The sequence below is a fragment of the Pseudomonas sp. FG35 genome (genome assembly GCF_057809295.1).
Genome location: NZ_JBMDJR010000004.1, coordinates 457,327 through 502,459, shown reverse-complemented (window position 1 = coordinate 502,459; position 45,133 = coordinate 457,327). Strand labels below are relative to the sequence as shown.

The window sequence follows — 45,133 nt, the reverse complement described above, 5'->3', positions numbered from 1 at the left end:
GAGCACGGTGTCGACTTCGCTTGGCGAAGCGTTGTTTTCGATCACCACGTCACCGGCGTTGTCGACGATGTAAGTGTCGTTACCCGCGCCGCCGCTCAGGGTGTCGGCGCCACCCAGACCATCGAGCACGTTGTTGCCGGCATTGCCGATCAGGGTGTTGTTGAGGGCGTTGCCGACACCGGCCAGGTGGGCGGCGCCGAGCAGGGTAAGGTTCTCGAGATTCGCCCCCAGCGTCCAGCTCACTGCCGACAGGACAGTATCGATCTCCGTTGGAGAGGTGCTCGTTTCGATGATGGTGTCACCGGGGTTCTCGACCAGGTAGGTGTCGTTACCCAGCCCACCGATGAGTACGTCTGCGCCGGCACCACCATTGAGCACGTTATTCCCGGCGTTGCCGGTCAGAACGTTGTTGAGCGCGTTGCCATTGGCAGTGAGGTTAGCCGTGCCCATCATCGTCAGGTTTTCGACGTTGGCGGTAAGGCTGTAATCCACCCACGAGAGAACTGTGTCGATCTCCCAGGGCGAGCTGCCGGTTTCCACGACGGAGTCGGCAATATTGTCCACAACATAGGTGTCGTTGCCGGCGCCGCCATTCATGGTGTCAGCCCCGCCACGCCCGTCAAGGACGTTGGCCAGCGCGTTTCCGATAAGTACATCATTTTGCGCTGAGCCGACCGCATTCTCGATCTGGGTTCCATAAGCAATGGCCAGACCCTGGTTGAACATGGTCATGTTGTCGTATTTGAGGAACGCCTTGCCGATCTGACTGAACTGACCTTCATTGAGGTTCAGGATAACGGCGGTGTTCTGGTTGCTGGCATCGATCGTATCGTTGCCGCCGGCATCCCAAATGGTCTCGAAAACAGATTGGTCGGGCGCCCAGCTATAGGTGTTGTTACCTGCCTGCCATTGAGTATTGGCGCCGTAGATTGTCTGCATGGCAGCAATGTCCAGCATCATCGGCGTGGTGGGCTGGAAAGCATAACCATCGTTGTAGCTCATGACGGTGTAGCGAACATCGTCCAGTGCATAGGGCAAGGTGTTGAAGTTGCCGATGCCAATGCTGAACGGATGCTTGAGTCCCAGGGCGTGACCGATCTCGTGTACGAAGGTCAGGTAGTCGTAGGAGCCTTTCGACGGATCCAGGCTGTCGGTTTCCGGACCGATCCAGACGTCTCCGGCGCGCGGAGTATCGTCGGGCAAGTACGCCCATGCCACCGTGCCGTCTGGCATGTTCGAATAGCCGCCAAAACGCAGGTCTCCGACATTGCTCGAGGTCTCGGTGACTTGTATGAATTTGACGTTGGCGACCGAGCTCCATGCGCTCAAGGCACTCTGGACGGCCGTTTTCTGTACGTCCGTCAGTTCAAAACTCTTCAGGAATTCGTTATTACTGCTGTAGTTGCGAGCGAAACTCGATTGGCCAATCGAAAGAAAGCTGTAGGTTAGGCTGGTGATGGCGCCGGTATGGTTCAAAGGATTGTTCATCCATTTGGTACCGAACAACAGACTGTCGATCTGCGCGTTTCCGGTGAGATCGACATTTGAACTATAGGAGTAACCAATCGGGCTGGGCATGCGGATTTCCTGAGTGCTCTGCGGCCCTTCCTGGATGCGGCCGCTACAAAAAAAGAAGCGATTTTGCACGAGTCACAGTGAGTTTGACATCACTGTGCCACTATTTTTCGGATCAATGGCGTCAAATTGCTGACTTGGCGGAATGTATCGGCGATTACAGTAGAATCCTGAGGCTGTTTCAGTGCCGTTTGTCCAGGAACCTCATCTCTTATGACCGTCACCGCTCCAACGCTCATCCGCGAAACCTTCCCTGTCGGTCCTCTGCAGTGCAACTGCACGATCATCGGCGATCCGATTACCAAAAAAGCCATCGTTGTCGATCCGGGCGGCAATTCTGACCTGATCATGGCTCGCCTCGATGCGCTCGGTCTGAAAGTGGTCAGCATCATTCACACCCACGCGCACCTCGATCACTTCCTGGCTTCCGGCCAGATGAAAGAGAAGACCGGCGCCACGTTGCACCTGCATAAAGAGGATCAGTTCCTGTGGGACAACCTCGAGATGCAATGCCAGATGTTTGGTGTGCCTTATACCCCGGTGCCGTCACCGGATCGCTGGTTGAGCGACGATGAAGAGCTGGCCTGTGGCTGTGGCGTGGCGTTGCACACGCCGGGGCATACACCAGGTTCCATGAGCTTCTGGTTTTCCGAGGCTAAGCTGTTGATAGCCGGCGACACGCTGTTTCGTCGCGGAGTAGGGCGCACGGATTTGTGGGGCGGCGATCAGGCGACCATCGTGCGATCGATCAAGCAGCGGCTGTACACCCTGGATGAAGACGCGACCGTTGTGGCCGGGCATGGTCCGGATACGCGTCTGGGGGATGAAATGCGCGAGAACCCGTTTGTGCGTGCCTAAACATTTTGTCACGGGTGCCCAGCGGAATTTTTGTGCATTGTCATGATCCAACGCCCGCACGGGCCAATTGCCAATGGCCGCGGCATCACAGAATGCAAAATGTAGGAGCACTCCATGTTCACCACGCGTCGTTTGATTATTGTCGCTACTGCCGTGGCCGTCTTGTCCGGCTGCGCCTCGCCCAACCCGTATGACAATCAGGGTCAGGCCGACGGTGGCTCTCAGGGCATGAGCAAAACCGCCAAGTACGGTGGCCTCGGTGCACTGGCCGGCGCGCTGGCCGGTGCCGCCATCGACCACAACAACCGCGGCAAGGGTGCGCTGATCGGTGCAGCCGTCGTCGGTGCCTCGGCCGCCGGTTACGGCTACTACGCTGACCAGCAGGAGAAAAAACTGCGCGCCAGCATGGCCAATACCGGGGTTGAAGTGCAGCGTCAGGGCGACCAGATCAAGCTGATCATGCCGGGCAACATCACCTTCGCCACCGATTCGGCGAACATCGCTTCCAGCTTCTATCAGCCGCTGAACAATCTGGCCAACTCGCTCAAAGAGTTCAACCAGAACCAGATCGAAATCGTCGGCTACACCGACAGCACCGGCAGCCGTCAGCACAACATGGACCTGTCCCAGCGTCGTGCGCAGAGCGTGGCGACCTACCTGACTTCGCAGGGTGTAAGCGGTGCCAACCTGAGCGCCCGCGGTGCCGGCCCGGATAACCCGATCGCCAGCAACGGTGACGTCAACGGCCGGGCGCAGAACCGCCGCGTCGAGGTGAACCTCAAGGCGATCCCGGGCCAGCAGTATCAACAACCTGGCCAGCCTGTTCAGCAGTACTGAAAAAGGGCCGAACAAAAAAACCGACAGTTCGCTGTCGGTTTTTTTTGAATACTTTTGCGTGAGCGCTACGGATCATGGCGCAGGCGCGTCCACGGTGCTTCTCAAGGCGAAGTCTTTTCCACGCTTTTTGCCTGTGGAAGTGGGCGATCAAACCACTTCTTCAGCGACATGGATGGTTTTTCAATGACTTTCCAGGACACAAATGCTGCTGGGGCAAGTACCACCATCGTAATCAGGAAATAGCTGAAAACATTTAGTTTGACGCTGTGTTGTGCTGCGATTGCAACGATTGCCTGCGCAATCGGCCAGCCATAAATGTAAACGCCATAAGAAATGTCGTTCTTCAAACTCATCAGAGGCCTGGTGTGTTTGCCGAGGTAAATGATGAAGGCTGGAAATGCCACCATGTAGCCAATTCGTACAAACTGCTCAAATGATACTTTTGGCCCCCACAAAAACGGAATGTTACTGGAGATCCATTCGTAGATTGCCAGCGGCAGGGGCAGGTAGGCGAGAAAGGCCAAGATGGCGCAAGACCACACTGCGAGTTTTCCGAAGCACAATCTGGCTTCAACAAGCGCAATGAACATCCCCGCCAGGAACATCATGATCAGCGGGGCAATGACCAGAACAGGCGCACTGTCACTGGACAGGTTCAAGAGATAGAGCAGCCAGGCCACAGCAAAGAATACCGAGAATCCGTCACGGTTAAGTGTTCCCAGCAGTCCGAGTACGGCAAGCATCAAATAACACACAACTTCCCAGGTCAACGTCCAGACCGGGCCGTTTGCGATATACGGTACGGGGTTCTCTTTGAAACCTCCGAAATGACTGGCAATCAATCCTGTTGCAAACATGGCGACAAGCAGCCCTGGCAATATGCGCAACACCCGGTTTGCAGCAAAGGAAACAAACGTGCTGCTTCTCAAGTAGCTCTGGCAAATCAGATATCCGCTAATGACGAAGAAGCCATGAACGGAAAGGTTTCCAAGAGACCGACCCCATATAATCGGCTCCTCGTAACCCAGCAAGGCATACGAGTGTGAAAACACAACTAGCGTTGCAAACACCAGTCGCAGCAAATTGAAATTATTATGATGGGATGGCACGGCCATTCTGCTTGTCCTTTCTGGCGCACCCGTGTGCGACGTATTGAGAATATTTCTTTCTTGCCAGCGATATCCGCAGCATCTTCAAAAAATGGTTACTGGCTGCAAAACTCGGTCGAGAGTGTGATCCCCGGGTTGCTGCGCCATCCTGAGCCTGTGGCATGGGCGAGGCATCGGATTCATGTCTTCGTCACCGGGCGAGACTGAATTTTTGCGCATGATAGCGTGTGGACCCCGCCGTTAGGTAATCCAGGTATGTGCTGCATGTCCGGCAGTGGAGTGGTGAGACGGCATTTCAGTGGCCTCACGCTCCCTGGAAAACGAAAAACCCGCCAAGCGTAATGCTTGCCGGGTTTTTTTTTGGTTCGAATTTGTGTTGTGGTGTTGCTTGATTACTTCTTCAGGCCGTAATGCTCATCAAGCATGCCCGGCGAGTTCGGGGTCTTCGGCGCGTAGTCACGCGGAGGTTCCTGATCCCGTGGTGGTGTCAGGCGTTCCCGTGGGGCCTGTGCTGCTTCAGAGTGCAGCGAGGCGAGCAAGCGTTGACGGGTCTGCTCGTCCAGGGCCAGGCGGTTGGCGCCGTCGGCGAGGTGATCCTGCACTTCCTGATAGCTCTGGGTCAGTTTCTTGACCAGATTGGCGGTGCTGTTGAAGTGGGTCACCACTTCGTTCTGATAACTGTCGAAACGTTCCTGAATATCATCCAGTTGACGCTGCGTGCGGCTGGGCGCGGCGTTCGGCGCAACGCGAGCGATCAGGAAACCAATGGCGACACCCACAACCAGGGCAAGAGTCGGTAACAACCAAACTAAGAGCGAGTGTTCCACGAGTCCTTCCTCTATAAACGGCTTTGCTTTACGTTAACGGCTCGAACCTGCGCTGTATACCGCGATTCACTCGCAATAGACTGGCACAGACAATTTGCTAGACGAGTCGACCCGATTCGAGGTCACGGAGTTCCTTCCTTGCTGATGCGTGAAACCCCTGTAGTGATTGATGGCCCGGTGGGGCAACTTGAGTCTTTGTATCTGGACAATGAGCAGCCACGCGGCATCGCGTTGATCTGCCACCCCAACCCGGTGCAGGGCGGCACCATGCTCAACAAGGTCGTCTCGACCCTGCAGCGCACCGCACGCGACGCCGGCCTGATTACCTTGCGCTTCAACTATCGCGGCGTCGGTGCCAGCGAAGGTTCCCATGACATGGGCACTGGTGAGGTCGACGACGCCCAGGCCGCTGCCGCCTGGTTGCTGGAAAAGCATCCGGAGCTGCCGTTGACCCTGTTCGGCTTCTCCTTCGGCGGATTTGTTGCAGCAAGTCTCGGCGGTCGTCTCGAATCCCGGGGCATCACGCTCAAGCATCTGTTCATGGTCGCGCCGGCGGTGATGCGTCTGGGCGATCAGGATCAATTGCCGCAGCAGGGTGAGCTGACCGTGATCCAGCCGGAAACAGACGAAGTGATCGAGCCGCCGCTGGTCTACGACTGGTCTGACAAACTCCCGCGCCCCCATGAGCTGCTGAAAGTGGCAGAATGCGGACACTTTTTTCATGGCAAGCTGACCGATCTCAAGGATCTGATCCTGCCGCGTCTCTCGAATTGATTGCAGTCTGACAAGCGATTACCCATGACGAACCGTACCCGCATCCTCACCGGCATCACCACCACCGGCACCCCGCACCTGGGCAACTACGCCGGTGCCATTCGCCCGGCGATTCTCGCCAGCCGCGACAGCAATGCCGACTCGTTCTACTTTCTGGCCGACTATCACGCCCTGATCAAGTGCGATGACCCGCTGCGCATCCAGCGCTCGCGTCTGGAAATCGCCGCGACCTGGCTGGCCGGTGGCCTGGATGTGGATCGCGTGACCTTCTACCGTCAGTCCGACATCCCGGAAATCCCCGAGCTGACCTGGCTGCTGACCTGCGTCGCCGCCAAGGGCCTGCTCAACCGCGCCCATGCTTACAAGGCTTCGGTAGACAAGAATGTCGAGACCGGCGAAGACCCGGATGCCGGCATCACCATGGGTTTGTACAGCTATCCGGTACTGATGGCGGCGGACATTCTGATGTTCAACGCGCACAAGGTGCCGGTCGGTCGCGACCAGATCCAGCACGTGGAAATGGCCCGTGATATTGGCCAGCGTTTCAACCACCTGTTCGGCCAGGGCAAGGAGTTCTTCACCATGCCCGAAGCGCTGATCGAGGAGAGCGTGGCCACATTGCCGGGCCTGGACGGTCGCAAGATGTCCAAGAGCTACGACAACACCATCCCTCTGTTCACCAGCGCCAAGGACATGAAGGACGCGATTTCAAGGATCGTTACCGACTCCCGTGCGCCAGGCGAAGCGAAAGATCCGGACAACTCGCACCTGTTCACCCTGTTCCAGGCGTTCGCCACACCGGCGCAGGCTGACGAGTTCCGCAGCGAGCTGCTGGGCGGTCTGGGTTGGGGCGAGGCGAAGAACCGTCTGTTCCAGTTGCTCGACAACGAGCTGGGCGAATCCCGCGAGCGTTATCACCAGTTGATCGAGCGTCCGGCAGATCTGGAAGACATCCTGCAACACGGCGCCAAGAAGGCTCGTGCGGTGGCGACGCCGTTCCTCAACGAGTTGCGCGAAGCGGTCGGCCTGCGCTCCTTCGTCAGTCAGGTTCAGGTGGCTGCGACCACCAAGAAGAAAGCTGCGAAAGCCGCACGTTTCGTCAGCTTCCGTGAAGACGACGGCAGCTTCCGTTTCCGTCTGCTGGCGGCTGACGGCGAGCAACTGCTGCTGTCGCGCAACTTTGCCGACGGTAAAACCGCCGGTCAGGTGACCAAACAACTGCAATCGGGTCAGGCGCTGGATGTACGCAGCGAAGACCTGAGCTTCAGCGTCTGGCTGGAAGGCGAGTGCGTCGGCGACAGCCCGGCGTTCGCCGACGTGGCTGCGCGGGATGCGGCTGTCGAGGCCTTGCGGATCGCTCTGACACCGGTTCAGGAATAATCAACGGCTCGGCCCGACCAAGGGCCGATTGCCATTCCCACGGGCCATCGCTACAGTGACGGCCCGTTTTTGTTGCCTTGCTAACGAATTATGACGCCCCTAGAACGATATCAAGCTGATCTGAAACGCCCGGACTTCTTCCATGATGCGGCGCAGGAAACTGCCGTGCGTCATCTGCAACGCCTGTATGACGATCTGATCGCGGCCGAGCAGAACAAGCCGGGTTTGCTGGGCAAGCTGTTTGGCAAAAAGGATCAGACGCCGGTCAAGGGCCTGTACTTCTGGGGCGGCGTGGGTCGCGGCAAGACTTACCTGGTGGACACTTTCTTCGAAGCGCTGCCATTCAAGGAAAAGACTCGCACTCACTTCCACCGCTTCATGAAGCGCGTGCACGAAGAGATGAAAACCCTCGGCGGCGAGAAAAACCCGCTGACCATCATCGCCAAGCGTTTTGCGACGGAATCGCGGGTCATCTGCTTCGATGAATTTTTCGTTTCCGACATCACCGACGCCATGATCCTCGGCACGCTGATGGAAGAGCTGTTCAAGAACGGCGTGACCCTGGTCGCCACGTCGAACATCGTGCCGGACGGCCTGTACAAGGACGGCCTGCAACGCGCGCGCTTCCTGCCGGCCATCGCGCTGATCAAGCAGAACACCGAGATCGTCAACGTCGACAGCGGCGTCGACTACCGTCTGCGCCACCTCGAACAAGCGGAGCTGTTCCACTATCCGCTGGACGAAGCCGCTCACGAAAGCCTGCGCAAGAGCTTCCGCGCGCTGACGCCTGAGTGCACGGCGGCGGTGGAAAACGATGTGCTGATCATCGAGAACCGCGAAATCCGTGCCCTGCGTACTTGCGATGACGTGGCCTGGTTCGACTTCCGCGAACTGTGCGACGGCCCGCGCAGCCAGAACGACTACATCGAACTGGGCAAGATCTTCCACGCCGTGCTGCTCAGTGGCGTGGAGCAGATGAGCGTCACCACCGACGACATCGCCCGACGCTTCATCAACATGGTCGACGAGTTCTACGACCGTAACGTCAAACTGATCATTTCTGCCGAAGTCGAGTTGAAAGACCTGTACACCGGCGGGCGTCTGACGTTCGAGTTCCAGCGTACCCTCAGCCGTCTGCTGGAGATGCAATCGCACGAATTCCTGTCCCGGGCGCACAAGCCTTAAGCGGATTCGGCAAACAAAAAGGGCCTGCAGATGCAGGCCCTTTTTTGTGTCTGGTCGAATCGTCAGGCAGCTTGCTGGAACTGCTGCCGGTACTGGTTCGGCGACAGTTCGGTGTGCTGGCGGAACAGCCGTGCGAAGAAACTCGCATCGTCGTAGCCGACTTCGTAGCTGATGGTCTTGATGCTCTTGCGACTGCCGGAGAGCAAGCCCTTGGCAGTCTCGATGCGCAGCCGTTGCAGGTAGTGCAGTGGCTTGTCACCGGTGGCGGTCTGGAAGCGGCGCATGAAGTTACGGATGCTCATGCCGTGCTCGCGGGCCACGTCTTCGAAGCGGAACTTGTCGGCGAAATGCTCTTCGAGCCAGTGCTGGATCTGCAGGATGATCACGTCCTGATGCAGTTTCTGGCCACCGAAACCAATGCGACCCGGTGCATAGCTGCGTTGGACTTCATAGAGAATGTCGCGGGCCACAGCCTGAGCCACATTGGCGCCGCAGAAGCGCTCGATCAGATAAATGTAGAGATCGCAGGCTGAGGTCGTACCGCCGGCGCAGTACAGGTTGTCGGCGTCGGTCAGGTGCTTGTCCTGATTGAGATAGACCTGCGGGAAACGCTCGGCGAAGGCGTTGAAGAAACGCCAGTAGGTGGTCGCTTCCTTGCCGTTGAGCAACCCGGCCTCGGCCAGCCAGAACACCCCGGTGGCCTCGCCGCAGAGCACCGCGCCCCGGGCATGCTGTTCGCGCAGCCACGGCAGGATCTGTGGGTAACGTTGGCACAGCGTATCGAAATCGTCCCAGAACGCCGGGAGGATGATGACGTCGGCGTTTTCCAGGCCGCCGTCCACCGGCATGACCACGTCACTGAAGCTGTTGACCGGTTTGCCGTCGGGGCTGACCAAGCGGGTTTCGAACGCCGGAGTCAGGCCGTGGCCCAGTTGTTTGCCGTAACGCAGGCTGGCCAGATGGAAGAAATCCTTGGCTTGCATGAGGGTGGAAGCGAAAACCCGGTCGATCGCCAGGATGCTGACGCGCCGCAAGGGCGTGGAGACTTGCTTGGACATAATTCAACTTTTGTTTTTATAAGGGAAAGTGGTCACCAGACGGCTGGATCGTCTTATTTTTTGTCGGATGTGTCCAGTGTCCTGTATCGGAAGCGAGGCTTAGTCTCTGAAGGTCTGATCCCTCCAACAATAAATAAAAGGTGCCGCATGATTCCCAGAACCTTGTTCAGCTCCGAGCACGAATTGTTCCGCGACAGCGTACGAACCTTCCTCGAAAAAGAGGCCGTGCCGTTCCATGGGCAATGGGAAAAGCAAGGCTACATCGACCGCAAACTGTGGAACAAGGCAGGGGAGGCGGGGATGCTCTGCTCGCACCTGCCGGAGGAATACGGCGGGTTGGGGGCGGACTTTCTTTACAGCGCGGTCGTGATCGAAGAAGTCGGGCGGCTGGGTTTGACCGGTATCGGTTTTTCACTGCATTCGGACATCGTCGCGCCGTACATCCTGCATTACGGCAGCGAAGCGCTGAAGCAGAAATACCTGCCGAAACTGGTGTCTGGCGAGATGGTTACCGCGATCGCCATGACCGAGCCCGGCGCCGGTTCCGACCTGCAAGGGGTCAAGACCACGGCGGTACTGGATGGCGACGAATATGTGATCAACGGTTCGAAAACCTTTATCACCAACGGCTTCCTGGCGGATCTGGTGATTGTCGTGGCCAAGACCGATCCCAAGGCCGGTGCCAAGGGTACCAGCCTGTTTCTGGTGGAGGCGAACACACCGGGCTTCGACAAGGGCAAACGCCTGGATAAGGTCGGAATGAAGGCTCAGGACACGTCGGAATTGTTCTTCCAGGACGTGCGCGTGCCGAAAGAAAACCTCTTGGGTCAGGCCGGGGCGGGATTTGCCTATCTGATGCAGGAACTGCCGCAGGAGCGTCTGACTGTGGCGATTGGCGGTCTGGCTTCAGCCGAGGCGGCGCTGCAATGGACGCTGGATTACACCCGCGAGCGCAAGGCGTTCGGCAAGTCGATTGCCGACTTCCAGAATACCCGCTTCAAACTGGCGGAAATGGCCACCGAGATTCAGATCGGCCGGGTGTTCGTCGACCGCTGCCTTGAGCTGCATCTGCAAGGCAAGCTGGATGTGCCGACGGCGGCGATGGCCAAGTACTGGGGCACCGACCTGCAATGCAAGGTGCTCGACGAGTGCGTGCAACTGCATGGCGGTTACGGTTTCATGTGGGAATACCCGGTGGCCCGGGCCTGGGCGGATGCGCGGGTGCAGCGCATCTATGCCGGCACCAATGAAATCATGAAGGAGATCATTGCGCGGTCGCTTTGAGTTTTGCAGTGAGTTGACTGGCCCCTTCGCGAGCAGGCTCGCTCCCACAATGATCACGCTGTACCTGTGGGAGCGAGCCTGCTCGCGAAGCTTTTAGCGGCTGATCACGGCGCCGGGTTCGGATGATCCTTGTGAATCGCTTCGATCCCTTCCAGCACTTCCTTCGACAGTTTCAACTCGTAGCTGGCGATGTTGCTGTCCAGTTGCTCCAGCGTTGTCGCCCCGATGATGTTGCTGGTGACGAACGGTTGCTGGTTCACGAATGCCAGGGCCATTTGTGCCGGATCCAGGCCGTGTTCACGGGCCAGCGCCACGTAACGGCTGCATGCTGCTTCCGATTGCGGGTTGAAATAGCGGCTGAAACGGCTGTAGAGGCTCAGGCGGCCTTTCGGTGGACGCGCCCCACCTTCGTACTTGCCCGACAGGAAACCGAACGCCAGCGGCGAATAGGCGAGCAGGCCGCATTGTTCACGGATGGCGATTTCCGCCAGACCGATCTCGAAACTGCGGTTGAGCAGGTTGTACGGGTTCTGGATCGAGACAGCGCGCGGCCAGCCACGGGCTTCGGCCAGGGCGAGAAATCGCATGGTGCCCCACGGCGTTTCGTTGGACAAACCGATGTGGCGGATCTTGCCGGCCTTCACTTGCTCATCGAGCGCCTCAAGGGTGTCTTCGAGCGGCGTCAGGTTGGCTTCGGTCTGGTGCTTGTAGCCCAGTTGTCCGAAAAAGTTGGTGCTGCGCTCCGGCCAGTGCAATTGATACAGATCGATGTAGTCGGTCTGCAGGCGCTTGAGGCTGGCGTCCACGGCCTCGGTGATGTGCTGGCGGTTGTGGCGCAGGTTCTTGTCGCGGATGTAGTCGATGGTGTTGCCGGGGCCGGCGATCTTGCTGGCGAGAATCCAGTCGGCGCGGTCGCCACGGCTCTTGAAGTAATTGCCGATGTAGCGCTCGGTGGTGGCGTAGGTGTCGGCTTTTGGCGGCACCGGGTACATTTCGGCAGTGTCGAGGAAATTGATCCCGGCCTCTTTTGCCCGTTCGATCTGGGCGAAGGCTTCAGCTTCAGTGTTTTGCTCGCCCCAGGTCATGGTGCCGAGGCAGATTGCACTCACGTTCAGGTCGGTACGGCCTAGCTGGCGATAGTCCATCGGGTGCTCCTTGGGCAAAACAAGCATAAAAGCAGGTTGAAATTTTTTTCGCAATCTGCATAATTGCCGACCTCTTTCTGCAGTGGAAGTGATGCCCCGCCGCCGAAGAATCTTGCCGTTGAACGGACGCGCCGACCCGAGCCCCCGAAAGCGTCTGTATCCGGCTGCCTTTGACTTGTCAAAGTACGCACTATTCAGTAAGATCCGCCGTCTTATTTACAGGCGGCCCCTGAGGCTATAAAGAATGAAAACTTTTACTGCTAAACCGGAAACAGTAAAGCGCGACTGGTTTGTCGTCGACGCTGCTGGTCAGACCCTGGGTCGTCTGGCCACCGAAATCGCGAGCCGTCTGCGTGGCAAGCACAAGCCTGAGTACACTCCTCACGTTGACACCGGCGACTACATCGTCGTAATCAACGCTGAGCAGATCCGTGTTACCGGCGCTAAAACCACTGACAAAATGTACTACTCCCACTCCGGTTTCCCGGGCGGCATCAAGTCGATCAACTTTGAAAAGCTGATCGCCAAGGCCCCTGAGCGCGTGATCGAGACCGCGGTTAAAGGCATGCTGCCTAAAAACCCACTGGGTCGCGACATGTACCGTAAGCTGAAAGTCTATGCGGGCGCTGCACACCCTCATACTGCTCAGCAGCCCCAAGAACTGAAGATTTAACGGAATAGTTCATTATGTCGGCGACTCAAAATTACGGCACTGGCCGTCGCAAGACCGCAACCGCACGCGTTTTCCTGCGTCCGGGTACTGGTAACATCTCCATCAACAACCGCTCCCTGGACACGTTCTTCGGTCGCGAAACTGCCCGCATGGTAGTTCGTCAGCCGCTGGAACTGACTGAGACTGTCGAGAAGTTCGACATCTACGTCACCGTCATCGGTGGTGGTGTAAGTGGTCAGGCTGGCGCAATCCGTCACGGCATCACTCGCGCTCTGATGGACTACGACGAAACCCTGCGTAGCGCTCTGCGCAAAGCTGGCTTCGTTACCCGCGACGCCCGTGAAGTTGAACGTAAGAAAGTTGGTCTGCGTAAAGCGCGTAAGCGTCCGCAGTACTCGAAGCGTTAATTTCGCTTCCACGTTCAAAAAGAACGCCCGATTCCTCACGGAACCGGGCGTTTTTTTATGCGTGCGATTTCTTGAATAATTGCGCTGTGACAACTTGCCACATTCGTAGACCCCCTATACTACAAGGCTTGAGGGCCAGCCCTCCGGGTAATTACCTTGTCAGAATTGGGGGTTTTCATTACCATTCGGCAAAATTTTTATAAGTACATAGTTTCAATTTAGTAGACGCCTGATTTAACAGGCCACAAAGCTGATGGGAGAGGACTGAATGAGCAATGACGGCGTGAATGCAGGCCGGCGTCGCTTCTTGGTAGCAGCCACATCCGTGGTGGGTGCTGCAGGAGCGGTGGGGGCTGCGGTCCCGTTCGTGGGGTCATGGTTTCCCAGTGCCAAGGCGAAAGCTGCCGGAGCACCGGTGAAAGTGAATGTCAGCAAAATCGAGCCAGGACAGCAGATGATTGCTGAATGGCGCGGCCAGCCGGTGTTCATTGTCCGCCGTACCGAGGAAATCCTGGGGAATCTCAAAAAGATCGAAGGCCAACTCTCCGATCCGACCTCCAAAAACTCCACGCAACCCACTTATGTCGACCCTGAAGTGCGTTCGATCAAGCCGGAAATCCTCCTGCTGATCGGGATCTGCACTCACCTGGGTTGCTCACCGACCTTCCGTCCCGAAGTGGCACCCGCGGATCTGGGCAAAGACTGGGTAGGCGGTTATTTCTGCCCTTGCCACGGTTCCCACTACGATCTGGCTGGCCGCGTCTACAAGTCGCAACCTGCGCCTTTGAACCTGCCAGTACCCCCGCATTCCTATGAGACCGATGACCTGATTGTCATTGGCGTCGATACGGAGAAAGCGTGATGAGCAAGTTCATGGATTGGGTTGATGCACGCTTCCCCGCCACCAAAATGTGGGAAGACCATCTCAGCAAGTATTACGCGCCAAAAAACTTCAACTTCTTCTATTTCTTCGGCTCGCTGGCGCTGCTCGTTCTGGTCAACCAGATCGTCACCGGCGTCTGGCTGACCATGAGCTACACCCCGTCGGCGGAAGAAGCGTTCGCTTCCGTCGAATACATCATGCGCGACGTCGAGTACGGTTCGATCCTGCGCCTGCTGCACTCCACCGGCGCTTCGGCGTTCTTCATCGTGGTCTATCTGCACATGTTCCGTGGCCTGCTCTACGGTTCGTACCAGAAGCCGCGTGAGCTGGTGTGGGTCTTCGGCATGCTGATCTACCTGGCGCTGATGGCTGAAGCCTTCATGGGTTACCTGCTGCCGTGGGGCCAGATGTCCTACTGGGGTGCCCAGGTGATCATCTCGCTGTTCGGCGCGATTCCGGTCATCGGCAACGACCTGACCCAGTGGATCCGTGGTGACTACCTGATTTCCGGAATCACCCTGAACCGCTTCTTCGCCCTGCACGTGGTTGCGCTGCCTATCGTGATTCTCGGTCTGGTGGTGCTGCACATCCTGGCATTGCACGAAGTCGGTTCGAACAACCCGGACGGCGTGGACATCAAGAAGCACAAAGACGAAAACGGTATCCCGCTGGACGGCATCGCCTTCCACCCGTACTACACCGTGAAAGATATCGTCGGCGTTGTGGTGTTCCTGTTCATCTTCTGCTTCATTGTGTTCTTCTTCCCGGAAATGGGCGGTTACTTCCTCGAAAAACCTAACTTCGAGCAGGCCAACCCGTTCAAGACCCCAGAGCACATTGCACCGGTCTGGTACTTCACACCGTTCTACGCAATCTTGCGGGCGGTCCCTGACAAGCTCATGGGCGTTATCGCCATGGGTGCCGCGATTGCGGTGCTGTTCGTCCTGCCGTGGCTCGACCGCAGCCCGGTCAAGTCGATGCGTTACAAAGGCTGGATGAGCAAGATCTGGCTGGTGGTGTTCTGCATTTCGTTCGTGATCCTCGGCATTCTGGGTGTTCTGGCCCCGACGCCAGGCCGTACGCTGCTGTCGCAGGTCTGCACCTTCCTGTACTTCGCCTACTTCATTCTGATGCCGTTCTACACCAGGCTCGAGAAGACCAAACCGGTTCCGGAAAGGGTGACTGGCTGATGAAAAAGTTATTTTTTGCTCTGATTTTTGCTGCTCTGCCAGTGCTGTCTTTCGCGGCCGAACACGGTGGTCCGGAACTGGAAAAGGTCGACATCGACGTTTCCGACAAGGCTGCCCTGCAGGATGGCGCGCGTACTTTCGCCAACTATTGCATGGGCTGCCACAGTGCCAAGTTCCAGCGTTACGAGCGTGTGGCCGATGACCTCGGTGTTCCGCACGAACTGATGCTGGAAAAACTGGTGTTCACCGGCGCCAAGATCGGCGATCACATGAACATCGGCATGCAGCCGGCCGACGCCAAGACCTGGTTCGGCGCAGCGCCGCCAGACCTGACGCTGGTGGCTCGTGTTCGCGGCACCGACTGGCTCTACGGTTACCTCAAGTCGTTCTACGAAGATCCTGCGCGTCCATGGGGCGTGAACAACAAGGTCTTCCCGAACGTCGGCATGCCCAACGTGCTGGTCGGCCTGCAAGGTCGCCAGGTTGTGGGTTGCAAACAGGTACAGATCGTCGAGGACGGCAAGAAGCAATATGACCCGCTGACCGGTACGCCTCTGACTCATGAAGCGTGCGATCAGTTGACCATCGTGCCGAAAACCGGAAGTCTCAACGAAGAGCAGTTCGATGAGAAGGTCAAGAATCTGGTAACCTTCCTGGCTTACTCGGCTAACCCGGTTAAGCTGCAACATCAGCGCATCGGTACTTACGTCTTGCTGTACCTGGCGTTCTTCTTTGTGTTCGCCTACCTGCTCAAGCGTGAATACTGGAAAGACGTGCACTGATAACGCTTCAAGCAATTGCTGTTAATCGCGCGCGCCCAAGGGCGCCTCTGAAAACGCAACGCCTGGTTCGCCAGTCGTTGCGGGAGGTGCCCTCTGGGCGCGCGCGTTTTTCCGGCTCCGACTATTTCAACAAGCGAGGAGGATCGCCATGGGCGTGACCAATCGGTTGGCCTGTTACTCCGACCCCGCCGACCACTATTCCCACCGAGTGCGCATCGTGCTTGCAGAGAAGGGTGTCAGCGCCGAAATCATTTTTGTGGAGGCTGGTCGTCAGCCGCCTAAACTGATTGAAGTGAACCCTTACGGCAGTCTGCCCACGCTGGTCGATCGAGACCTGGCGTTGTGGGAGTCGACCGTGGTGATGGAATACCTGGATGAGCGTTACCCGCATCCACCGTTGATGCCTGTGTACCCGGTGGCGCGTGCCAACAGCCGTCTGCTGATTCATCGTATTCAGCGCGACTGGTGTGGTCTGGTGGATCTGATTCTGGATTCGCGCACCAAGGAAGCGGCCCGTGCCGTGGCGCGCAAGGAATTGCGCGAAAGCCTGACGGGCGTGTCGCCGCTGTTTGCCGACAAGCCGTTTTTCCTCAGCGAGGAACAAAGTCTGGTGGATTGCTGCCTATTGCCAATACTCTGGCGTTTGCCGATTCTGGGTATAGAACTGCCGCGGCCGGCCAAGCCGCTGCTTGATTATATGGAGCGTCAGTTTGCGCGTGAGGCATTCCAGGCGAGTCTGTCTGGTGTCGAACGTGACATGCGCTAAGGCTTAAGGAGCCGCTATGAACTCCAGTCGACCTTATCTGGTCCGCGCGCTCTACGAGTGGATTGTGGATAACGATTGCACCCCGCACATGCTGGTCAATTCCGAGTACCCGGCGGTGCAGGTGCCACAGGGCTTTGCCAGTGACGGGCAGATTGTCCTGAACATTTCGCCAAGTGCCGTGCGGCACTTGCACATGGACAATGACGTTGTGACCTTCGAAGGTCGCTTCGGTGGCGTCCCGCACAGTCTGTACGTGCCGATTGCTGCGATTCTGGGGATCTATGCCCGGGAGAACGGTCAGGGCATGGTGTTCGATCTGGAGTCGCCGATGGATGACGAAGACGAGATCGAGCAGGATGACGATGTTCCGCCACCGGACAGCGAGCCACCGCGCCCAAGCGGTCGGCCAAGTCTGAAAGTGGTGAAGTAATAAAAAAGGCGATCCGGTTGGATCGCCTTTTTTGTGCCTGCGTTTTGCGGGTCAGTCGATGTATTCGAACAGCTTCACAATCTTCTGTACGCCGGAAACACCCTGCACCAGGTTGGTCGCCTGGGCGGCTTCCTGTTTGGTCAGCAAGCCCAGCAGATAGACAATACCGTTCTCGGTCACGACCTTGATGCGCGAGCCGGGAATGCTGGCGTCAGTGAGCATCTGGGTCTTGATCTTGGTGGTCAGCCACGCATCGTTCTGGCGAGCCAGCAGGGAGGAGGGCTGCAACACTTGCAGTTCGTTATGGACCTTTTTCACGCGCTGAACGTTGGCGGCGGCCTGTTCGGCCTTTTCCTTGAGATCTGCGCGCGGGGTCTGGCCGGCCAGCAGCACGACACCGTTGAAGCTGGTCACGACGATGTGCGAGTCGTTGTCCAGGGCCGGATCGGCCTTGGCTACGTTGACGCCGACTTTGGTTTCGATCAGCGAGTCATCGATCTTGCTGCCGAAAGTGCGGGTGCCGCGGTCGTCTTCGATCGGCGCTTCACGGCTGGCATTCACCACCGAGGTGCAGCCACTGATGCCGAGGCACAGGGTCAAGGCCAGAAGGCCAAGGCGATTAGGGGTCATTCTTCACTCCCGAACAGTTGGCTGTCGATCAGATCGCAAAGGCAATGGATCGCCAGCAAGTGGACTTCCTGAATACGTGCGGTGACGTTGGCCGGTACGCGAATCTCGACGTCTTCGGGCAGCAGCAGTGAAGCCATGCCTCCGCCATCGCGTCCGGTCAATGCTACGACAATCATTTCGCGATCATGTGCGGCCTGGATCGCCTGAATAATGTTCGCCGAGTTGCCGCTGGTCGAAATCGCCAGCAATACGTCGCCCGGCTGGCCGAGTGCGCGAATCTGCTTGGAAAACACTTCGTTGTAGCTGTAGTCGTTGGCGATCGAGGTGATGGTCGAGCTGTCGGTGGTCAGCGCGATCGCCGGCAGGCTCGGGCGCTCACGCTCGAAACGGTTGAGCAGTTCCGAGGAGAAGTGCTGGGCATCGCCGGCCGAGCCGCCGTTACCGCACGAGAGCATTTTGCCCTCGTTGAGCAGGGCGTTGACCATCACCTGGCTGGCTTGCTCGATGTGCGGTGCAAGTACGTCCATCGCCTGTTGCTTGGTGTCGATGCTGGCCTGGAAAAGCTGGCGAATTCGGGATTGCATGTCCATCTGTGTGACCTTAATTAGCGCGGCTGTCCGGCACGTGAATGTGCAGCCCGCAAAGCAAAGAGCAAAAGTGTTGAGTGAAAGTGTCCGGGTCGGGGCAGGTGGTCAACTGTCGAACGCATTCTGCAACCAGTTCAGCTGACCCTGGTGACTGTCGATGGCCACCACGTCGAAGCGGCAGGGGGAATTGGCCCAACGCGATTCGCGCTGAAGAAAATACTGTGCGGCGAAAATCAGTTTCTGCCGCTTGCGCCCATCGATGCTGTCGAGTGCGCCACCCCATTGAGTGTTCTTACGGTAACGGACTTCGACGAATACTACTGTATCGCCATCAAGCATGACCAGATCAAGCTCACCGCGTTTGCATAACCAGTTCTGCGCCAGCAGGCGCAGACCCTGGTGTTGCAGATGCTCGAGCGCCTGGCGCTCGGCATCCTTGCCGCTTTGCAGGTGTGACCTGTCGGGCATCAGCGTGGAGTGTCCGGCAGGCGCTGGATCTGACCGCTGACGAACTGTGCCCATGGCAACTGACGTACGACTCGCTGGGACTGAGTCATGCCCAAGCTGCCCGACTGACCTTCAATGCGGCTGTCCGGCAGTGCCTTGAGCTGATCCAGGCGCGGCGCGAGGCGGTAGGCATCGACGCCCATCGCGTACAGGCGGCCGAGGCTGCCGGCGGCTTGTGGCCATTGCGCGGTGACCTGCTGACGCAGCGGATCGCTGGTTTCCAGCAGCCACGGGGTTTCGCAGAAGCGCACGCCGTTCATGTCGTTGTACTGGTTCACGTCGCCGCTGGCGCTGAACACGTGGGAGGTCGCGTAGACCGGCACGTCACCGGCGTACTGGAAATTCAGGGTCGGCTTGATTTGCTGCGCCTGTTGTGGTGTGGCGGCGAGGAAGATGAATTCGATGTCCTGGCGACGCGAAGGCTGGGCGGCAACGTTGGTGCCGGCAGCATTCTGCAGGCTCTTGGCGCGAGCTTCGCTCTGACGCAGTTGGAACATGTCGGCGATCTGCTGGGCCAGTTGCACCGGCTGATCGACGCGCTCGGTGGCGACAATGCTGCCGCCGTTGGCTTGCCAGTCCTGGCTGAACGCGCGCAGGACGCGGTCGCCCCATTCGCCTTTTGGCACCATGATCGCGGCGCGGTGCAGGCCGTCTGCACGGGCGCGGCGGGAGACTTCGCGGGCTTCGTCTTCAGCGGCCAGACCGAACTGGAACAACTGCGCCGGGCCTTGATCGCCTTCGCTGTAGTTCAGGGCGAGGGTGGTGATCGGCAGTTGCGGGCGAGTGCTCAACTGTTTGACCAGCGGCTTCTCCAGCGGGCCGACGACCAGTTGCACGCCATCGGCCTGGGCCTTGCGGTAGAACTCGTCGAGATTGGTCAGTTTCGAGCTGTCGTAGAACTCGATGGCCGGTGGTTTCTGGCCGGCTTGCTGAGCCTGATAGTGTGCGGCCATGAAGCCGTCACGCAGGGCCTTGCCGACCGAGGCCAACTGGCCGTCCTGTGGCAACAGCAGGGCGATCTTGCTCAGGGGCTGGCTGGCCAGTTCCTTGAGTTTGGTCAGGGGCAGCGGCAGGTTGATCGCGGCTGGGTGCTTTGGATGCTGGTTGCGCCAGTTGTCGATGGCGGCTTGCTGCTGTTCCAGGGTGCCGGCGGTTTTCACGGCCAGGGCCAGGCTCATCCAGCCGCCGAGGTCATCGGTGGTGTTCGCTTGCAGTTGATCGGCCGGCAGCGACGCAATCAGGGTCCAGATCGCTTCGTGGTTCTTGCTGGCTGCTTCGCCTTCCAGCATCGGCGCGATGAAGATGCGCTCGCGGGCAGCGGCCAGGGTCTGGCCGTCGGCTTCAAGGGCGCGGGCGTGAACCGTGCCGGCGCGAACTTGCAGCGGTACGGACAGTTCGCTCAGGCGTTGCAGGCTTGGATGGCTCAAGGCAGTCAGCGCGGCTTTCGGCTGGTTGCGGGTCATGGCCAGTTCAGCAGACAGGGTGCTGGCGAATGCCTGCTGGCCCGGCTGGAGTTGTTCCATCGGCACTTGCTGCAGGATTTGCGCGGACTGTCCGGCATTGCCCTGGCGGTACGCCATGTCTGCCGCACTCAGGCGCAACAGCGCAGCCTTGTCCGGCGATTTGGCCTGGGCAGCCTGTTCGAGCAATTGCTCGATGGTGGCATCCGGGGTCCGAGGAAGTTCGCCAAGGCTGGAGGAAGGGGAGCTGGCGCAAGCCGCCAGCAAGGCAGCGAGGCAGAGGGCAGTGAACAGCCGCAGGCAAGCGATCATGTAAGTGTTCCTGATACTCGATCAAATTAGCGTCGAATTGTACCCAAGCACTGGCCGGGGCGCGATGTTGCTGGCGTGAAACCGTCAATTTAGCTGATACAAAGAGTGCGCAGCCTCACAATGGTGCGACAAACCGTGTCCGAGCCGGACGCGTCGTCCGGCGTGCGACGCGCTACAATGGCGGCTTTTACCGATCATGAGGTGTGCGCTTTGACTGCTCCAGGTCCTTTGAATTCCGCTGCGGGCTCGCTTTATGTGGTGGCGACGCCCATCGGCAACCTGGATGACATCAGCGCCCGGGCGTTGAAGATCCTGCGCGAGGTGGCACTGATCGCCGCCGAAGATACGCGCCATTCCCAGCGCCTGATGCAGCACTTCGGCATCTCCACGCCGCTTGCAGCCTGTCATGAACACAACGAGCGGGATGAAGGCGGTCGCTTCATTACCCGTCTGTTGGCAGGTGACAACGTTGCACTGATTTCCGATGCCGGTACGCCGCTGATCTCCGATCCTGGTTATCACCTGGTGCGTCAGGCGCGTGCCGCCGGGATCAATGTGGTGCCGGTGCCAGGTGCGTGCGCGTTGATCGCGGCATTGTCGGCTGCCGGTCTGCCATCCGACCGTTTTATCTTCGAAGGCTTTTTGCCGGCCAAGGCCGTAGGGCGCAAGGCGCGGCTGGAAGCTATCAAGGAAGAACCGCGCACGTTGATTTTCTACGAGGCGCCGCATCGTATTCTGGAATGCCTGCAGGATATGGAAGCGGTGTTCGGCGCTGACCGTCCGGCATTGCTCGCTCGTGAAATCACCAAAACCTTCGAAACACTCAAGGGATTACCGCTGAGCGAGTTGCGGGCATTCGTCGAGGCCGACAGCAATCAGCAGCGCGGCGAGTGCGTTGTTGTGGTGGCGGGCTGGACCGCGCCGGAATCCGAAGACGCTGTCAGCAGCGAGGCGATGCGTATCCTTAACCTGTTGCTGGAAGAGATGCCGCTCAAGCGTGCGGCAGCCCTGGCAGCGCAAATCACCGGTGAGCGCAAAAACGTGCTGTATCAGGTCGCGCTGGATCAGCAAAAAGACGCGTAACCCGTCGCGCAGACCGTTTTGCGGGCTATTAGTGCTTGTTCTTCGGCCGCTCTGCCGTTAACCTGCGCGGCGGAGAGTCGATCGGACAGTCGCTGCCCTCTATGAAAATTAGGGGGGGGAGGAAAGTCCGGGCTCCATAGGGCGAAGTGCCAGGTAATGCCTGGGAGGCGTGAGCCTACGGAAAGTGCCACAGAAAATAACCGCCTAAGCGCTTCGGCGCCGGTAAGGGTGAAAAGGTGCGGTAAGAGCGCACCGCACGTCTGGCAACAGTTCGTGGCTAGGTAAACCCCACTTGGAGCAAGACCAAATAGGGTCCCAAGGCGTGGCCCGCGCTGGGACCGGGTAGGTTGCTAAAGATGTCCAGTGATGGCCATCGTAGACGAATGACTGTTCAAGACAGAACCCGGCTTACAGATCGACTCTCCACCTTTTTCTTTTCCCTGCTTGAATTAAAGGCGACAGGGCTGTTTATTATCAGCAGGCCTGCGCTGGAAACCGGCAGCGGCAAACGCAGTAATAGCCATTTCCCACCTTGCTTCAATCAACAGCAGAAGCGCTTTTGTAATACCGAAAAAATCTTACTCTTAACAAATTACTTTAACTTTCGAGCGCAGCTTTCAGTGCTGCTTCAAGTTATTGGATAAAAGCATCCGCCAGATTCTCGTTGCTCCTCCTTTTATGCTCCTAAATCTCCGTTCTGTAAGGGTTTTCCTTTAATCCGCGCCTTGACGGTGTGGTGGGCGCATTCCTATAGTGTGCGCAAGTGGCGGAAAGTGGCATGAAGTGGGTTTTTTGAGCTCAAAACGATAAAAATTGGAGAAACGCAGACGTGTTTCGCGGAGCTAACGCTATCAGTCTCGACGCAAAGGGCCGTCTCGCCATGCCGAGCCGGTACCGTGACGAGCTCGATTCGCGCAGTTCCGGCCAGTTGATCGTGACCATTGATGCCGTTGATCCATGTTTGTGTGTCTACCCGCTCGATGAGTGGGAAATTATCGAAACCAAGTTGCGCGCGCTTCCTTCGCTTCGCGAAGAGAACCGTCGTCTGCAGCGTTTATTGATTGGTAATGCCGTTGACCTCGAGCTCGACGGCAGTGGTCGTTTCCTGGTGCCGCCGCGCCTGCGCGAATACGCGAAGCTCGACAAGCGCGCGATGCTGGTGGGCCAACTGAACAAGTTCCAACTGTGGGACGAAGATGCCTGGAACGCGGTTTCTGCCGCTGACTTGGCTGCCATACAACAACCGGGCGCCATGCCTGACGAACTGCGTGATCTGATCCTGTGACTATTGATAGCGGCTTTAACCACATCACCGTACTGCTTGACGAAGCCGTCGAGGCTCTCGCCGTACGCCCTGATGGCTGCTATCTGGACGGCACGTTCGGACGCGGCGGGCATAGCCGGTTGATCCTGAGCAAGCTCGGGCCGGACGGTCGGCTCATCGGATTCGACAAGGATCCTCAAGCGATTGCCACCGGGCAAACGCTAGCGGCCGAAGACGGCCGCTTTGTCGTTGTGCAGCGCAGCTTTGCCGAGCTCGGTTCGGTCGTTGCCGAACGGGGGCTGACGGGCAAGGTCAGCGGCATTCTGCTGGATCTGGGCGTGTCTTCGCCGCAGCTCGATGACGCCGAGCGCGGCTTCAGTTTTCTGAACGACGGCCCGCTGGACATGCGCATGGATCCGTCCCGTGGCATCAGCGCAGCCGAGTTCGTCAACACCGCGCCGGTGGAAGAAATTGCCCGTGTCTTCAAAGAGTACGGCGAAGAACGTTTCTCCGGTCGCATGGCCCGTGCCGTTGTCGAGCGCCGTGATGTCACGCCGTTCGAGCGCACCGCCGATCTGGCCGAAGTCCTGAAAGTCGCCAACCCGGCGTGGGAAAAGGGCAAGAACCCGGCAACCCGCGCTTTCCAGGGCCTGCGCATTCACGTCAATAACGAACTGGGCGATCTGGAAGCGGGTCTTGAAGCCGCGCTCGAATGCCTGGAAGTGGGCGGTCGTCTGGTCGTGATCAGCTTCCACTCGCTGGAAGACCGTATCGTCAAACTGTTTATGCGCAAGCTGGTGAAAGGCGAAGCCGACAACCTGCCGCGCAACCTGCCGGTTCGCCACGTTGCGTTCGAACCGAAAATCAAAGTCCATGGCAAAGCGCAGACGGCCTCCGACGCCGAACTCAAAGCCAACCCACGTTCCCGTAGCGCCGTCATGCGCGTCGCGGAGAAGCTGCGGTGAGCAAGCTTTTCGCCAAGCCACTGCCCGGCGGCAGCTTTTTCATGCTGCTGCTGTTCATCGGCGTGCTCGTGTCGGCCATCGGCGTGTCTTACAGCGCCCACTGGAACCGGCAGTTGCTCAACACCCTTTACAACGAACTGAGCGTGCGCGACAAGGCGCAGGCCGAGTGGGGGCGCCTGATCCTGGAGCAAAGCACCTGGACCGCCCACAGCCGGATCGAAGTGCTGGCCACCGAACAACTGAAGATGCACATCCCCGGCGCAGCTGACGTGAAGATGGTGGCGCCATGATGAAACTCGAAGGGGCTCTCTTCCCGTGGCGCTTCCGTCTGATGGTGGCACTGCTCGGCGTGATGGTCGCGGCCATCTGCTGGCGCATCATCGACCTGCAAGTGGTTGACCGAGACTTCCTCAAAGGCCAGGGCGACGCGCGCAGTCTTCGGCACATTCCGATTCCGGCTCACCGTGGTCTGATCACCGACCGTAACGGCGAGCCGCTGGCCGTGAGTACCCCGGTGACCACGCTCTGGGCGAATGCCAAGGAAATGCAGACCGCCAAAGAGAAGTGGCCGGCACTGGCCGCCGCGCTGGGGCAGGATCCGAAAGCCCTGGCCGAACGTCTCGAAGCCCAGGCCAACAAAGAATTCATTTATCTGGTGCGCGGGTTGACCCCCGAGCAGGGCCAGGCCGTGCTCGACCTCAAAGTCCCGGGTGTCTACGGCATCGAAGAATTCCGCCGGTTCTACCCGGCCGGTGAAGTGACGGCGCACATGGTCGGGTTCACCGATATCGATGACCACGGTCGTGAAGGCGTCGAACTCGCCTACGATGAGTGGCTGGCCGGCGTGCCCGGCAAGCGGCAAGTCATCAAAGATCGGCGCGGACGGCTGATCAAGGATGTCCAGGTCACCAAAAACGCCAAGGCCGGCAAGCCCTTGGCGTTGTCGATTGACCTGCGCCTGCAATACCTGGCCAACCGCGAACTGCGCAACGCGATCATCGAGAACGGCGCCAAGGCCGGCAGTCTGGTGATCATGGACGTGAAGACCGGCGAGATTCTCGCCATGGTCAACCAGCCGACCTACAACCCGAACAACCGTCGCAACCTGCAACCGGCGATGATGCGTAACCGCGCGATGATCGACGTGTTCGAACCCGGTTCGACCATGAAAGCGATCTCGATGAGCGCCGCGATCGAAACCGGCCGCTGGAAACCGAGCGACACCGTCGAGGTGTATCCGGGCTCCCTGCAGATCGGTAAATACACGATCAAGGACGTATCGAAGACCGAAGGTCCGGTACTCGATCTGACCGGCATTCTGATCAATTCCAGTAACGTCGGCATGAGCAAGGTCGCGTTCGACATCGGCGGCGAAACCATTTTCCGCCTCGCACAGAAAGTCGGCCTCGGTCAGGACACCGGCCTCGGCTTCCCGGGCGAGCGTGTCGGCAACTTGCCGAACTACCGCGAGTGGCGCAAGGCCGAGACCGCAACGCTGTCGTACGGCTACGGTATTTCGGTGACTGCGATCCAGCTGGTGCATGCATTCTCGGCGCTGGCCAACAACGGTCGTCTCGCACCGCTGACCCTGATCAAAACCGACAAGGCACCGCAGACCACCCAGGTGCTGCCGGAAGCCGTCGCCAAAACCATGCAAGGCATGCTGCAACAAGTGATCGAAGCTCCGCGCGGCGTGTTCCGTGCGCAAGTGCCGGCGTATCACGTGGGCGGCAAGTCCGGTACCGCGCGTAAAACGTCGGTCGGCACCAAGGGCTACGCCGAAAACTCTTACCGCTCGCTGTTCGCCGGTTTCGGCCCGATGAGCGATCCACGTTATGCAATCGTCGTGGTGATCGATGAACCGACCAAGGCCGGTTACTTCGGTGGTCTGGTCTCGGCGCCGGTGTTCAGCCGTGTGATGTCGGGCACCCTGCGCCTGATGAACGTCACCCCGGACAACCTGCCGACCACACAACAGGCCAACGCCACCCCGGCCGTTCCGCTGAAAGCCAATGGAGGGCGCGGCTGATGTCTCTGAGTCTGAACAAGATTTTCCCCCACGCCGGCCACGATCTGTTGATCCGTGAACTGGCGCTCGACAGCCGCAACGTGCGCGCGGGTGACCTGTTCCTCGCCGTGCCGGGCGGCAGGTTCGACGGTCGTGCGCACATTGCCGACGCCTTGCAGCGCGGTGCTGCTGCCGTGGCTTATGAAGTGGAAGGCGCCACCGTGCTGCCGATCACCGAAGTGCCGCTGATTCCGGTCAAGGGCCTGGCGGCGCAGTTGTCGGACATCGCCGGGCGTTTTTACGGTGAGCCGAGTCATCATCTGAATCTGATCGGCGTCACTGGCACCAACGGCAAGACCAGCGTGACTCAACTGGTGGCGCAGGCGCTGGATCTGCTCGGTCAGCATTGCGGCATCGTCGGCACCTTGGGCTCCGGTTTCCATGGCTCGCTGCAAAGCGGCCTGCACACGACGCCGAATCCGATCGCCATGCAAGCGACCCTGGGCGACCTGAAAAAGGCCGGCGCCAAAGCCGTGGCCATGGAAGTTTCGTCCCACGGTCTGGATCAGGGCCGGGTTACTGCGCTGGCGTTCGACGTGGCAGTGATGACCAACCTGTCCCGCGATCACCTGGATTATCACGGCACCATGGAGGCCTACGCGGAAGCGAAGGCCAAGCTGTTTGCCTGGAATGACCTGAAGTGCCGCGTGGTCAACCTCGACGACGACTTCGGCCGGCAACTGGCCGCTGAAAAGCGCGAGTCGCGGCTGATCACTTACAGCCTGCTCGACAGCAGCGCCTATCTCTATGTGCGTGAAGCGCAGTTCGACGACCATGGCGTGCGCGCCACGCTGGTCACGCCACAGGGCGAGCACCATCTGCGCAGCACGCTGCTCGGTCGTTTCAACCTGAGCAACGTACTCGCCGCCGTCGGCGCCTTGCTCGGTCTCGACTACGCGCTCGACGAAATTCTCAAGGTGTTGCCGAAACTCGAAGGCCCGGCCGGACGCATGCAGCGTCTCGGCGGTGGCACCCAGCCGCTGGTGGTGGTCGATTACGCGCATACCCCGGACGCCCTGGAAAAAGTACTGACCGCGTTGCGTCCGCACGTCAAAGGTCAACTGCTGTGCCTGTTCGGCTGCGGCGGTGATCGCGATCGCGGCAAGCGTCCGCTGATGGCCGAAGTGGTCGAGCGTCTGGCCGACCGCGTGCTGGTCACCGATGACAATCCGCGCACCGAAGACCCGGCGGTGATTTTCGATGACATCCGCGCCGGCTTCACGGCTGTGGATAACGTGACGTTCGTGGCTGGCCGTGGCCAGGCCATCGCGCAACTGATCGCCGGCGCTTCGGCCGACGACGTGATTGTCCTGGCCGGCAAAGGTCACGAGGACTATCAGGAAATCAACGGCGAGCGCCATGCATTCTCGGATCTGGTCGAGGCGGATCACGCCCTGACCGCGTGGGAGGTGGCCCATGCTTAAGGCCCTGAAACTCAGCGAACTGACCAACGCGCTCGACGCCCGTCTGATCAGCGCCGATGCCAGTTTTGACGGTGTGAGCATCGACAGCCGCGCGATCAAGGCTGGCCAACTGTTTATCGCCCTGACCGGCCCGCGTTTCGACGGTCATGACTATCTGAATGAAGTCGCCGCCAAAGGCGCCGTTGCGGCATTGGTCGAGCGCGAAGTCGCCGACAGCACGCTTCCGCAATTGCTGGTCAAGGACACCCGTCAGGCTCTCGGCCAGTTGGGTGCCTTGAACCGTGCCGCATTCACCAAACCGGTTGCGGCAGTCACCGGCTCCAGCGGCAAGACCACGGTCAAGGAAATGCTCGCGAGCATCCTGCGCACACGCGGTTCGGTACACGCGACCCGTGGCAACCTGAACAACGACCTCGGCGTACCGCTGACCCTGCTCGAACTCGCCCCGGAACACAGCGCGGCAGTGATCGAACTGGGCGCCTCGCGTCTAGGTGAAATCGCCTACACCGTAGGGCTGACCAAGCCGCACGTAGCGATCCTCAACAACGCCGGAACCGCCCACGTCGGTGAGTTCGGCGGGCCGGAGAAAATCGTCGAAGCCAAAGGCGAAATCATCGAAGGGCTGGCGGCCGACGGCGTCGCTGTGCTGAACCTCGATGACAAGGCGTTTGGCATCTGGAAGACCCGCGCTGCCGGTCGCAAAGTGCTGACTTTCGCATTGAGCAACACTCAGGCGGACTTCCATGCCAGCGATCTGGCCACCGATGCCCGTGGCTGCCCGGCGTTCAACCTGCACAGTCCTGAAGGTGTGGAACGGGTTCAACTGAACCTGCTCGGCACTCATAACGTCGCCAACGCCATGGCCGCTGCTGCTGCTGCGCACGCCTTGGGTGTGTCGCTGTTCGGCGTCGCCACCGGGCTTGGCGCGGTACAACCGGTCAAGGGTCGCACCGTCGCGCAACTGGCGAAAAACGGCATGCGCGTGATCGATGACACTTACAACGCGAACCCCACCTCGATGTGCGCGGCCGTTGATATACTCGCCGGCTTTTCCGGCCGCACCGTCCTGGTGCTCGGGGATATCGGCGAGTTGGGCGACTGGGCGGAGCAGGGGCATCGCGACGTGGGCGAATACGCCCGGGGCAAGGTTTCCGCGCTATACGCCGTCGGGCCGAACATGGTCCACGCCGTGAACGCATTCGGTAACGAGGCGCAGCACTTCGGCACACAGGCCGAACTGATCCAGGCCCTCGGCGCCGAGCAGGACACAAACACCACCATTTTGATCAAGGGTTCGCGCAGCGCAGCGATGGAAAACATCGTTGCGGCCCTGTGCGGGTCCAGTCTGGAGAAACATTAATGCTGCTGCTGCTAGCGGAGTATCTGCAACAGTTCTACAAAGGCTTCGCGGTCTTCCAGTACCTGACCCTGCGCGGGATCCTCGGTGTGCTGACCGCGCTGGTCCTGTCGCTGTGCTACGGCCCGTGGATGATCCGCACCCTGCAGAACCGTCAGATCGGTCAGTCGGTTCGTAACGACGGCCCGCAATCGCACTTGTCCAAGTCCGGTACGCCGACCATGGGCGGTGCGCTGATTCTGTCTTCGATCGGCGTCAGCACTCTGCTGTGGGCTGACCTGAGCAACCGCTACGTGTGGGTCGTGCTGCTGGTGACCCTGCTGTTCGGCGCCATCGGTTGGGTCGACGACTACCGCAAGGTGATCGAGAAGAACTCCCGTGGTCTGCCGAGCCGCTGGAAATATTTCTGGCAGTCGGTGTTCGGCCTCGGCGCGGCGATCTTCCTTTATATGACGGCCAGCACTCCGGTGGAAACCACCCTGATCCTGCCGATGCTCAAGGACTACAGCATTCCGCTGGGCGCAGGCTTCATCGTGCTGACGTACTTTGTGATCGTCGGTTCGAGCAACGCGGTCAACCTCACAGACGGCCTCGACGGTCTGGCGATCATGCCGACGGTGATGGTCGGCGGTGGTCTGGGCATCTTCTGCTACCTGTCGGGTAACGTGAAATTCGCTGAATACCTGCTGATCCCTTACGTACCGGGCGCAGGCGAGCTGATTGTGTTCTGCGGCGCATTGATCGGTGCCGGCCTGGGTTTTCTTTGGTTCAACACCTACCCGGCGCAAGTCTTCATGGGTGACGTCGGCGCACTGGCGCTGGGCGCAGCCTTGGGCACCATCGCGGTGATCGTCCGTCAGGAAATCGTCCTGTTCATCATGGGCGGCGTGTTCGTGATGGAAACCCTGTCAGTCGTCATTCAGGTTGCGTCCTTTAAGCTGACCGGTCGCCGTGTGTTCCGCATGGCGCCGATTCACCACCACTTTGAACTCAAGGGCTGGCCCGAGCCGCGCGTGATCGTCCGTTTCTGGATCATCACCGTGATTCTCGTGCTGATCGGCCTTGCCACCCTGAAGCTGAGGTAGAACGAGTGTCTCTGATCGCTTCTGACCACTTCCGCATCGTTGTCGGCCTCGGCAAGAGCGGCATGTCCCTGGTTCGCTTCCTGGCGAACCGGGGCGTGGCGTTTGCCGTGGCCGACACGCGGGAAAATCCACCGGAACTGGCCACGCTCCAGCGTGACTATCCGCACGTGGAAGTGCGTTGTGGCGAGCTGGACGTCGAGTTCCTGTGCCGTGCCGACGAGCTCTACGTGAGCCCCGGCCTGGCGCTGGCGACCCCGGCCCTGCAAGCCGCCGCGGCCCGTGGCGTGAAGCTGTCCGGCGACATCGAGCTGTTCGCGCGTAACGCGAAGGCGCCGATTGTGGCCATCAGCGGTTCCAACGCGAAAAGTACTGTCACCACCCTGGTCGGCGAGATGTCGGCTGCGGCCGGCAAGCGCGTGGCGGTGGGCGGCAACCTCGGTACGCCGGCGCTGGATCTGCTGAGCGATGACGTCGAGCTGTACGTGATGGAACTGTCGAGTTTCCAGCTGGAAACCACCGACCAGCTCAACGCCGAAGTGGCGACCGTGCTCAACATCAGCGAAGACCACATGGACCGCTACAGCGGTCTGCCGGCCTATCACCTGGCCAAACACCGGATCTTCCGTGGCGCCAAGCAGTTCGTGGTCAACCGTCAGGATGCGTTGACCCGTCCGTTGATGGGCGAGGGCCAGCCGTGCTGGACCTTCGGCCTGAGCAAACCGGATTTCAAGGCGTTCGGCCTGCGTGAAGAGAATGGCGAGAAATACCTGGCCTTCGAATTCCAGAACCTGATGCCGGTGCGCGAACTGAAGATTCGCGGCGCCCACAACCAGTCCAACGCCCTGGCGGCGCTGGCACTCGGCCACGCGGTCGGGCTGCCGTTCGACGCCATGCTGGTGGCGCTGCGCACCTTCGCCGGTCTCGAACACCGTTGTCAGTGGGTGCGTGATCTGGACGGCGTCGGTTACTACAACGATTCCAAAGCCACCAACGTGGGCGCCGCACTGGCCGCCATCGAAGGCCTGGGTGCCGACATCGACGGCAAGGTCGTGCTGATCGCCGGTGGCGACGGCAAGGGTGCCGAATTCAAGGACCTGCGCGATCCGGTGGCGGCTCATTGCCGCGCCGTAATCCTGATGGGCCGCGACTCCGACAAGATCGGCGAAGCGATCGGCGATGCCGTTCCGCTGATTCGCGCGCCCACGCTGGTCGACGCGGTCGCCCAATGCCGCGCCGCCGCCCAGCCGGGTGACGTGGTGCTGCTGTCGCCGGCCTGCGCCAGTTTCGACATGTTCAAGAACTACGAAGACCGTGGTCACCAGTTCGTCCGCGCCGTGGAGGATCTGGCATGAGCTTGAGAAACATCATCAAGCCATACCCGTCGCCGCTCATTACCGGACGCGGAATCGACCTCGACTTCCCGATGCTCGCCGGTTGCCTGGCGTTGCTCGGTCTGGGCCTGATCATGATCGCCTCGGCATCGACAGAAGTCGGCGCAGCGCAGTCGGGCAGTGCTCTGTATTACATGACCCGTCACCTGATCTACGTGGTGCTGGGCCTGGGCGCGTGCGTCGTCACCATGATGATTCCGATCGCCACCTGGCAGCGGCTGGGCTGGCTGATGCTGATCGGCGCGTTCGGCCTGCTGGTGATGGTGATCATCCCCGGGATCGGCCGTGAGGTGAACGGTTCGATGCGCTGGATCGGTTTCAGCTTCTTCAACGTGCAGCCGTCCGAGATCGCCAAGGTGTTCGTGGTGATCTACCTCGCCGGTTATCTGGTGCGTCGCCAGAAAGAAGTGCGCGAGAGCTGGATGGGCTTCTTCAAGCCGTTCATCGTGCTGCTGCCGATGGCGGGCCTGCTCCTGATGGAGCCGGACTTCGGTGCCACCGTCGTGATGATGGGCGCTGCGGCGGCGATGCTGTTCCTCGGCGGGGTCGGGCTGTTCCGGTTCTCGCTGATGGTGGTGCTGGCCGTCGGTGCGGTGGTGTTGCTGATTCAGATGCAGCCGTACCGGATGGCGCGTCTTACCAACTTCGCCGACCCGTGGGCCGACCAGTTCGGCGCCGGTTATCAGTTGTCGCAAGCCCTGATCGCGTTCGGTCGCGGTGAATGGCTGGGCGTCGGCCTGGGAAACAGCGTGCAGAAGCAGTTCTACCTGCCGGAAGCGCACACCGACTTCGTGTTCTCGGTGCTGGCCGAAGAGCTCGGCGCGGTCGGCTCGCTGTGCACCGTGGCGCTGTTCGTGTTCGTGTGTATTCGCGGCATGTACATCGGTCTGTGGGCCGAGAAAGCCAAACAGTTTTTTGCCGCTTATGTTGCCTACGGCCTGTCGTTCCTGTGGATCGGCCAGTTCCTGATCAACATCGGTGTGAACGTCGGCCTGTTGCCGACCAAGGGCCTGACCTTGCCGTTCCTCAGTTATGGCGGCAGTTCCCTGGTGATCTGCTGCGCCTGCCTTGGCCTGTTGCTGAGGATCGAGTGGGAGAGCCGGACCCACCTGGGCAGTGAAGAGATGGAATTCCATGAGAGCGACTTCGCCGAGGAGCCGAACCATGGGCGCTAACGTATTGATCATGGCCGGCGGCACCGGTGGCCACGTGTTCCCGGCGCTGGCCTGTGCCCGCGAATTCCAGGCACGCGGCTACACCGTGCACTGGCTCGGTACGCCGCGCGGGATCGAGAACGATCTGGTGCCGGCGGCGGGTCTTGAACTGCACCGCATCAACGCCACAGGACTGCGTGGCAAGGGCAAGCTGTCGCTGCTCAAGGCGCCGTTCATGCTGCTGAAATCGGTGTGGCAGGCGCGGGCGATCATTCGCCGCTTGCGGCCGGTGTGCGTGGTCGGATTCGGCGGCTATGTGACCGGCCCCGGTGGTCTTGCCGCCAAACTGGCCGGCGTGCCGGTGATCGTTCATGAGCAGAACGCCGTGGCCGGCACCGCCAATCGGTTGCTGGTGCCGTTCGCCGCCCGGGTGTGTGAAGCCTTCCCCGACACCTTTACCCTGTCGGACAGCCGCCGTACCACCGGTAACCCGGTGCGCAGCGAGCTGTTCCTCGAAACACCGCGCCCGGCCCTGGCCGGACGCAAGGCGCGTTTGCTGATCCTGGGCGGAAGCCTGGGCGCAGAGCCGTTGAACAAGTTGCTGCCTGAAGCCCTGGCACAAGTCGCTGCCGACTTGCGTCCGGAAGTGTTCCATCAGGCTGGCAGAAACCACGATGAAGTGACTGCAGAGCGCTACCGCGCCGCCGGCGTGGATGCGCAGGTGCAGCCGTTCATCAAAGACATGGCCCAGGCCTATGGCTGGGCTGACCTGGTGGTGTGCCGCGCCGGCGCATTGACCATCAGCGAACTGGCCGCCGCCGGTCTGCCCTCGATGCTGGTGCCCTTGCCCCACGCGATCGACGATCACCAGACCCGCAACGCCGATTATTTGGCCCGCGAAGGCGCTGCCTTCCTGATGCCGCAAAGAACGACTGGTGCCGCGGACCTTGCCGCGCGCCTGACAGAGGTCTTGATGCAACCGCAACGACTCGAACAAATGGCCCAAGCGGCCCGCCGTCTGGCGAAACCCGAAGCCACCCGTAGCGTGGTCGATACCTGTCTGGAGGTGGCCCATGGTTGAGAATCAGAAAGCCATGCCGCAACCGGAAATGCGCCGCATCCGTCGCATCCACTTCGTCGGGATCGGCGGCGTGGGCATGTGCGGCATCGCCGAAGTGCTGCTGAACCTGGGCTATGAAGTGTCCGGTTCGGACCTGAAAGCTTCGCCGGTGACCGAGCGCCTGGAATCCTTCGGTGCGCAGATCTTCATCGGCCACCGTGCCGAGAACGCCGCTGCCGCCGATGTGCTGGTGGTGTCGAGCGCCGTCAACACCTCCAACCCGGAAGTGGCGACCGCACTGGAACGCCGCATCCCGGTGGTGCCGCGTGCCGAAATGCTCGCCGAACTGATGCGCTACCGCCACGGCATCGCCGTCGCCGGTACCCATGGCAAAACCACCACCACCAGCCTGATCGCTTCGGTGTTCGCGGCGGGTGGCCTGGATCCGACCTTCGTCATCGGTGGCCGTTTGAATGCTGCGGGCACCAATGCCCAGCTCGGCACCAGCCGTTATCTGATTGCCGAAGCCGATGAAAGCGACGCAAGCTTCCTGCATCTGCAGCCGCTGGTGGCTGTGGTCACCAATATCGACGCCGACCACATGGCGACCTACGACGGTGACTTCAACAAACTGAAGAAAACCTTCGTCGAGTTCCTGCACAACCTGCCGTTCTACGGTCTGGCGGTGATGTGCCTGGACGATCCGGTGGTGCGTGAAATCCTGCCGCTGGTCAAGCGTCCGACCGTGACCTATGGCTTCAGCGAAGACGCCGACGTGCGCGCGATCAATGTTCGTCAGCAGGGCATGCAGACCTTCTTTACCGTGCTGCGCCCTGATCGCGAGCCTCTTGATGTGTCCGTGAACATGCCGGGCAATCACAACGTGCTCAATTCCCTGGCGACCATCTGCATCGCCACCGACGAAGGCGTCAGCGACGAGGCCATCGTCCAGGGCCTGTCCGGCTTCCAGGGTGTCGGCCGACGCTTCCAGGTCTACGGCGAACTGCCGGTGGACGGCGGCAATGTGATGCTGGTCGACGACTACGGTCACCACCCGACCGAAGTCGCAGCCGTGATCAAAGCCGTGCGCGGTGGCTGGCCGGAGCGCCGTCTGGTGATGGTCTACCAGCCGCACCGTTACAGCCGCACCCGCGACCTGTACGACGATTTCGTCAATGTCCTGGCCGACGCCAACGTGCTGCTGCTGATGGAAGTCTACCCGGCCGGCGAAGAGCCGATCCCGGGCGCCGACAGCCGCAAGCTGTGCAACAGCATCCGCCAGCGCGGTCAGCTCGACCCGATCTACATCGAGCGCGGCGTCGATCTGGCGCCACTGGTCAAGCCGCTGCTGCGTGCCGGCGACATTCTGCTGTGCCAGGGCGCCGGTGACATCGGCGGTCTCGCACCGAAACTGTTGAAAAGCGAGTTGTTCGCCGGTGCCGTGGCGGCATCGGTCGAGGGGAAGTTGAAATGACTGCTGCCTACGCCAATCTGTTCTCCACCATCGCCCCGAAGGATTTCGGCCGTGTGGCCGTGTTGTTCGGTGGCCTGAGTGCCGAGCGTGAAGTCTCGCTGAAGTCCGGCAATGCCGTGCTCACTGCGCTGCAAAGCGCAGGTGTGGACGCGTTCGGCATCGACGTCGGCGCCGACATTCTGCAGCGCCTGCTGAGCGAGAAGATCGACCGCGCGTTCATCATCCTCCACGGTCGTGGCGGTGAAGACGGCAGCATGCAGGGCCTGCTCGAAGTGGCCGGCATTCCGTACACCGGCAGTGGCATCCTGGCTTCGGCACTGGCGATGGACAAGTTGCGCACCAAGCAGGTCTGGCACACGCTCGGGATTCCGACGCCGCGTCACGCCGTGCTGCGCAGCGAGGCCGATTGTATTTCGGCGGCGACGGAACTGGGCTTCCCTTTGATCGTCAAACCGGCGCATGAAGGTTCAAGTATCGGGATGGCCAAAGTGAGTTCTGCGTCCGAGTTGATCGACGCATGGAAAGCGGCCAGTACCTACGATTCGCAAGTGTTGGTCGAGCAATGGATCCACGGTCCGGAGTTCACCATCGCCACCCTGCGTGACCAGGTGTTGCCTCCTATCGCCCTGGGTACGCCGCACACGTTCTACGACTACGACGCCAAGTACATCGCCAACGATACCCAGTATCGGATTCCGTGCGGGCTCGATGCCGCCAAGGAAAAAGAACTCATGGACCTCACGGCGCAAGCCTGCGAGGCGCTGGGTATTGCCGGTTGGGGCCGGGCGGACGTGATGCAGGACGCCGACGGCAAATTCTGGTTCCTGGAAGTCAACACCGCTCCCGGCATGACCGATCACAGCCTGGTACCGATGGCGGCGAAAGCGGCCGGTCTGGATTTCCAGCAGCTGGTCCTGGCCATTCTGGCCGCCAGTGTCGATGCCGACGGCAAGAAAGAGGCGCGAGGTTAAAACCATGCAAGGCGCACAGCTCAGACATCAGCCACCCGCACCCGGCCGCAAGCCGGTGCCGCGGGGTGCCAGCCGAATGGTGGCCAAAGAGCCGATGTCCGCGCGCCTGCCAAAAGCCAACTTCGGCTTTTTGAAAGGTCTGTTCTGGCCGGTGCTGCTGGTGGCCCTGGGGTTCGGCACTTACGAAGGCGCGCAGCGATTGCTGCCGTACGCCGACCGGCCGATCACCAAGATCGCGGTGCAGGGCGACCTGAGTTACATCAGCCAGCAGGCGGTGCAGCAGCGAATCGCCCCGTACGTGGCGTCGAGCTTCTTCACCATCGACCTGGCGAGCATGCGCACCGAGCTTGAGCAGATGCCTTGGATCGCCCACGCCGAAGTACGTCGGGTGTGGCCGGACCAGGTGGTGATCCGCCTCGAAGAGCAACTGCCGGTGGCCCGTTGGGGCGACGAGTCGTTGCTCAACAACCAGGGCCAGGCGTTCACGCCCAAGGAACTGGCGAACTACGAACACCTGCCGCAGCTGTTCGGTCCGCAGCGGGCCCAGCAGCAAGTGATGCAGCAATACCAGGTGCTGAGCCAGATGCTCCGGCCATTGGGCTTCTCGATTGCGCGGCTGGAGCTGCGTGAACGTGGCAGCTGGTTCCTGACCACCGGTGCCGGCAGTTCCGGCCCCGGGATCGAGCTGCTGCTGGGACGCGGCAACCTGGTGGAAAAGATGCGCCGCTTCATTGCCATCTATGACAAGACGCTCAAAGAACAGATTACGAACATTGCGCGCATCGATCTGCGCTACGCCAACGGCCTTGCTGTTGGCTGGCGGGAACCAGTAGCGCCGACGACAGCCCAACCCGCTGTCGCAAAGAATTAAGAAGAGGCAGGACCCATGGCAAACGTGCAAAGCGGCAAAATGATCGTCGGTCTCGATATCGGCACCTCCAAGGTGGTGGCGCTGGTCGGCGAGGTTGCGGACGACGGCTCGCTGGAAATCGTCGGGATCGGCACTCATCCGTCCCGCGGCCTGAAGAAAGGCGTGGTGGTCAACATCGAGTCCACCGTGCAGTCGATCCAGCGCGCGATCGAAGAAGCCCAGTTGATGGCGGGCTGCCGTATTCACTCGGCGTTCGTCGGCGTGGCAGGCAATCACATTCGCAGCCTGAACTCCCACGGCATCGTCGCGATTCGTGATCGCGAAGTCAGCTCGGCGGACCTGGAGCGCGTACTCGACGCCGCCCAGGCCGTGGCGATCCCGGCCGACCAGCGTGTGCTGCACACCCTGCCGCAGGATTACGTGATCGATAACCAGGAAGGCGTGCGCGAGCCGCTGGGCATGTCCGGCGTGCGTCTGGAGGCCAAGGTTCATGTGGTCACCTGCGCCGTCAACGCCGCACAGAACATTGAAAAATGCGTGCGTCGCTGCGGTCTGGAAATCGACGACATCATTCTCGAGCAACTGGCCTCGGCCTACTCGGTTCTGACCGACGACGAAAAAGAGCTGGGCGTTTGCCTGGTCGACATCGGCGGCGGCACCACCGACATCGCGATCTTCACCGAAGGCGCCATCCGCCACACGGCCGTGATCCCGATTGCCGGTGACCAGGTGACCAACGACATCGCCATGGCGTTGCGCACCCCGACCCAGTACGCCGAAGAGATCAAGATCCGCTACGCCTGCGCCCTGGCCAAACTGGCCGGTGCCGGCGAGACCATCAAGGTGCCGAGCGTCGGCGACCGTCCGCCGCGCGAACTGTCCCGTCAGGCCCTGGCCGAAGTGGTCGAGCCGCGTTACGACGAACTGTTCACCCTGATCCAGGCCGAGCTGCGTCGCAGCGGCTACGAAGACCTGATCCCGGCCGGCATCGTGCTGACCGGTGGTACCTCGAAGATGGAAGGTGCCACCGAGCTGGCCGAAGAAATCTTCCACATGCCGGTCCGCCTGGGCGTGCCGCATGGCGTGAAAGGTCTGGATGACGTGGTACGCAACCCGATTTATTCCACTGGCGTTGGCTTGTTGATGTACGGCCTGCAGAAGCAGTCCGACGGGATCTCGTTCTCGGGCATCGGCAGCCGCGACAGCTACAGCAACGATGAGCCGCAGGCGCCGTTGCTGGACCGTTTGAAGAAGTGGGTTCAAGGCAACTTCTAACGCTTTACCGCAGCACCGCAACAAACAGCAGTAGGCGAAAAAACTAGAGAATGTAAGGAGAGGGAAAATGTTCGAACTCGTAGACAACATCCCCGCAAGCCCGGTAATCAAAGTTATCGGTGTTGGCGGTGGCGGCGGCAACGCTGTCAACCACATGGTCAAGAGCAACATCGAAGGCGTGGAATTCATCTGCGCCAACACCGATGCTCAAGCGCTGAAAAACATCGGCGCGCGCACCATTCTGCAACTGGGCACCGGCGTGACCAAAGGCCTGGGCGCCGGCGCCAACCCGGAAGTCGGCCGTCAGGCTGCGCTGGAAGATCGCGAGCGCATCGCTGAAGTGCTGGCCGGCACCAACATGGTGTTCATCACCACCGGCATGGGCGGCGGTACCGGTACCGGTGCTGCGCCGATCATCGCCGAAGTGGCCAAGGAAATGGGCATCCTGACCGTTGCGGTCGTGACCCGTCCGTTCCCGTTCGAAGGCCGCAAGCGTATGCAGATCGCCGACGAAGGCATCCGCATGCTCTCGGAAAGCGTCGACTCGCTGATCACCATTCCGAACGAAAAACTGCTGACCATCCTCGGCAAGGACGCAAGCCTCTTGTCGGCTTTCGCCAAGGCTGACGATGTACTGGCCGGTGCCGTTCGCGGTATCTCCGACATCATCAAGCGTCCGGGCATGATCAACGTCGACTTCGCCGACGTACGCACCGTAATGAGCGAAATGGGCATGGCGATGATGGGCACTGGCTGCGCCAGCGGTCCGAACCGTGCACGTGAAGCGACCGAAGCGGCCATCCGCAACCCGCTGCTGGAAGACGTGAACCTGCAAGGCGCACGCGGCATCCTGGTGAACATCACCGCCGGTCCTGACCTGTCCCTGGGTGAGTACTCCGACGTGGGTTCGATCATCGAAGCCTTCGCTTCCGAGCACGCGATGGTCAAGGTCGGTACCGTTATCGATCCGGACATGCGCGACGAACTGCACGTGACCGTGGTTGCCACCGGTCTGGGCGCGAAAATCGAGAAGCCTGTAAAGGTCATCGACAACACCGTTCACACCTCGATGGCGGCTGCTCAAGTGCAGCAACCGGCACCTGCTCGTCAGGAACAGCCAGCGGTGAACTACCGTGACCTGGACCGTCCGACCGTCATGCGCAACCAGGCTCAGGCCGGTGCTGCGACTGCCGCGAAGATGAATCCGCAAGATGACCTGGACTACCTGGACATCCCGGCTTTCCTGCGTCGTCAGGCCGATTGATGAAATGTATCAGGGGTATTCAGGTGATTGGTGTTCAGCAAAGGCTCGGTCTGCTATCATCGCCAGCCTTTGTTGATACCAGTTCGCAATTTGCGCTGAAGCGGCCCATGCCATGATTAAACAACGCACACTGAAAAATATTATCCGTGCCACCGGTGTAGGTCTGCACTCCGGGGAGAAGGTTTACCTGACCCTCAAGCCTGCACCTGTCGACACCGGGATCGTCTTTCGTCGTGCCGATCTCGATCCGGTTGTCGAGATACCGGCTCGTGCGGCCAACGTCGGCGAGACAACCATGTCGACAACGCTGGTCAACGGTGACGTGAAGGTAGACACGGTGGAGCACCTGCTCTCGGCCATGGCTGGCCTGGGCATCGATAACGCCTACGTCGAGCTCTCCGCGTCTGAAGTCCCGATCATGGATGGCAGCGCAGGACCTTTCGTATTCCTGATTCAATCGGCTGGCCTGGAAGAACAGGACGCCGCCAAGAAATTCATCCGCATCCTGCGTGAAGTGACAGTGGAAGACGGCGACAAGCGCGCCACTTTCGTCCCTTTCGAAGGGTTCAAGGTGAGCTTCGAGATCGATTTCGATCACCCGGTTTTCCGGGACCGCACCCAAAGTGCAAGCGTGGATTTTTCCAGCACTTCGTTCGTAAAAGAAGTCAGCCGCGCCCGTACTTTCGGTTTCATGAGTGACATCGAGTACCTGCGCAAGCACAACCTCGCACTCGGCGGCAGCGTGGAAAACGCGATTGTGGTCGATGCCGATGGCGTACTGAACGAAGACGGCCTTCGCTATGAAGACGAATTCGTGAAGCACAAGATCCTCGATGCAATTGGCGACCTGTACCTGCTGGGCAACAGCCTGATTGGTGAGTTCAAGGGCTTCAAGTCCGGCCACGCACTGAACAACCAGCTGCTGCGCAAGTTGATTGAGCAGAAAGATGCCTGGGAAGTCGTGACGTTCGAAGACGCCAGCACTGCACCAATCTCTTACATGCGCCCGGTTGCGGCGGTGTAAGTAAAAAACCTCTCTAGTTTTTTGAAGGCCACCTTTGGGTGGCCTTTTTTTATGCCTGTTCTCAGGCCACGACGACCCGGTTTCGCCCACCTTCCTTGGCTTGGTACAACGCCTTGTCCGCCGCGAACAACAGCTGCTCCAGGCTGATCTCGCTCGTCGCCGTCCAGGTGCTGATGCCGATACTCACGGTCATCGGTGACTGGTCTTCATTCACGCTCGACAGTTGTTCCACCGCTGCGCGAATGTGCTCGGCGATCTGCTGCGCCCCGACACTGTCGGTTTCCGCGAGGATCACCGAAAACTCCTCACCGCCATAACGCGCCACCAGGTCCGCCGGGCGCCGCACATTGGTGGTGATTACCCTGGCCAGTTCACGCAACGCCTGATCCCCGGCCTGATGCCCATGCCGGTCATTGAAGGCCTTGAAGTGGTCGGCATCGATCATCAGCAATGACAGTGGCTTGCCCGAGCGCTGGGCGCGGAACCACTCGTGGCGCAGCGATTGATCAAGCATCCGCCGGTTGGCGACCCCGGTCAGGGCATCGGTCGCCGCGAGCTGCGCCAGTTCGCGTTCGGCCCGCTGGCGCAGGCGCAGCTCCCGGGCCAGCAGCCAGGTCAGCCACAGCAGCCCGGCACACAGCACGCCGGTGGCGCTGCTGATCAGGATCGCCGTGCGTCGCCAAGCGCCGAACACTTCCTCGCTGGACAGGGCAACGATCACCGTCAGCGGCAGATTGCCGACCCGCGAGTAGGTGTACAGCCGTTGCTGATGATCCATGCTCGAGATGCTGTTGAAACTGCCATTGCCGCTGCTGTCGCGCAGGATCCGCACCACATTGGGCCGCGCGGCAAAGCTCTTGCCGATCGAATCGCTCTGCAGATAAGGCTTCTGTGCCAGCAGGATGCCGTCGTTATTGATGATGTTGAGGGTGCTGTCGATGCCGATGTCGAGGCTGTTGAACAGCTGATCGAAGTAATCGAGTTTCATCGACGCCACGGCCACGCCGAGGAACTCGCCGGTGTTCGACGAGATGCGCCGACTGAAACTGATCCGCCACTGGTCCGCGTCATCGCAGTCGCAGCGGGGCTTGAACGGACGGCTGATGAACATGCCGGTGTCGCGGTTGAAGGCGTGGGCGAGGAAGTAGTCACGGTCGGCGAAATTGCCTGGCAGCGGATCGACCCGTGAGGAATCGGCGATCACTTCGCCATGCTTGTCGAGCAGCAGGATGTCGCCCTTGAAGCGCGCCGTGGTGGAGCGATCAAACAACGCCAGATGGCGGATCTGCGGCGACACATCTTTCAGGTCGTCACGCTGAGCGGCGGCGATCAGCCCTTGCAGCGTCAGGTCATACAGCTCGACGGTGCGCAGCACGTCGGCGTCGATCAGTTGGGCGATGGTGGTGGCGCCACGGGTCGCCGACTCCTGAGCGTTGGCGTGTTCGCGGATCAGCAGGAACGTCACGATGCACACAATCGCGATCACGCTCAGCAGGCTGCCGAGGATCAGCAGCAGCTCGGAGCGTCCGGTCGTGCCGGGAACGGTAGGGGTGCGGCTCGCGATCATGGTTCGGTTTCGGTAAGGGATTCTTGTAAGCGTAGTTGTACCCGCTTCGCTGCCGCAGGCAAGAAAAAGGCCAGCGCATCAGGCTGGCCTTTTTACTGTAGCGCCGATCTTAGAAGACGTTGATCGGGTAGTCGATGATCACACGGTATTCATCTGTGTCTGAATCCAGTGCGCCGTAACCGTTGCCGCCACGGTTGGTCGCCCATTGCAGGCGCACCGCCAGGTCTTTGGCCTGACCGCTCTGCACCACATACTTGAGGTCGATGTCGCGCTCCCAGTGCTTGGCGTTGCGGCCTTCGGCGCTGTACCACGAGGCGTAACCCTTGCTGTGCGGATCGACCTTGGTCAGGTCCAGCGTACCGCGTGAGTAAGACAGCGCCGAGGTCAGACCCGGCAAGCCGACGCCGGCGAAGTCGTAGGCGTACTTGAGCTTCCACGAACGCTCGTTCGGGCCGTTGAAGTCCGAGTACTGCTGCGAGTTGTCGAGGTAAACGCTGTCGCCCTGGCTGATGTAATCGAACGGCGTGTTGCCGTTGACCCGCTGGTACGCGGCGGTGACGCTGTGACTGCCGACGCCGACGGTGAAATGCAGGCTGTAGGTGTTGTTGTCGATGTTGCCCAGCAGCGCGTCGCCGGTGTCCTGGGTGTGATAGAAGTGCAGACCCGGGTTGAGGGTCACCCGATCATTCAGCGCCCATGTGTAGTCGAGGTCGTAGTAGTACTGGTTCCAGATGTCCTTCAGCTCGGACGCGTACAGGCTGCTGGTCAGGCCTTCGACGCCGCTCCAGGCCACGCCGGCCCAGTTCAGGTGCTGGCTCTTGTCGCCGTCGGCGAGGGTGCCGTAAGAGGTGCCGATGCGTTTGTGGCCGCTCTGGTTGTAGGGTTTGGTGAAGCTGGCCTGGCCGCCTTCGATCATCCAGCCGTCGAAGCTGTGGTTGGTCAGGCTGAGGCCGCGAAAGGTCTGCGGCAGCATGCGCGTCTCGCCACCGGCGATCACCGGGTTGGTGAGGAACAGATCGCCGGCCTTCAGCTCGGTATCGAACGCGCGCATTTTCAAGGTGCCGCCCGCCGTGGAGAACGCGCCCGGCGCTTTGCCGCTGCCGTCACTGACTGGCAGGATGCTGGAGTTGTCCGTTCCGCCACCGCCGTCGAGTTTCAGACCGAGCATGGTGTGGGCATCGAGGCCGAAGCCGACCGTGCCTTCGGTGTAGCCCGACTCGAATTTGCCGAGGAAACCCTGGCCCCACTCGATGTTGTCGTCCGTCTGCTGCAGACGGTTGCGGTTCATGTAGTAGTTGCGGGCATTGAGGTTGAGGCTCGCACCTTCGACGAAACCCTGTTTCTCGGATTCGGCGGCGTGGGCAGTGGGGGCAATCGTTGCGGCAATTGCAATGAACAGCGGGGTGAAGCGAACTGGGTAACGCACGTGCGGTAAAGCTCCTTGGGTCAACTGACACTTCAATGTCTTGAGGTGCGGGATGTTTCCAGTTGTTAAAGACGAACCAGACAGCGTTCAGACCACAACGAAAAAAGGCCGCTGAAAATCAGCGGCCTGCAAGGACGACGGTTGAACGGGAAGAGCCAAACAACCGCGTCGAGGGAAACGTTGCGCGGTGCGGTACTCAGCTGTCTTTCTCAGAAGCTTGAGCCTGCGAAGTTGCGGCCTGAGGGGCTTGCGTGGCGTCTTGAGCCTTGGCCATCACTTCTGCCTGATGCTGTTCGAATGCGTGAGCGCGAGCGGCGTTTTGCGCTACAAACGTCTGGGATTCTTCAGCCATCGCCAGCGGCGACAGGATCAATGAGGACAAAACGAAAGCGCTGGCAATACCCATACTGTTGGACATCTTGAAAACCTTCTTGCTTGGCAAGTGCTGTTTGGTGCGGGCAAAGATAAGGTTGCCGGGCGTTGGGAAACAGCGTGATTTTCATAAATGACTGTTGCGGGAATGGCAATGATCCCTGACCTCAGACCGGAAGGTGGATCCCGAAGGTGTTCATCCCGCGATCACTGCGCACAAACACATCGCCGCCGTGCATCAGCGCAATCGCCTTGACGATCGCCAGCCCCAACCCGTGATTGTTGCCGCTGTTGCTGCGCGACGCATCGACCCGGTAGAAACGCTCGAACAAGCGCGGCAAATGCTCGCTGGCAATCGGCAAACCGGGGTTGGTCACGCCGATGCTGACCTGATGTTCCTCGGCCGCGATCTGTACTTCGATCACCTGACCGGGCGCGGTGTGTTGTACCGCGTTGCTCAGCAGATTGATCAAGGCCCGGCGCAGATGGGCGATCTCGATCTGTACCCGCGCGTCGCCGCTTACCCGCACCTGGACCTGCGCATCTTCGAGAATGAAGTCGAGGTATTCGAGGGTGGTTGCCACTTCATCGGCCAGCGAGGTCGAGGTCAGTTTGGTGGCCTTGCTGCCCTGATCGGCGCTGGCCAGGAACAGCATGTCGTTGATGATCGAGCGCAGGCGTTCCAGCTCTTCGAGGTTGGATTGCAGCACTTCGAAATAATGCTCGGCGGAGCGCCCGCGCGTCAGGGCGACCTGGGTCTGGCCGATCAGGTTGGTCAGCGGCGAGCGCAGTTCATGGGCGACGTCGGCGTTGAATGATTCGAGCCGCGAATAAGCCTGTTCGACCCGCTCCAGCGTCGAGTTGAACGACTCGACGAACTGCTCCAGTTCCGGTGGCAACGGTGACAGACGCAGGCGCCCGGCCCGCAACGGCGGGGCCAGACGCTGGGCTTCGTGGGACAGTTTGATCAACGGTTTGAGGCCGATCCGCGCCACCCAGTAACCCAATGCCGACGCCAGTAGCACACCGATCACCGCCAGACTCACCAGCGCGATCAGCAACTGATGCTGGGTCTGGTGAAAGGTCTCGGTGTCGATGCCGATCATGAAGCGCAACGGCGGGCGTTGATCCTTGGCCGGCAATTCGGTGAGCAGCACTTTCAGCGGATAAGGATGGTCGGGCAGTTGCAGGTCGCGCATGCCCAAGGGGCCTTGGGCAAACGCGCGGATCAAGGCATCCGGCTCGCCAAACTCGTAGCCCGGATTGCCGCTGACCACCCAGAAGCGGATGCGCTTGTCCTCTTCGCCGAGCAGCTTGAGCTTGGCGTTGATCTTCACCCAATGCTCGGGGGTGCCATAGCGGTTGAGCGCCGATTCGAG

The 45,133-nt window shown here is 60.2% G+C and carries 43 protein-coding genes and 1 other RNA gene (1 of these 44 cut by a window edge); 31 read left to right on the top strand and 13 right to left on the bottom strand.

The window, feature by feature from the left end; translation table 11 throughout:
* Positions 1-1,578 (bottom strand): M10 family metallopeptidase C-terminal domain-containing protein (locus ACODTD_RS11330; RefSeq protein WP_489104841.1); only part of this gene is annotated, 1,578 nt, incomplete at its 3' end.
* 210 nt (positions 1,579-1,788) lie between these two features.
* On the opposite strand from ACODTD_RS11330, the gene ACODTD_RS11325 reads away from it, so the two are divergent.
* Positions 1,789-2,433, top strand: a complete 645-nt coding sequence (locus ACODTD_RS11325; protein WP_221615251.1) for an MBL fold metallo-hydrolase — start codon at positions 1,789-1,791, stop codon at positions 2,431-2,433.
* A gap of 114 nt (positions 2,434-2,547) precedes the next feature.
* Positions 2,548-3,270 carry a YiaD family glycine zipper/OmpA-like lipoprotein gene (locus ACODTD_RS11320; RefSeq protein ID WP_085649201.1) on the top strand — a complete coding sequence of 241 codons (723 nt, stop codon included), beginning with the start codon at positions 2,548-2,550 and terminating at the stop codon, positions 3,268-3,270.
* A 101-nt stretch (positions 3,271-3,371) separates the two neighbouring features.
* Here the strand turns inward: ACODTD_RS11320 and ACODTD_RS11315 are convergent, their stop codons facing one another.
* Both ACODTD_RS11315 and ACODTD_RS11310 read right to left on the bottom strand, forming a co-directional pair.
* Positions 3,372-4,385, bottom strand: coding sequence for an acyltransferase family protein (locus tag ACODTD_RS11315; protein WP_085649200.1), 1,014 nt, complete (start codon positions 4,383-4,385; stop codon positions 3,372-3,374).
* A 386-nt stretch (positions 4,386-4,771) separates the two neighbouring features.
* Positions 4,772-5,206, bottom strand: coding sequence for a Z-ring associated ZapG family protein (locus ACODTD_RS11310; RefSeq protein WP_011335880.1), 435 nt, complete (start codon positions 5,204-5,206; stop codon positions 4,772-4,774).
* Between the two features lie 144 nt (positions 5,207-5,350).
* Here ACODTD_RS11310 and ACODTD_RS11305 point away from each other — a divergent pair, with 144 nt between their 5' ends.
* From ACODTD_RS11305 to zapE, 3 genes are all read left to right on the top strand, one after another.
* Positions 5,351-5,980, top strand: coding sequence for an alpha/beta hydrolase (locus ACODTD_RS11305; RefSeq protein ID WP_489104842.1), 630 nt, complete (start codon positions 5,351-5,353; stop codon positions 5,978-5,980).
* Positions 5,981-6,004: 24 nt separating this feature from the next.
* Positions 6,005-7,360, top strand: a complete 1,356-nt coding sequence (locus ACODTD_RS11300; RefSeq protein WP_489104840.1) for a tryptophan--tRNA ligase — start codon at positions 6,005-6,007, stop codon at positions 7,358-7,360.
* 90 nt (positions 7,361-7,450) lie between these two features.
* A complete protein-coding gene (gene zapE / locus ACODTD_RS11295; RefSeq protein ID WP_011335877.1) occupies positions 7,451-8,545 on the top strand; it encodes a cell division protein ZapE in 1,095 nt (364 codons plus the stop codon).
* A gap of 62 nt (positions 8,546-8,607) precedes the next feature.
* Here zapE and ACODTD_RS11290 read toward each other — a convergent pair whose 3' ends face one another.
* Positions 8,608-9,504, bottom strand: a complete 897-nt coding sequence (locus ACODTD_RS11290; protein ID WP_170929381.1) for a GlxA family transcriptional regulator — start codon at positions 9,502-9,504, stop codon at positions 8,608-8,610.
* Between the two features lie 246 nt (positions 9,505-9,750).
* Here ACODTD_RS11290 and ACODTD_RS11285 point away from each other — a divergent pair, with 246 nt between their 5' ends.
* Positions 9,751-10,887, top strand: a complete 1,137-nt coding sequence (locus tag ACODTD_RS11285; protein ID WP_489104839.1) for an acyl-CoA dehydrogenase family protein — start codon at positions 9,751-9,753, stop codon at positions 10,885-10,887.
* A 104-nt stretch (positions 10,888-10,991) separates the two neighbouring features.
* Here ACODTD_RS11285 and ACODTD_RS11280 read toward each other — a convergent pair whose 3' ends face one another.
* Positions 10,992-12,032: an NADP(H)-dependent aldo-keto reductase gene (locus ACODTD_RS11280; protein ID WP_085655282.1), complete on the bottom strand. Its 1,041-nt coding sequence runs from the start codon at positions 12,030-12,032 to the stop codon at positions 10,992-10,994.
* A 244-nt stretch (positions 12,033-12,276) separates the two neighbouring features.
* Here ACODTD_RS11280 and rplM point away from each other — a divergent pair, with 244 nt between their 5' ends.
* The 7 genes from rplM (at position 12,277) to ACODTD_RS11245 (ending at position 17,163) form a co-directional block, all read left to right on the top strand.
* Positions 12,277-12,705 carry a 50S ribosomal protein L13 gene (gene rplM, locus ACODTD_RS11275; RefSeq protein ID WP_003228062.1) on the top strand — a complete coding sequence of 143 codons (429 nt, stop codon included), beginning with the start codon at positions 12,277-12,279 and terminating at the stop codon, positions 12,703-12,705.
* Positions 12,706-12,719: 14 nt separating this feature from the next.
* Entirely contained in the window at positions 12,720-13,112 is a 393-nt protein-coding gene (gene rpsI / locus ACODTD_RS11270) for a 30S ribosomal protein S9 (RefSeq protein ID WP_007956794.1), read from the top strand.
* Between the two features lie 268 nt (positions 13,113-13,380).
* Positions 13,381-13,974, top strand: a complete 594-nt coding sequence (gene petA, locus ACODTD_RS11265) for a ubiquinol-cytochrome c reductase iron-sulfur subunit (RefSeq protein ID WP_007917031.1) — start codon at positions 13,381-13,383, stop codon at positions 13,972-13,974.
* On the top strand, positions 13,974-15,185 hold the full coding sequence (locus ACODTD_RS11260; protein ID WP_007956792.1) for a cytochrome b: 1,212 nt from the start codon (positions 13,974-13,976) through the stop codon (positions 15,183-15,185). Before petA ends, ACODTD_RS11260 begins: the two co-directional genes overlap by 1 nt.
* A complete protein-coding gene (locus tag ACODTD_RS11255; protein WP_011335873.1) occupies positions 15,185-15,967 on the top strand; it encodes a cytochrome c1 in 783 nt (260 codons plus the stop codon). The genes ACODTD_RS11260 and ACODTD_RS11255 overlap by 1 nt, the downstream gene beginning before the upstream one ends.
* A 148-nt stretch (positions 15,968-16,115) precedes the next feature.
* Positions 16,116-16,733, top strand: a complete 618-nt coding sequence (locus tag ACODTD_RS11250) for a glutathione S-transferase N-terminal domain-containing protein (protein ID WP_011335872.1) — start codon at positions 16,116-16,118, stop codon at positions 16,731-16,733.
* 16 nt (positions 16,734-16,749) lie between these two features.
* Complete coding sequence (locus ACODTD_RS11245) at positions 16,750-17,163, top strand: ClpXP protease specificity-enhancing factor (RefSeq protein WP_007956787.1); 414 nt, start codon at positions 16,750-16,752, stop codon at positions 17,161-17,163.
* A gap of 51 nt (positions 17,164-17,214) precedes the next feature.
* Here the strand turns inward: ACODTD_RS11245 and ACODTD_RS11240 are convergent, their stop codons facing one another.
* The 4 genes from ACODTD_RS11240 to ACODTD_RS11225 form a co-directional block, all read right to left on the bottom strand.
* Positions 17,215-17,793, bottom strand: coding sequence for a BON domain-containing protein (locus ACODTD_RS11240; RefSeq protein WP_011335871.1), 579 nt, complete (start codon positions 17,791-17,793; stop codon positions 17,215-17,217).
* Complete coding sequence (locus tag ACODTD_RS11235) at positions 17,790-18,383, bottom strand: phosphoheptose isomerase (RefSeq protein ID WP_007928463.1); 594 nt, start codon at positions 18,381-18,383, stop codon at positions 17,790-17,792. Before ACODTD_RS11235 ends, ACODTD_RS11240 begins: the two co-directional genes overlap by 4 nt.
* 102 nt (positions 18,384-18,485) lie before the next feature.
* A complete protein-coding gene (locus tag ACODTD_RS11230) occupies positions 18,486-18,848 on the bottom strand; it encodes a YraN family protein (protein WP_007956783.1) in 363 nt (120 codons plus the stop codon).
* Positions 18,848-20,659, bottom strand: coding sequence for a penicillin-binding protein activator (locus ACODTD_RS11225; RefSeq protein WP_011335869.1), 1,812 nt, complete (start codon positions 20,657-20,659; stop codon positions 18,848-18,850). The genes ACODTD_RS11230 and ACODTD_RS11225 overlap by 1 nt, the downstream gene beginning before the upstream one ends.
* A gap of 177 nt (positions 20,660-20,836) precedes the next feature.
* On the opposite strand from ACODTD_RS11225, the gene rsmI reads away from it, so the two are divergent.
* The 18 genes from rsmI to lpxC all read left to right on the top strand — a co-directional run bounded on the left by rsmI (position 20,837) and on the right by lpxC (position 40,389).
* Positions 20,837-21,742 (top strand): 16S rRNA (cytidine(1402)-2'-O)-methyltransferase, encoded by a 906-nt coding sequence (gene rsmI, locus ACODTD_RS11220; protein WP_221615430.1) that lies wholly within the window; start codon positions 20,837-20,839, stop codon positions 21,740-21,742.
* A 73-nt stretch (positions 21,743-21,815) separates the two neighbouring features.
* An RNA gene (gene rnpB, locus ACODTD_RS11215) (RNase P RNA component class A) lies at positions 21,816-22,169 on the top strand.
* Between the two features lie 402 nt (positions 22,170-22,571).
* A complete protein-coding gene (gene mraZ / locus ACODTD_RS11210) occupies positions 22,572-23,027 on the top strand; it encodes a division/cell wall cluster transcriptional repressor MraZ (RefSeq protein ID WP_007917012.1) in 456 nt (151 codons plus the stop codon).
* Positions 23,024-23,971: a 16S rRNA (cytosine(1402)-N(4))-methyltransferase RsmH gene (gene rsmH / locus ACODTD_RS11205; protein WP_409438509.1), complete on the top strand. Its 948-nt coding sequence runs from the start codon at positions 23,024-23,026 to the stop codon at positions 23,969-23,971. The genes mraZ and rsmH overlap by 4 nt, the downstream gene beginning before the upstream one ends.
* A complete protein-coding gene (gene ftsL, locus ACODTD_RS11200; protein ID WP_007956777.1) occupies positions 23,968-24,261 on the top strand; it encodes a cell division protein FtsL in 294 nt (97 codons plus the stop codon). The genes rsmH and ftsL overlap by 4 nt, the downstream gene beginning before the upstream one ends.
* Positions 24,261-26,000: a peptidoglycan D,D-transpeptidase FtsI family protein gene (locus ACODTD_RS11195; RefSeq protein WP_170929382.1), complete on the top strand. Its 1,740-nt coding sequence runs from the start codon at positions 24,261-24,263 to the stop codon at positions 25,998-26,000. The genes ftsL and ACODTD_RS11195 overlap by 1 nt, the downstream gene beginning before the upstream one ends.
* Positions 26,000-27,463, top strand: coding sequence for a UDP-N-acetylmuramoyl-L-alanyl-D-glutamate--2,6-diaminopimelate ligase (locus tag ACODTD_RS11190; protein ID WP_011335866.1), 1,464 nt, complete (start codon positions 26,000-26,002; stop codon positions 27,461-27,463). Before ACODTD_RS11195 ends, ACODTD_RS11190 begins: the two co-directional genes overlap by 1 nt.
* Positions 27,456-28,823 carry a UDP-N-acetylmuramoyl-tripeptide--D-alanyl-D-alanine ligase gene (locus ACODTD_RS11185; RefSeq protein ID WP_221615256.1) on the top strand — a complete coding sequence of 456 codons (1,368 nt, stop codon included), beginning with the start codon at positions 27,456-27,458 and terminating at the stop codon, positions 28,821-28,823. The genes ACODTD_RS11190 and ACODTD_RS11185 overlap by 8 nt, the downstream gene beginning before the upstream one ends.
* Complete coding sequence (mraY, locus tag ACODTD_RS11180; RefSeq protein ID WP_007956769.1) at positions 28,823-29,905, top strand: phospho-N-acetylmuramoyl-pentapeptide-transferase; 1,083 nt, start codon at positions 28,823-28,825, stop codon at positions 29,903-29,905. The genes ACODTD_RS11185 and mraY overlap by 1 nt, the downstream gene beginning before the upstream one ends.
* Before the next feature lie 5 nt (positions 29,906-29,910).
* Positions 29,911-31,257, top strand: coding sequence for a UDP-N-acetylmuramoyl-L-alanine--D-glutamate ligase (gene murD / locus ACODTD_RS11175; RefSeq protein ID WP_489104838.1), 1,347 nt, complete (start codon positions 29,911-29,913; stop codon positions 31,255-31,257).
* The gene (gene ftsW / locus ACODTD_RS11170) at positions 31,254-32,471 is read left to right on the top strand and encodes a putative lipid II flippase FtsW (RefSeq protein WP_007956765.1); all 1,218 of its coding nucleotides are present in this window, start codon (positions 31,254-31,256) and stop codon (positions 32,469-32,471) included. The genes murD and ftsW overlap by 4 nt, the downstream gene beginning before the upstream one ends.
* Complete coding sequence (gene murG, locus ACODTD_RS11165; RefSeq protein ID WP_011335863.1) at positions 32,461-33,531, top strand: undecaprenyldiphospho-muramoylpentapeptide beta-N-acetylglucosaminyltransferase; 1,071 nt, start codon at positions 32,461-32,463, stop codon at positions 33,529-33,531. The genes ftsW and murG overlap by 11 nt, the downstream gene beginning before the upstream one ends.
* Positions 33,524-34,984, top strand: a complete 1,461-nt coding sequence (gene murC, locus ACODTD_RS11160; protein ID WP_011335862.1) for a UDP-N-acetylmuramate--L-alanine ligase — start codon at positions 33,524-33,526, stop codon at positions 34,982-34,984. Before murG ends, murC begins: the two co-directional genes overlap by 8 nt.
* Entirely contained in the window at positions 34,981-35,955 is a 975-nt protein-coding gene (locus ACODTD_RS11155; protein WP_007956758.1) for a D-alanine--D-alanine ligase, read from the top strand. The genes murC and ACODTD_RS11155 overlap by 4 nt, the downstream gene beginning before the upstream one ends.
* Positions 35,956-35,959: 4 nt before the next feature.
* The gene (locus tag ACODTD_RS11150) at positions 35,960-36,826 is read left to right on the top strand and encodes a cell division protein FtsQ/DivIB (protein WP_007956757.1); all 867 of its coding nucleotides are present in this window, start codon (positions 35,960-35,962) and stop codon (positions 36,824-36,826) included.
* Between the two features lie 15 nt (positions 36,827-36,841).
* Positions 36,842-38,101 (top strand): cell division protein FtsA, encoded by a 1,260-nt coding sequence (gene ftsA / locus ACODTD_RS11145; RefSeq protein ID WP_007956755.1) that lies wholly within the window; start codon positions 36,842-36,844, stop codon positions 38,099-38,101.
* 67 nt (positions 38,102-38,168) lie between these two features.
* Complete coding sequence (ftsZ, locus tag ACODTD_RS11140) at positions 38,169-39,365, top strand: cell division protein FtsZ (RefSeq protein ID WP_007956754.1); 1,197 nt, start codon at positions 38,169-38,171, stop codon at positions 39,363-39,365.
* A gap of 112 nt (positions 39,366-39,477) precedes the next feature.
* Positions 39,478-40,389: a UDP-3-O-acyl-N-acetylglucosamine deacetylase gene (lpxC, locus tag ACODTD_RS11135; protein ID WP_007956752.1), complete on the top strand. Its 912-nt coding sequence runs from the start codon at positions 39,478-39,480 to the stop codon at positions 40,387-40,389.
* Between the two features lie 61 nt (positions 40,390-40,450).
* On the opposite strand, the gene ACODTD_RS11130 is transcribed toward lpxC, so the two are convergent.
* From ACODTD_RS11130 to ACODTD_RS11115, 4 genes are all read right to left on the bottom strand, one after another.
* Positions 40,451-41,956, bottom strand: a complete 1,506-nt coding sequence (locus ACODTD_RS11130; protein ID WP_011335860.1) for a sensor domain-containing diguanylate cyclase — start codon at positions 41,954-41,956, stop codon at positions 40,451-40,453.
* A 109-nt stretch (positions 41,957-42,065) separates the two neighbouring features.
* Positions 42,066-43,382: an OprD family porin gene (locus ACODTD_RS11125; RefSeq protein ID WP_489104837.1), complete on the bottom strand. Its 1,317-nt coding sequence runs from the start codon at positions 43,380-43,382 to the stop codon at positions 42,066-42,068.
* A 196-nt stretch (positions 43,383-43,578) separates the two neighbouring features.
* The gene (locus ACODTD_RS11120) at positions 43,579-43,800 is read right to left on the bottom strand and encodes a hypothetical protein (RefSeq protein ID WP_041475427.1); all 222 of its coding nucleotides are present in this window, start codon (positions 43,798-43,800) and stop codon (positions 43,579-43,581) included.
* Positions 43,801-43,921: 121 nt separating this feature from the next.
* Positions 43,922-45,133: the 3' portion of a heavy metal sensor histidine kinase gene (locus ACODTD_RS11115; protein WP_489104836.1), read on the bottom strand. Its footprint extends 153 nt past the window's final position; the window shows 1,212 of its 1,365 coding nt (coding positions 154-1,365); its start codon lies off the right edge, out of view; the stop codon is at positions 43,922-43,924.

Coding starts and splice junctions, on each gene's coding strand:
- ACODTD_RS11325 (WP_221615251.1), top strand. CDS start 1,789: ATGACCGTCACCGCTCCAACGCTCATCCGCGAAACCTTCCCTGTCGGT.
- ACODTD_RS11320 (WP_085649201.1), top strand. CDS start 2,548: ATGTTCACCACGCGTCGTTTGATTATTGTCGCTACTGCCGTGGCCGTC.
- ACODTD_RS11315 (WP_085649200.1), bottom strand. CDS start 4,385: ATGGCCGTGCCATCCCATCATAATAATTTCAATTTGCTGCGACTGGTG.
- ACODTD_RS11305 (WP_489104842.1), top strand. CDS start 5,351: ATGCGTGAAACCCCTGTAGTGATTGATGGCCCGGTGGGGCAACTTGAG.
- ACODTD_RS11300 (WP_489104840.1), top strand. CDS start 6,005: ATGACGAACCGTACCCGCATCCTCACCGGCATCACCACCACCGGCACC.
- zapE (WP_011335877.1), top strand. CDS start 7,451: ATGACGCCCCTAGAACGATATCAAGCTGATCTGAAACGCCCGGACTTC.
- ACODTD_RS11285 (WP_489104839.1), top strand. CDS start 9,751: ATGATTCCCAGAACCTTGTTCAGCTCCGAGCACGAATTGTTCCGCGAC.
- ACODTD_RS11280 (WP_085655282.1), bottom strand. CDS start 12,032: ATGGACTATCGCCAGCTAGGCCGTACCGACCTGAACGTGAGTGCAATC.
- rplM (WP_003228062.1), top strand. CDS start 12,277: ATGAAAACTTTTACTGCTAAACCGGAAACAGTAAAGCGCGACTGGTTT.
- rpsI (WP_007956794.1), top strand. CDS start 12,720: ATGTCGGCGACTCAAAATTACGGCACTGGCCGTCGCAAGACCGCAACC.
- petA (WP_007917031.1), top strand. CDS start 13,381: ATGAGCAATGACGGCGTGAATGCAGGCCGGCGTCGCTTCTTGGTAGCA.
- ACODTD_RS11260 (WP_007956792.1), top strand. CDS start 13,974: ATGAGCAAGTTCATGGATTGGGTTGATGCACGCTTCCCCGCCACCAAA.
- ACODTD_RS11255 (WP_011335873.1), top strand. CDS start 15,185: ATGAAAAAGTTATTTTTTGCTCTGATTTTTGCTGCTCTGCCAGTGCTG.
- ACODTD_RS11250 (WP_011335872.1), top strand. CDS start 16,116: ATGGGCGTGACCAATCGGTTGGCCTGTTACTCCGACCCCGCCGACCAC.
- ACODTD_RS11245 (WP_007956787.1), top strand. CDS start 16,750: ATGAACTCCAGTCGACCTTATCTGGTCCGCGCGCTCTACGAGTGGATT.
- ACODTD_RS11240 (WP_011335871.1), bottom strand. CDS start 17,793: ATGACCCCTAATCGCCTTGGCCTTCTGGCCTTGACCCTGTGCCTCGGC.
- ACODTD_RS11235 (WP_007928463.1), bottom strand. CDS start 18,383: ATGGACATGCAATCCCGAATTCGCCAGCTTTTCCAGGCCAGCATCGAC.
- ACODTD_RS11230 (WP_007956783.1), bottom strand. CDS start 18,848: ATGCCCGACAGGTCACACCTGCAAAGCGGCAAGGATGCCGAGCGCCAG.
- ACODTD_RS11225 (WP_011335869.1), bottom strand. CDS start 20,659: ATGATCGCTTGCCTGCGGCTGTTCACTGCCCTCTGCCTCGCTGCCTTG.
- rsmI (WP_221615430.1), top strand. CDS start 20,837: ATGGCGGCTTTTACCGATCATGAGGTGTGCGCTTTGACTGCTCCAGGT.
- ACODTD_RS11195 (WP_170929382.1), top strand. CDS start 24,261: ATGAAACTCGAAGGGGCTCTCTTCCCGTGGCGCTTCCGTCTGATGGTG.
- ACODTD_RS11190 (WP_011335866.1), top strand. CDS start 26,000: ATGTCTCTGAGTCTGAACAAGATTTTCCCCCACGCCGGCCACGATCTG.
- ACODTD_RS11185 (WP_221615256.1), top strand. CDS start 27,456: ATGCTTAAGGCCCTGAAACTCAGCGAACTGACCAACGCGCTCGACGCC.
- mraY (WP_007956769.1), top strand. CDS start 28,823: ATGCTGCTGCTGCTAGCGGAGTATCTGCAACAGTTCTACAAAGGCTTC.
- ftsW (WP_007956765.1), top strand. CDS start 31,254: ATGAGCTTGAGAAACATCATCAAGCCATACCCGTCGCCGCTCATTACC.
- murG (WP_011335863.1), top strand. CDS start 32,461: ATGGGCGCTAACGTATTGATCATGGCCGGCGGCACCGGTGGCCACGTG.
- murC (WP_011335862.1), top strand. CDS start 33,524: ATGGTTGAGAATCAGAAAGCCATGCCGCAACCGGAAATGCGCCGCATC.
- ACODTD_RS11155 (WP_007956758.1), top strand. CDS start 34,981: ATGACTGCTGCCTACGCCAATCTGTTCTCCACCATCGCCCCGAAGGAT.
- ACODTD_RS11150 (WP_007956757.1), top strand. CDS start 35,960: ATGCAAGGCGCACAGCTCAGACATCAGCCACCCGCACCCGGCCGCAAG.
- ftsA (WP_007956755.1), top strand. CDS start 36,842: ATGGCAAACGTGCAAAGCGGCAAAATGATCGTCGGTCTCGATATCGGC.
- ftsZ (WP_007956754.1), top strand. CDS start 38,169: ATGTTCGAACTCGTAGACAACATCCCCGCAAGCCCGGTAATCAAAGTT.
- lpxC (WP_007956752.1), top strand. CDS start 39,478: ATGATTAAACAACGCACACTGAAAAATATTATCCGTGCCACCGGTGTA.
- ACODTD_RS11130 (WP_011335860.1), bottom strand. CDS start 41,956: ATGATCGCGAGCCGCACCCCTACCGTTCCCGGCACGACCGGACGCTCC.
- ACODTD_RS11120 (WP_041475427.1), bottom strand. CDS start 43,800: ATGTCCAACAGTATGGGTATTGCCAGCGCTTTCGTTTTGTCCTCATTG.